41 protein-coding genes and 2 pseudogenes (1 of these 43 only partly in view) are annotated in these 49,133 nt (G+C 55.0%); 20 read left to right on the top strand and 23 right to left on the bottom strand.

Annotation, left to right across the window (positions count from 1 at the left end; genetic code table 11):
* Both AC4PS7_RS08975 and AC4PS7_RS08980 read right to left on the bottom strand, forming a co-directional pair.
* A protein-coding gene (locus AC4PS7_RS08975; protein ID WP_123477353.1) for a thiamine pyrophosphate-requiring protein crosses the window boundary here: on the bottom strand, positions 1-956 show its 5' portion. 838 nt of this gene lie to the left of the window's left edge; only the first 956 of its 1,794 coding nucleotides appear in the window; the start codon lies at positions 954-956; its stop codon lies beyond the left edge, outside the window.
* A gap of 17 nt (positions 957-973) precedes the next feature.
* Complete coding sequence (locus tag AC4PS7_RS08980; protein ID WP_123477351.1) at positions 974-1,831, bottom strand: SDR family oxidoreductase; 858 nt, start codon at positions 1,829-1,831, stop codon at positions 974-976.
* Positions 1,832-2,149: 318 nt separating this feature from the next.
* Here AC4PS7_RS08980 and AC4PS7_RS08985 point away from each other — a divergent pair, with 318 nt between their 5' ends.
* Positions 2,150-6,295 carry a CheR family methyltransferase gene (locus AC4PS7_RS08985; protein WP_123477349.1) on the top strand — a complete coding sequence of 1,382 codons (4,146 nt, stop codon included), beginning with the start codon at positions 2,150-2,152 and terminating at the stop codon, positions 6,293-6,295.
* A gap of 7 nt (positions 6,296-6,302) precedes the next feature.
* Here AC4PS7_RS08985 and AC4PS7_RS08990 read toward each other — a convergent pair whose 3' ends face one another.
* From AC4PS7_RS08990 to AC4PS7_RS09000, 3 genes are read right to left on the bottom strand one after another with little or no spacing between them, the layout of a single operon-like run.
* Positions 6,303-6,746 carry a DUF421 domain-containing protein gene (locus AC4PS7_RS08990; RefSeq protein WP_123477347.1) on the bottom strand — a complete coding sequence of 148 codons (444 nt, stop codon included), beginning with the start codon at positions 6,744-6,746 and terminating at the stop codon, positions 6,303-6,305.
* 8 nt (positions 6,747-6,754) lie between these two features.
* Positions 6,755-7,270: a hypothetical protein gene (locus AC4PS7_RS08995; protein ID WP_123477345.1), complete on the bottom strand. Its 516-nt coding sequence runs from the start codon at positions 7,268-7,270 to the stop codon at positions 6,755-6,757.
* A 15-nt stretch (positions 7,271-7,285) separates the two neighbouring features.
* Positions 7,286-7,507 (bottom strand): PLDc N-terminal domain-containing protein, encoded by a 222-nt coding sequence (locus AC4PS7_RS09000; protein WP_123477343.1) that lies wholly within the window; start codon positions 7,505-7,507, stop codon positions 7,286-7,288.
* A 219-nt stretch (positions 7,508-7,726) separates the two neighbouring features.
* On the opposite strand from AC4PS7_RS09000, the gene AC4PS7_RS09005 reads away from it, so the two are divergent.
* Together AC4PS7_RS09005 and AC4PS7_RS09010 are read left to right on the top strand one after the other, a co-directional pair.
* Positions 7,727-8,026, top strand: coding sequence for a hypothetical protein (locus tag AC4PS7_RS09005; RefSeq protein ID WP_123477341.1), 300 nt, complete (start codon positions 7,727-7,729; stop codon positions 8,024-8,026).
* On the top strand, positions 8,026-8,310 hold the full coding sequence (locus AC4PS7_RS09010) for a hypothetical protein (RefSeq protein WP_123477339.1): 285 nt from the start codon (positions 8,026-8,028) through the stop codon (positions 8,308-8,310). Before AC4PS7_RS09005 ends, AC4PS7_RS09010 begins: the two co-directional genes overlap by 1 nt.
* An 839-nt stretch (positions 8,311-9,149) precedes the next feature.
* Here the strand turns inward: AC4PS7_RS09010 and AC4PS7_RS09015 are convergent.
* The 5 genes from AC4PS7_RS09015 to AC4PS7_RS09035 all read right to left on the bottom strand — a co-directional run bounded on the left by AC4PS7_RS09015 (position 9,150) and on the right by AC4PS7_RS09035 (position 11,799).
* Complete coding sequence (locus tag AC4PS7_RS09015) at positions 9,150-9,536, bottom strand: hypothetical protein (protein ID WP_056858383.1); 387 nt, start codon at positions 9,534-9,536, stop codon at positions 9,150-9,152.
* Between the two features lie 144 nt (positions 9,537-9,680).
* Complete coding sequence (locus AC4PS7_RS09020; RefSeq protein ID WP_492179329.1) at positions 9,681-10,136, bottom strand: hypothetical protein; 456 nt, start codon at positions 10,134-10,136, stop codon at positions 9,681-9,683.
* Between the two features lie 413 nt (positions 10,137-10,549).
* Entirely contained in the window at positions 10,550-10,753 is a 204-nt protein-coding gene (locus AC4PS7_RS09025) for a hypothetical protein (RefSeq protein WP_224795823.1), read from the bottom strand.
* Positions 10,754-10,852: 99 nt separating this feature from the next.
* Positions 10,853-11,167: a hypothetical protein gene (locus AC4PS7_RS09030; protein ID WP_015371109.1), complete on the bottom strand. Its 315-nt coding sequence runs from the start codon at positions 11,165-11,167 to the stop codon at positions 10,853-10,855.
* 29 nt (positions 11,168-11,196) lie between these two features.
* Positions 11,197-11,799, bottom strand: coding sequence for a hypothetical protein (locus AC4PS7_RS09035; protein ID WP_015371108.1), 603 nt, complete (start codon positions 11,797-11,799; stop codon positions 11,197-11,199).
* 209 nt (positions 11,800-12,008) lie between these two features.
* On the opposite strand from AC4PS7_RS09035, the pseudogene AC4PS7_RS09040 reads away from it, so the two are divergent.
* A pseudogene (locus tag AC4PS7_RS09040) lies at positions 12,009-13,381 on the top strand (transposase).
* Positions 13,382-13,411: 30 nt separating this feature from the next.
* Here AC4PS7_RS09040 and AC4PS7_RS09045 read toward each other — a convergent pair.
* Genes AC4PS7_RS09045 through AC4PS7_RS09060 form a run of 4 tightly spaced genes read right to left on the bottom strand, consistent with a single transcriptional unit; the run spans position 13,412 to position 16,430 of the window.
* The gene (locus AC4PS7_RS09045) at positions 13,412-13,594 is read right to left on the bottom strand and encodes a hypothetical protein (protein ID WP_492179330.1); all 183 of its coding nucleotides are present in this window, start codon (positions 13,592-13,594) and stop codon (positions 13,412-13,414) included.
* Positions 13,595-13,647: 53 nt separating this feature from the next.
* Complete coding sequence (locus tag AC4PS7_RS09050) at positions 13,648-14,508, bottom strand: SMP-30/gluconolactonase/LRE family protein (RefSeq protein ID WP_065883888.1); 861 nt, start codon at positions 14,506-14,508, stop codon at positions 13,648-13,650.
* Between the two features lie 39 nt (positions 14,509-14,547).
* Entirely contained in the window at positions 14,548-15,021 is a 474-nt protein-coding gene (locus AC4PS7_RS09055; RefSeq protein WP_015371102.1) for a DMT family transporter, read from the bottom strand.
* An 11-nt stretch (positions 15,022-15,032) separates the two neighbouring features.
* The gene (locus AC4PS7_RS09060) at positions 15,033-16,430 is read right to left on the bottom strand and encodes an amidohydrolase family protein (protein WP_123477333.1); all 1,398 of its coding nucleotides are present in this window, start codon (positions 16,428-16,430) and stop codon (positions 15,033-15,035) included.
* Between the two features lie 145 nt (positions 16,431-16,575).
* On the opposite strand from AC4PS7_RS09060, the gene AC4PS7_RS09065 reads away from it, so the two are divergent.
* Entirely contained in the window at positions 16,576-17,487 is a 912-nt protein-coding gene (locus AC4PS7_RS09065) for a LysR family transcriptional regulator (RefSeq protein ID WP_015371104.1), read from the top strand.
* Here the strand turns inward: AC4PS7_RS09065 and AC4PS7_RS09070 are convergent.
* A complete protein-coding gene (locus AC4PS7_RS09070; RefSeq protein ID WP_015371105.1) occupies positions 17,400-18,647 on the bottom strand; it encodes an MFS transporter in 1,248 nt (415 codons plus the stop codon). The genes AC4PS7_RS09065 and AC4PS7_RS09070 overlap by 88 nt on opposite strands.
* An 88-nt stretch (positions 18,648-18,735) precedes the next feature.
* Between AC4PS7_RS09070 and AC4PS7_RS09075 the strand changes: the two genes are divergently transcribed.
* The 4 genes from AC4PS7_RS09075 (at position 18,736) to AC4PS7_RS09090 (ending at position 20,796) form a co-directional block, all read left to right on the top strand.
* On the top strand, positions 18,736-19,530 hold the full coding sequence (locus AC4PS7_RS09075) for an AraC family transcriptional regulator (RefSeq protein WP_492179331.1): 795 nt from the start codon (positions 18,736-18,738) through the stop codon (positions 19,528-19,530).
* Positions 19,531-19,729: 199 nt separating this feature from the next.
* Entirely contained in the window at positions 19,730-19,945 is a 216-nt protein-coding gene (locus tag AC4PS7_RS09080) for a death domain-containing protein (RefSeq protein ID WP_058426048.1), read from the top strand.
* Between the two features lie 201 nt (positions 19,946-20,146).
* Positions 20,147-20,437 carry a type II toxin-antitoxin system ParD family antitoxin gene (locus tag AC4PS7_RS09085; RefSeq protein WP_027605753.1) on the top strand — a complete coding sequence of 97 codons (291 nt, stop codon included), beginning with the start codon at positions 20,147-20,149 and terminating at the stop codon, positions 20,435-20,437.
* A gap of 2 nt (positions 20,438-20,439) precedes the next feature.
* The gene (locus AC4PS7_RS09090) at positions 20,440-20,796 is read left to right on the top strand and encodes a type II toxin-antitoxin system RelE/ParE family toxin (RefSeq protein WP_058426049.1); all 357 of its coding nucleotides are present in this window, start codon (positions 20,440-20,442) and stop codon (positions 20,794-20,796) included.
* An 859-nt stretch (positions 20,797-21,655) separates the two neighbouring features.
* Here AC4PS7_RS09090 and AC4PS7_RS09095 read toward each other — a convergent pair.
* The gene (locus tag AC4PS7_RS09095) at positions 21,656-25,576 is read right to left on the bottom strand and encodes a YobI family P-loop NTPase (protein WP_492179332.1); all 3,921 of its coding nucleotides are present in this window, start codon (positions 25,574-25,576) and stop codon (positions 21,656-21,658) included.
* Between the two features lie 414 nt (positions 25,577-25,990).
* Here AC4PS7_RS09095 and AC4PS7_RS09100 point away from each other — a divergent pair, with 414 nt between their 5' ends.
* From AC4PS7_RS09100 to AC4PS7_RS09150, 11 genes are all read left to right on the top strand, one after another.
* Complete coding sequence (locus AC4PS7_RS09100; RefSeq protein ID WP_492179333.1) at positions 25,991-26,236, top strand: hypothetical protein; 246 nt, start codon at positions 25,991-25,993, stop codon at positions 26,234-26,236.
* 766 nt (positions 26,237-27,002) lie between these two features.
* A complete protein-coding gene (locus AC4PS7_RS09105) occupies positions 27,003-27,371 on the top strand; it encodes a hypothetical protein (RefSeq protein WP_492179334.1) in 369 nt (122 codons plus the stop codon).
* Positions 27,372-27,817: 446 nt separating this feature from the next.
* Positions 27,818-28,579: an abortive infection family protein gene (locus AC4PS7_RS09110; protein ID WP_492179335.1), complete on the top strand. Its 762-nt coding sequence runs from the start codon at positions 27,818-27,820 to the stop codon at positions 28,577-28,579.
* A 56-nt stretch (positions 28,580-28,635) separates the two neighbouring features.
* The gene (locus AC4PS7_RS09115) at positions 28,636-29,280 is read left to right on the top strand and encodes a DUF2026 family protein (protein ID WP_492179336.1); all 645 of its coding nucleotides are present in this window, start codon (positions 28,636-28,638) and stop codon (positions 29,278-29,280) included.
* Between the two features lie 733 nt (positions 29,281-30,013).
* Entirely contained in the window at positions 30,014-31,279 is a 1,266-nt protein-coding gene (locus AC4PS7_RS09120; RefSeq protein WP_492179337.1) for an ABC-three component system protein, read from the top strand.
* Positions 31,276-31,764, top strand: coding sequence for a three component ABC system middle component (locus tag AC4PS7_RS09125; protein ID WP_492179338.1), 489 nt, complete (start codon positions 31,276-31,278; stop codon positions 31,762-31,764). Before AC4PS7_RS09120 ends, AC4PS7_RS09125 begins: the two co-directional genes overlap by 4 nt.
* Positions 31,761-33,725 carry a DUF3732 domain-containing protein gene (locus tag AC4PS7_RS09130; RefSeq protein ID WP_492179339.1) on the top strand — a complete coding sequence of 655 codons (1,965 nt, stop codon included), beginning with the start codon at positions 31,761-31,763 and terminating at the stop codon, positions 33,723-33,725. Before AC4PS7_RS09125 ends, AC4PS7_RS09130 begins: the two co-directional genes overlap by 4 nt.
* 138 nt (positions 33,726-33,863) lie before the next feature.
* Positions 33,864-34,325: a hypothetical protein gene (locus AC4PS7_RS09135; protein WP_492179340.1), complete on the top strand. Its 462-nt coding sequence runs from the start codon at positions 33,864-33,866 to the stop codon at positions 34,323-34,325.
* A 92-nt stretch (positions 34,326-34,417) separates the two neighbouring features.
* Positions 34,418-34,936, top strand: coding sequence for a hypothetical protein (locus AC4PS7_RS09140; RefSeq protein ID WP_492179341.1), 519 nt, complete (start codon positions 34,418-34,420; stop codon positions 34,934-34,936).
* Positions 34,937-35,224: 288 nt separating this feature from the next.
* Positions 35,225-36,955, top strand: coding sequence for an ATP-dependent nuclease (locus tag AC4PS7_RS09145; RefSeq protein WP_492179342.1), 1,731 nt, complete (start codon positions 35,225-35,227; stop codon positions 36,953-36,955).
* Positions 36,945-38,363, top strand: coding sequence for a UvrD-helicase domain-containing protein (locus tag AC4PS7_RS09150; protein ID WP_492179343.1), 1,419 nt, complete (start codon positions 36,945-36,947; stop codon positions 38,361-38,363). Before AC4PS7_RS09145 ends, AC4PS7_RS09150 begins: the two co-directional genes overlap by 11 nt.
* A 178-nt stretch (positions 38,364-38,541) precedes the next feature.
* Here AC4PS7_RS09150 and AC4PS7_RS09155 read toward each other — a convergent pair.
* The 7 genes and pseudogenes from AC4PS7_RS09155 to AC4PS7_RS09185 all read right to left on the bottom strand — a co-directional run.
* A pseudogene (locus tag AC4PS7_RS09155) lies at positions 38,542-38,742 on the bottom strand (transposase); the annotation flags it as partial.
* A gap of 154 nt (positions 38,743-38,896) precedes the next feature.
* Entirely contained in the window at positions 38,897-40,216 is a 1,320-nt protein-coding gene (locus tag AC4PS7_RS09160) for a hypothetical protein (RefSeq protein WP_492179344.1), read from the bottom strand.
* Between the two features lie 55 nt (positions 40,217-40,271).
* Positions 40,272-41,654: a hypothetical protein gene (locus tag AC4PS7_RS09165; RefSeq protein ID WP_492179345.1), complete on the bottom strand. Its 1,383-nt coding sequence runs from the start codon at positions 41,652-41,654 to the stop codon at positions 40,272-40,274.
* A gap of 536 nt (positions 41,655-42,190) precedes the next feature.
* On the bottom strand, positions 42,191-43,615 hold the full coding sequence (locus tag AC4PS7_RS09170) for an HlyD family type I secretion periplasmic adaptor subunit (protein ID WP_492179346.1): 1,425 nt from the start codon (positions 43,613-43,615) through the stop codon (positions 42,191-42,193).
* A gap of 5 nt (positions 43,616-43,620) precedes the next feature.
* Positions 43,621-45,765, bottom strand: coding sequence for a type I secretion system permease/ATPase (locus AC4PS7_RS09175; RefSeq protein WP_492179347.1), 2,145 nt, complete (start codon positions 45,763-45,765; stop codon positions 43,621-43,623).
* Between the two features lie 165 nt (positions 45,766-45,930).
* Complete coding sequence (locus tag AC4PS7_RS09180) at positions 45,931-47,340, bottom strand: TolC family outer membrane protein (RefSeq protein ID WP_492179359.1); 1,410 nt, start codon at positions 47,338-47,340, stop codon at positions 45,931-45,933.
* Positions 47,341-47,541: 201 nt separating this feature from the next.
* Positions 47,542-49,133: calcium-binding protein (locus tag AC4PS7_RS09185; RefSeq protein ID WP_492179348.1), on the bottom strand; the 1,592-nt coding region annotated here is incomplete at its 5' end.

Below are 49,133 nucleotides of genomic sequence, written 5' to 3' on the forward strand. Positions count from 1 at the left end.
CCCACCAGATTCACCTCCATGGGATAACGCAGGCTCAACATGTCGGGTTGCAGGTCAATCTGCACGCCACGGGCCTGGCCTTCCTTGGGCAGGAACTCTGAGTAAGGAAAACCCGAACCGATCATCAACAAGGTGTCGCATTCGGTCATGAGCTTGTAGCTGGGCTCGGTGCCCAACAGGCCGATGCTGCCGGTAACCCAGGGCAAATCGTCAGGGACTGCAGCCTTGCCGAGTAGCGCCTTGGCCACCCCGGCGCCGAGGGCTTCAGCGACGGCGATGACTTCATCGGTGGCCGCCAGCGCCCCAGCGCCGACCAGAATCGCAACTTTCTCACCGGCATTCAGTACGTCTGCGGCGCGCTGTAGATCCGCCTCATACGGCACCACTCTCGGTTTTGAATAACCTACCCCCGAGTGCACTGTGCCGTGGGCCCTGGCGGGCGGTTCGTAGGCCGCCTCCTGCAAATCGTTGGGCAGGATGATCGCCGTCACTCGGCGTTCACCGACTGCCGTGCGTACGGCCCGATCCACCAAGTGACGCACCTGGGATGGCACCGTAGCCTGCTGCACGAATGCCCCTGCCACATCCTTGAACATCGACACCAGATCCAACTCCTGCTGGTAATGCCCCCCAAGCGCCGCCCGCGCCTGCTGCCCGACAATCGCCAGCACCGGCATATGGTCCATCCGCGCGTCATAGAGCCCAGTGATCAGGTGCGAGGCACCTGGCCCTGATGTGGCTATGCAAACGCCCAGCTCCCCCGTGAATTTGGCGTGGGCCGACGCCATGAACGCGGCCATTTCCTCATGACGGGCCTGAATGAATTCGATCTTGCCCTGCGCCCGGCTCAACGCGCCGAATACACCATTGATACCGTCCCCCGGGTAACCAAAGATTCGGGTAACGCCCCATTGGCTGAGTCGCTCAACCAGAAAGTCGCCTACTGTCGTCGTCATCGAATGCCTCGCTTCATTCAAAGAATGGGTTTGCCACCTGTTACGCCGTAGCGTTCACCGGAGATATAACTGCCCTCATCCGACGCCAGCAGTACGTAGATGGGCGAGACTTCGACTGGCTGGCCGGGGCGCCCCAGCGGTGTATTGCCACCAAAGTTCTTGACGGAGTCCTCGGTCATCGTCGACACGATCAATGGCGTCCAGATTGGCCCGGGCGCCACACTGTTGACGCGAATACCGCGTTTGCCGAGCATCTGCGCCAGGCCCGCAGTGAAGTTGGCGATCGCGCCTTTGCTCGCCGCATACGGCAACAGCGTGGGGTTGGGCGCATCAGAATTGACCGAGCTGGTGTTGATGATCGAACTGCCTTCGGCCATGTGCGGCAGCGCTGCCTTACAGATGCGAAACATCGCGGTGACGTTGACGTTAAAGGTCTTTAGCCAATCCTCGTCGGGGATGTCTTCCAGACTGTCGTAGGTCATCTGGAACGCCGCGTTGTTGACCAGCACATCTATGCGTCCGAACTTCTCCACGGTGTCAGCGACGATCGCCGTGCACTGATCCGCGTTGCCCAGGTCGCCGGGTAGCAACAGGCATTGACGACCCGCCGCCTCGACCCACCGCGCGGTTTCCTTGGCGTCTTCATGCTCATCCAGATAGGAGACCGCCACGTCCGCGCCTTCGCGTGCAAAGGCGATGGCCACCGCACGCCCGATGCCGCTGTCGGCCCCGGTGATCAAGGCTACTTTGTTGGCGAGTCGACCTGAGCCTTTGTAGGTCTGTTCACCGCAATCGGGCATTGGATCCATCTTGCGCTGTTGACCGGGTACGGGCTGCTCTTGCGTCTTGAAAGGTGGTTTTGGGTAACTGTTCATCGGTCTCCCTCCTGGCTGTGATTACTTTTGCGAGGGTTGGCCGGGAAGGTAAGTTCAGACGGATTTTGAAAAAATCAGATAACCGTTCAGGCGCACGAGCGCCATTCTTCGATCCGAATAAACCTTCTGAATAATGGGCGCCTCAACCGCAGCGTAGTACTTCGTAGAACTGGCTAATTGCGTCGAGGCGTTCTGCTGCACGCAGGTTTTCAGCTATATTTATTTAGCTTTCGGTCAAGCCATAACACTCGTTTAAGTTCGCGCCCCTCCACACGCTCTTCGCGTGCGCAGTTAACCAAGCTAACAAGGTCGGTATTTATGAAGTCTGCCCCCCTGCGGTCCCCTAACGTTCCGCAACGCAAAGATCTGATTCCAAGCGACCTGAGTTTTCCGGTGGTAGGGATTGGCGCGTCGGCGGGCGGGCTGCAGGCGGTGAAGGCGTTCTTTGAGCACATGCCCAAAGACTGCGGCATGGCATTTGTAGTGATCCTGCACCTGTCCCCCGATCATCAAAGTGTGGCGGACCAGATCATCCAGGAGTCAACCCGCATGCCGGTGTCGCAGGTCAATGACACCACGCCCATAGAAAAGAATCGGGTGTATGTCATCTCGCCTGCACACCTCCTAAGCATGAATGATGGCTATTTGTCAGTATCGCCAACGTTGCGCGAAGGTGGTTCGCATATCGCTATTGACCTATTTTTTCGCGATCTGGCCGACACGCACAAAGAGCGGGCGTTTTGCCTGATTCTGTCTGGGACCGGCTCAGACGGCGCGGTGGGCCTGTCTCGGATCAAGGAGCAAGGAGGGATCACTCTGGTACAAAGCCCGGAAGATGCAGAGTTCGATGGTATGCCGTTGGCTGCCATCGAAACGCAAATGGCCGATCTCGTGCTTCCGGTGGTGGAAATGCCGCAGAAATTGCTGGAGCTGTGGTGCAATGCTCAATCGATCATCCTGCCCACCGCCGGCGATCCCGAAATCAATACCACCCCGCCCGCCACCGAACGCGATGCCGCCGTTGCGGAGCAGTTATTGCTGGACATCCTGATTCAGCTACGCGCCAGTACCGGGCACGACTTCAAGCACTACAAGCGTGCCACAGTGTTGCGCCGTATTGAGCGTCGCTTGCAAGTAACCGCGCAGCCTGACCTGGCGTCCTATTACAACTTCCTCCAAGGACACCCAGACGAAACCAAGGCGTTACTCGGCGATATGCTGATCGGCGTGACCAACTTCTTCCGCGACCGCGAAGCCTTTGAAGCACTTGAACGCGACGTGATACCTAACTTGGTGAAGTCGCTCGAAGACAGCGTGCCGCACCGTGAGGAGGTGCGCATCTGGTCGGCCGGCTGCTCCACCGGCGAAGAAGCCTACAGCCTCGCGATGCTGGTGGCCGAGCAACTGGCGCTGGATGCCAGCGGTGCCAAGATGCAGGTGTTTGCCACTGATATTGACGAGCGCGCAATCACCCACGGCCGCAACGGCGTATACCCCGAGGCGATCATCACCGACGTACCGCCACCGCGGCTGCGCCAGTACTTCGCCGAAGAGAAAAACCAGCACTACCGGGTACGCAAGGAAATTCGAGAGAAGGTCTTGTTCGCCAAACACAGCCTGCTGGCTGATCCGCCGTTCTCCCAGATCGACCTAATCGTGTGCCGCAACCTGTTGATCTACCTGGACCGCGAAGTGCAACGCGACATCCTGCAGATGTTCCACTTTGCGCTGCGCCCCGGTGGCTATCTGTTCCTCGGTTCCTCGGAATCGGCCGACGGCTGCTTGGACCTGTTTGTACCGGTGGACAAACGAAACCGCATTTTTCGGGTGCGTGCCGGCTCCTCCGCTATGCGCCGCGCCCCAACCATGCCGCGAGGCGGCTACCTGCGCCCAAGCACCGCGTCGATTGCGACTGAAATCAAGGCGCCCAGCAAAGTTTCGTTCGCGGACATCCACCTGCGCGCCTTGGAAAAAGCCGCGCCACCCAGCGTAATCGTCGATATCCACGCCGAGATCCTGCACATAAGCGAAGGTGCCGGGCGGTTCTTACGCTATGTCGCCGGGGAAGTTACCCACAATCTGTTGGCCCTGGTTCATCCCGACCTGCGCCTCGACATCCGCACCACACTCTTCCAGGTCCAGCAATCGAATATGCCTGTGACCTCCCGCAAAGTCCGCGTCCAGCGCGAGCAGGGCTCCTTCATGGTGGACATTACCGCCTGCCCTTATCGCGATGACGCGACCGAAAGCGACTATGTGCTGGTGATCTTTCAAGAAAGCGAAATCGATCCACAACAGGCAGATACCACGATTGTCAGCCATGCAGAGAACGCCATCCTGCGCAACCTGGAGCGGGAGCTGCAACGCACCAAGCTGCACTTACAGGACACCATCGAACAGTCGGAAGTCTCAAGCGAGGAGCTCAAGGCCTCCAACGAAGAAATGCAGGCGGTCAATGAAGAGTTGCGTTCGGCCACCGAAGAGCTGGAAACCAGCAAGGAAGAACTGCAGTCGATCAATGAAGAGCTGTTGACCGTCAACTATGAACTCAAAACCAAGGTAGAAGAGACCGACAAGGTCAATGACTACCTGACCAACCTGATCGCCTCCACCGATATCGCCACCGTATTCGTCGACCGCAATATGCGCATCCGGTGGTTCACGCCACGTGCCACCGATATTTTCAGCATGCTCCCGGTGGACACCGGACGCTCGTTGATGGACATCACGCACCGCCTGGATTACCCGGAAATCACTGAAGACGCTGCGACTGTGTTTGAGTCGCTGAGCATCATCGAGCGGGAAATCAGCAGTAAGGACGACCGCTGGTACATCGCACGATTGTTGCCCTACCGTTCCAGCGAGGATCATATCGACGGCACGGTGCTGACCTTCATCGATATCACCAAGCGACGCCAGGCCGAGGAGGAACTGCGCCTAGGGGAAGAGCGCATGCGCCTGGTGGCCGAGAGTACCCACGACTTTGCAATTATCATCCTTGATGACCACGGTGCCATCACCGAGTGGAACACCGGTGCAGAGCTGATCTTCGGCTACAGTAAGGGCGAAGTGCTGGGCGCCTATTACGACTTGATTTTTTCACCGGAGGATCGCACCGCCGGCATACCTGAGAGCGAGCTGCGCGCGGCGCGCGAGCATGGTCGGGGTGAAGATGAGCGCTGGCATGTGCGCAAGAATGGCAGCCGGTTCTACTGTAGCGGTGAGGTCACACAGCTCAAGAGCGACAGCTTGCAGGGCTACGTCAAAATCGCCCGCGACCTCACCGGCCACAAACGCACCCAGGATGAGCAAAGCCAGCGCCTGATGGAAACTCAGACGAAGAGCCATCTCAAGGACGAGTTTTTCGCGGTTATGTCGCACGAACTCAAGCATCCACTGAACCTGATCCAACTGAACGCGGAGTTACTGCGTCGCTTGCCTGCTACCAAGGCGGCGGGTCCGGCGATCAAAGCCGTGAATACAATCTGCGAGGCAGTGTCCAGCCAGGCGCGAATCATTGACGACCTGCTGGATGTCGCCCGGGTGCGCACGGGCAAGCTGAAGCTGAAAAAACAACAGGTTGATCTGATTCGTACGCTGCAGGATATCCATGGCGTAGTGCTCTCCGACGGCCATCACCGTCAGGTGACGCTGCAAACGCCTTCGGATCATGGCCCCCTGATCGTCGACGTCGACCCGACCCGCATTGAGCAAGTGATCTGGAACCTGGTCAACAACGCCCTGAAATTCACCCCGGAGGGTGGTCAGGTGCAGTTGGTGCTGAGCCGCTCAGAGGGGCGCGCCCAGTTGGACGTGATCGACAGTGGCATCGGCCTGACAGATGACAGCCTGGAGAAGATCTTTGATCTGTTCGGGCAGGCGGAAAACCAGCATCAGACGCATCAGCGCGAGGGCCTAGGGATAGGTTTGTCCTTGGTACACCAGTTGGTTGAGGCTCACGAAGGCTCGGTCAGTGTTCATTCCAGGGGGCTCGGCTTTGGCTGCACCTTCTCGATATGGCTACCGCTGTGCCAACACCAGAATCATCTGCCACCTGCCGACGCTGAGCAGGAAGACGATGAACGCCTCCATGGCGTCAAGGTGTTGCTGGTGGATGACTCTGCCGAGGTGCTTGAAGTGCTGAATTTATTGCTGGAGATGGAAGGCGCCGAGGTTAGCGCCTTTAATGACCCACAGACTGCGCTGGAAAAAGCCCGCGATGCACAGTACGACTTGATCATTTCGGACATTGGCATGCCGAAAATGAATGGCCATGAGCTAATGCAGAAGCTGCGCACGATAGGTCATCTGCGTCAGATCCCCGCCATCGCCCTCACAGGCTACGGTGCCGGCAGCGACCAGAAAAAGGCGGCTGAGTCGGGCTTCAGCACCCATGTGAGCAAACCGGTCGCCCACGACTCCTTGATTGATCTCATCGAAAAACTGTGTCGCTTAGGAAGTTAGGTTGGATCTATTCAGTAGGAATAACGGAAATTTTTCCGTTGCGCTCAAGGATCGCGAATTTGATCTGATGAATCTCTACGATGCCTTGAGCGGATCGGGCGGCTTCGAGAATATCGCTTTCATCCAACCGGGCGCGCTTTAGTCGCTCATGGAGCACATTGCCATGCTCGACGACTATCGTCGGGCCACCATCAAGCAGGCGGGAAAACCAACGTGAACGCTGTTTTGCCAGCGAGAAACCAATGTCTATTGCAATCAACGTGGCGATCACCAGCACCGCATTGGTCAACGAAAAATCGTCGCCCAGCAAGGCCTGCTGAGTCGCTTCGCCGATGACCATCAACAGCACCAGGTCGAAGGTTGTCAGCTCCGCAAGCGAGCGCCGGCCAGCGATCTTGAACAGGATCATCAACACGATATAGATAGCAGTCGCCCGTAACACCGAATCCATGATGCCCCCTAGGGATAGATGAGCTGTGAGAACCCCAATGAGGTTCCCGTTGGCAGCGAAACGTGCGTCTTAAAACTGCCCACACCATCGCTGCGCACTGTCAGGTGCACGATCGCTCGCCCCCCGTTGTCGCTGAGCACCCAGAGCCTTACGCCCTCGCCGGCGGCACTCGCCTTGAGTGGCTGCGGTTGAAGCATTTCAATTTCAAAGCCGCGCAACAATTCCCCACTGATTTCGACTTCGACCGGTTCGCGGGGTTTGCCTTGAAGGTAGACGATCACTTCATCGGAAGAGCCATTGCGCAGAAACCGCTGGTACTCGACCCGCAGATGTCCATCGACACTGCGTGCCTCTGCGCTGCTCAGCGGCCCTTTGGAGAACAATCCTGCCAAGGTAAGCCCGATCAGCACAACCAAGCCGTACCAGCCCAATCGCTCGAAGCGCCAGACCTTGCGTTGCAAGACCATGTCTTCATTGACGGGGTAATTTCGGCTGTGCAGATCCCTATGAACAGGCTCCTTCATACGGCCCCCTGTGATTCAGCCTTTACTGTGTTCTGGAGAGGACGGGCCTTTGGTGACGCCGCGCGGCCCCGCGATACTCCAAATAGCCAACCCTACAAACGGCAAGATCACGACCACCGTTGTCCAACCCGCCTTGCTGCCCGTGCTGTTATCGCTACGCCAGACACTATTGATGACCCATAGGTCGAGCAACAGCAGAATAATCATCAGGCCAATCCAAAAATAGGTCACTTGCATGACGAACCTCCCGGTTACTGGTTGTAGTTTGTTAGGGTTAAGGCGCGGCGATGAGGTTCAGATTTTTTGAAAAGGCGGAGTGTCGATCTAAAAAGACGATAATTTGGCGCAACTGAATCGTTGAATTAATCGATATTTCCGAGAGAACCAATTTGATACAAGGGCGTTCCAAGCGGGTCAGACCGTTATAGAGAGACCTGCTGATGAAGGATTGAAGCCATGCAACACAATAACAGCCACACAAAAATGATGGCCTGCCGGCAGTTGGCCATGGAGCAAAATCAAAAGCTTTTCAACCAGGCCAATGCCCTTAGCAACAGCGCATTCGACTTGCTGGAGCACCCTGATTTCGATAGCGAAATGTTTGATGAATATCTGCGCCTTCGCGGCAAAGCCGAAGCGCTTTTCCGTGAAGCGATTGATCATCTCGGCGTGCTCAATAAATATTTCCCAGCGCCCACAATAAGCGCGGCGGCAAAGGACGGAAAAGTTGCCAAGCGCGAGAAGGAAGTGGCGTGATGAAAGACTCTCAGCGCGCGTGGGACCTGGCAATGGTGCTAATCGCAAATGGTAAGATCCCTTTCGATCCCGCCAATTTGGACGGATCGGTAAAAATACTCTCGCGACATTTGGAAGCGCTGGAAACGGCACTTCATAAGAAGGCGATTCTGGCAGATAAACCGGTTGCCCGAACTATGCACCACGAACACTTGCCCATGCTAGGTGGTCGCAAACCTGAGTTGGTGAGTTCCTCCACGCCAACCAGTGACGCTCGCCATATAAAGGATGCCACACTCCCATGATCGCGTGTGCCTACGACCAACCGAGCACACGCTAAATCGACATTACAAAGCTGTGCCGCTAAGAAGAGCAGATTCGAACAAACGTTGCTGGTGTGCGATGAAGAAATGCTGCAAACCGCCTGAACGGGATGATCGCAGCACAATCGACCTGGCTTAATGTGGCTCGTCTGCGCGTAGATCCCCCATTCATGCCAAGAAGGTTAACGCAAGCACTTGAAGGAAATTGTCCGGCGCATGAACGCCTTTGATTTATCTTTCATCCCGTCGCGTATCTCTGGAGCCGCCAATACCCAAACAGCGACTTGTTATCCAAGTATTCTCAATATCCACTCTTATAAAGTGTCGTCTGATCTCGATTTTACTAGGTTTTCAAAAATAACGGTTCGTGACAGGTTCACCGCAAAATCACCGTGACCCTCATCTTCCAAGCGAGCTATCAGTTCGGCGAGAAGCTGAAGGAACAGGCGTATGCCAGAGATGGGGCTTATGGCACCGTATCTGTGTGCGACGTGATAGCTCATGTTTACCGCACGTATTAGTGGTCTAACCGCCTTAGTCTGTTTTAACCCTTAGAGTTGCTCGCTAGAAATTAGCCAAAATTTCGAATGAGCTATGACTGGCTTGAGCATCAAAGTAATCAGATCATTTTGCCATAACGCAAATATTTAGAAATAAAGTCTTTGGCCGATAGCTCGCCATTTCATCTGGCTGCTTTCGACCCAAAGCTGACGGTGGCGACAGTCAGAGATCGGCCAAAAGCAGCTCCTCAATTCAGGGGGGTTTTCGTCCGAAAAAACACCATTCGGAAATGTCTGAAAGAGGACGCGCAGGCACCTACCTCAAGGACGATGCAGCCCTGTCGCATCCCGCCAGTACAAGGTTTTTTCGAACTGAAAGCTAATAAGAAAGAAAGCCGAACACGACTGAGATATGGACCGAGCGATTTTATCCAGATCTTCCATAGCCGACTCCCCCTCTGGTTCGGGCCCTTTAATTCTGATGGTGCAACGCACAGCGACAGGGAAGTCGATACCCATTGTATTCTCAGCATAAATCGTAGGGGCATCGAGTACGTCATTGGTACTCAATTTAAGTCCCGAGGTAAATTCAGCGTATAGCCCATTTCCTGCGACCTCTATTTCCCAAGCACCGGCATTCGCAACTGCCTTGCTCAGCGTCGAAATTGTGAGCGTACTATCAGCTTCCAAGCACAGATCAAGACTCATGAATCCTCCCTTTTCCTTGGCTGCACACTTGCACCAAAATTTTTGAGTGCGATCTTCGCGACAGTGTATTTGGCTAGGGGTTTGAACGACCTCCGCGGTTCACTATGGGGGGGAGTCGACCCAAAGCCGACATAACTCCGTGCATTATCGTTTTTCCAAAACAACCACATAATCGGAGAAGTCGACATCACCCACCCCGTCGCTACATTCCAACGTCATCGTGCCATCGGTCCCGTGGACGTGAATTCCAGCAATGCCAACCCATGCATTCATGCCAAAAGCGCTCTTCCAGACGTTCCAGATTTTTAGAACGTTTCCACCTTTAGAAAACACTTCTATCTCCAAAGCATCAGGACTGGTATCAGACCACAAAACTATTTCGGGACAGCCGTTGCCAGAGCCTTCGACGACGATTTGCCCGCCCATCATCTTTAATGCCAATCCTTGCACTCGACCGTTCGTAGCGCCCAATCGACGAACTGAAAAGACGGTTCTGGGCTCTGTGATCTTGATCTCCATGATCGCAACGATAGTTTTTCCATTGAAACTTATGGGCTTCCCTTTGGTGCGCATAAATGTAGAGGAGAGTGTTTCTTCCATTTTTTGATCCCCGGAATCTCTCAGGTGCCTTGCCTCAGTTTGGCCTAGCGAGGTTAGCATCCCTATACCTTAAGGGATTATGAATGGCTGCTTCTGGCCGAGGCTGTGGAAAAACGTTTTTGAGCGCGACAGGTACTCAAAACCGAACCGAAAATCGCGCTTCTACGCAAAATCCACATCTGCTGACGTACCGATAAATTTCAGATTTGACGTAGACGCGGACACTTAAATTTTGGTGAAGCGTTTTTACACACTCTGGGCCATTAGCCGCCATTTACTAAAAGCCGCTTTCGACTCAAAGCTGGCAATGGCGATACCCCAGACTGATTCCGGCCCGATACGATAGAAGCATTTACAACACTTGGTCGTGCCCAGCCCCATTGTTCGGGAACCTTCTGGCCACTTAATAAGAACTAATGCTGATCGTCTGGAGGGACGGTAACGGGATGAAGAAAAGAGTTCCAGGCCTTGTATGCTTCATGATGCTTTTTGACTTCCTCATCCCAATCAGGCCCTGAAACTCTCTTCGAGACCACCATCATCATTTTGGTATTGGCGGCATCAAGCTCAACTAGTAGCTCGTGGCATCTAAATCTAAAATCATCTATGTCTTCCATATACTCACCTTGCGACAGGTCTAGCCGGATATACCGGGTCATACCCATTTTCGTAATGACAAGTCCCCAAAGACAAAGGTTCATTGAGCAGCCGAGTTTCTATTCGGCATGTTTTGAACAGACTGCATCGCACAGCAGCTCCAACAACTCATTCGCCAGGACCGCCGCTTCTTGTCGATAGTCGGCGTTCCAGCGGCACGACCAGTTATCAGGCTTTCCCTCATCCTCCCATTGCGCCAATGCAAGCCCGTTGAGTATTTCCAGCTCGAACCAAACACGCTGCCAAGCGACAGCGTCCTGGACTGACGCCGTGTCTTGCCATAGGAATTCTGTTTGCACGACAAATGCCGACCATGCAAACAGATCCTCTGAGGCTCGCTCACCGATCATTCGGAAGTATTTTGCGCTAGCCAATCAACGATTCCTTGTAGTCGTTTACCTGTTTAGTAAACGTCTATCCCCGGATAGAGATCCGCGGGTGGACGATAATTGGGGTTCTCAAAGCGGCTGTTCTCGTAATGGGTTTTGGCCGTCGGTCCATCGCCGTTATAGGTCACCTGCGGGTTTGGCGTGAGATGCCAACCGCTTCCTTCCTTGTCGCGCTCGATCAGTGATGCGTATAACCTACAGTTGCCTGATGAGCCGGATGTCAGCCTGAACTGGTAATAGCGTCCGGCTTGGGGCGTGAACTTAGTCGAGACATAGCAGGAACGAGTGCGTGTCCCCTCCCAGAATAGATCCACTTGCGTTTCGATACCGGGTCGGATCTGCGTTTCGTAATAGTCCCATGTAAGGTCTTGCCCTGCCTTTGGCATGCCCACGTCCTGTGTGTGGGTGAACGGCAGGGGGCCGGTGCGAACGGCGCCGCCCGAACGTTTGCCGTTTTCGTATTGGTAAATTTCGGCGTGCTGCGTGTAGTCGACGATACGTACCCAGGCAGGGTTGGGCTCGTTTTCGGGCGCGGTAAAGTAGTTGGTATGGGGCAAAAACTGGCAGCCTGCGAACAACGGCAATGCAAGCAGGCAGAGCAGAGGGCGTATCGACATGAAGCCTTTCCTTTTGCGGAGTCAGGGTTACAGACAGCAAAAGAGGAGGCGCATTGCGTAAAAGCTGAAAATTTTGTGGCTGAATCGTCGCGACGATATCGGTTTCAACCGGTCGCGACAGGCAGAAATCGGCCGATTCTGTTGAAAAAGTAGCTCCCCTGGCTGGCCTCCGGCAAAATCTCCGCATTGGCCGGAGGGGATCACACAGCATGATGGGACAGTTATCGAGTGGGCAGGAGCGACTGTTTTACTCGTTCAACCTTGAAGATCACATCCCAGCCAATCACCTTCTGCGCAGCATTGATCGGTGTCTCGATCTGAGCGACCTGCGCCATTACCTCTCCGATTTCTATAGCCCGATTGGACGTCCGTCGATTGATCCTGAACTGATGATCCGTATGCTGATCGTCGGCTACTGCTACGGTATCCGCTCCGAACGGCGGTTGTGCGAAGAGGCCCATTTGAACCTGGCGTATCGCTGGTTCTGCCGGTTGAGCCTTGGAGATGAAGTACCCAATCACTCGACGTTTTCCAAAAATCGACACGGCCGTTTTCGGGACAGTGATCTGTTTCGCTGGTTGTTCAATGAAGTGCTGCGTCGCTGCATGGACGCCGGTCTGGTCAAGGGCGAAGGCTTTGCCGTGGACGCCAGCATTATCAAAGCAGATGCGAGTCGGCAGCGCGGCGTACCGGGAGATGAACAGGTCAACTGGAGCGATCCATCTCTGAGCACCCGCGCCGTGCGTGAGTACCTTGAGGCACTCGATGAAGAGGCGCTGGCCGAAACGCTACCGAAGCGCCTGTCGCTGACTGATCCTCAGGCCCGCTGGACCGCTGCTCCAGGAGGCCCAGCTTTCTACGCTTACTCCACGAATTATCTGATCGATACCGAGCACGGTGTGATTGTGGATGTGGAATCCACACCGGCTCATCGAACCGCAGAAGTCGAGAGCACCAAGACGATGATCGAACGGGTCGAAGCGCAGTTCGACATCAAGCCGGAACGCCTCATTGGCGACACCGCTTACGGTACAGCGCCGATGCTGGCCTGGATGGTGGAGGAAAAAGACATCGAGCCGCATGTGCCGGTGTGGGACAAAACCGAGCGCAAGAACGACAGTTTTTCGAGTAATGATTTCCACTGGAATGAAGCGGCTGAGGAATACCGCTGCCCGGCCGGCAATCCATTGCGCAGCGAATGGCGAGCCTTCAAGAATGAGCGTTCACACGTCACCAAAGCCAACACCATCATCTTCCGATCCCGGCAGACCGACTGCGCTACGTGTCCGATGAAAGCCAAGTGCTGCCCGAACACTGCGTTCCGCAAGATTGCTCGCAGCGTCCATGAAGCCGCTCGCGATGTGGCTCGGCGCATTGCAGCAACGCCGGCATATCAGCGCTCTCGCCACGAACGTAAAAAGGTCGAAATGTTGTTTGCCCACCTCAAGCGCATCCTGAAATTGGATCGCCTGCGGCTACGTGGCATGAGTGGCGCGACGGATGAATTCACGCTGCCGCTGCGGTGCAGAACCTGCGACGGCTGGCCAAATTTTCATCTCAAGGGCCACCAGTCACGGGATAGGTGCGCCTGCACCAAGCAAAAAACCTCAAATTAACCCAATAACAGAGCAGCAAAGGTCACCGAAGGGCCGAAAAACCACTCAATGTGGTGAGTAGGTTCTCCGGTGGTGGTCGTGCCTGAGTTCAGGCCATTTGAAAATCCGACTTTTTCAACAGAATCGGCCAAAAGCGGCCCTTCGCAACAGGCATAAATCGGCCAGAAGCGGTCATTCATACGCGTCTACCAAGTTGGCATTCAGAACGGCGCGACAGGCTAGAACCTACTATTCAGTGCAGTCGTCCTGTAAATCGCTCTTCAGGGGATCCGGCAGCTAAAACGGCTTCGGCTTTTATCAGCGTGCCATCGAAATCTGCCGGCTTATCCAGCCCTATCCGTGCGCTGGTGCAGTAAAGCGTTTCATAACCAAGTCCCGCTAACACCGGACAAGTGGTCTGAATACACGGGGAGTCGATCACGCTGTCAACTTTGCCGTCAGTCGCGTAACGCACGACTCTGCTACCGCCCCATTCCGCATTCCAGAGAAAGCCCTGCGCATCAATACAAGAACCGTCTGGAGCACCCTGACCGTTGACTGTAGTGAATACACGCTGGTTTTCTAGCGACGGGTAATCGCAGCAGAAAATGCATCCTTGCAGGGAGTCCGCGTAATACATGGTGGAACCGTCCGGGCTAAAACAGATGCTGTTCGGGATCGCCACTTCGGGAAGGTCCAGCGTTTCAGTCTTGAGCGTCGCGGCATTGAACCGGTGAAATCGCCCTATAGTTTGCACCGCCTCACCGGCATCCATAGTGCTAAACACAAAGTTGCCCATACGGTCGCAGCGGCCATCATTGACCCGGGTTCCGGGTACTCCAGGCGTGATGGTAATTTTGGTGAAGCGAAGAGTACTCAGGTTGTAATAACCTAGGCAGGAGGCCAATCCCATTAGCAATACGTCTGTATTGGTCGTAAGGGCGAACGACCCCAGCGGCTCGGGCACTCGCCAGTGCTGTACTTCACCGCTCACGGGGTCCAGAGCAAGCAGTTCGCAACCAGGGATATCGGTCCAGAACAGGCGTTCCGTTCTTTCACACCAGACAGGGCACTCGCCAAGAAGACTGGTGGTGCCGCTTAGGGTTTTAAACATGGTTGCGTCCTACGAAACAGGATGGGGCAAACAAGGCAGTCAGTTGGAGAAAAGCGCTGACCACCTGTCACCGAACAGGGCGATGGCCAGTCCTGCGAGCATCACCATCGACCCGGCCAACTTGATGAGAGACACCGGCCTTTCCGATGCCCCCATCAATCCGAAATGATCGATAACCAGTGAGGAGATAATCTGACCTGCGATAGCGAGGCCCAGCAGGGCTGACAGGCCGATTTTTGGCGCAAGCACCACATAACTAAGCAAGGCACCGGCACCCAGCAGACCGCCCAGCAGGCTCCACCAGGGCTGGGCAGGTATAGCCGCCAGTGAGGCCACTATCCCGCCACGCATCAATGAAAAGACGCCCAGGCACACCGCTCCGGCAGTAAATGAGAACAGCGCCGCCGCTACGGAATCTCCACCCACACCTTTAGCGAGTTGACCATTCAGCGTGGTCTGCAGGGTAATGCCAAGCCCCGCGGCGATGGCCAGCAGGTAGTAAGCTGCGTTCATTTCGCGCCTCCTTACTTGGCTGACTCAAGCGGCATGAATGTCTCGGCAAAAATATTCGGCTGGTAGCCTGCGGCAGCAAACAGATGCTCACGGGATTCGTCGATTGCTGCACGCAGCCTTTCGCTGTCCACGCCCAGCACCTTGCCGCCGCGCTTGACGATGCGCCCGCCAATCATGACCGTGTCGACATTGCTGCGTTCGGCCGCGTGTACCACGGTGCCGAATGCGTTACCCGACGGGTAAAGGTTGATGTCCTGCGCATTGATAAGGATCAGGTCGGCCTGTTTGCCGGGGGTCAGGGTGCCGACTTTGTCCTGCAATCCTGCACAGGTGGCGCCGTCAAGAGTGGCGGCTTTGAGCAGGCCATGAGCCGGCAGGGTCACCGGATGATGCTCTGCGCCGCAGCAGCGCTGCTGGTGCATGCCCATGACGCGTTGCAGGTAGAACGCCACCCGCATCTCCATGAACATGTCACCGCTATAGGAGGTTTCGTTATCGACACTCAGCCCCGGGCTGATGCCGTGACGCTGGGCCGACTGCATGGCGAACATTCCATCTTCAATGCCGTAGTGGGCATCTGAACGCGGGCATACGTTGACCCGCACGCCAGCCTCGCGAATGATTTTCCAGCCGGCGTCCGGCAGCGCTGTGCAGTGGTTGAAGATGTTATCGGGGCGCAGCAGACCCTCGCGATGCAAACCCTCCAACTCAGCTGCCATGTCCCCGCCGAAGAATTCGGTAATGATAGGCAGCCCCAAGCGCCGGGCCTCAGCCCATAGCTCAGGCTCCAGCTGCGCCATTACCGCCAGCGAGAGCAGCGGGTTGTCACCGTTCTTGACGTATTTCCCCTGGAGACGCTCCAGGTTGCCGGGCCAGTGGGCTTTGTCCCACTCACCAGAAACTGGCGCACCGGAGGCGTGTACAGACCGGATACCAGCATCGAGCAGCGCCTCGACCGCGGCGTCGGAGTGCGCGCCGGTGCGGCTGTTGTGCGAGTTATCGACCACGGTCGTGATGCCCGCATCGATGCACCCCAATGCAGTCAGTAGATTGCCAATATACATGTCAGCCGGGCGATAGTATTTGGCGAACGAGAAGTGCGTTGCGTTGCAGTAGTCTTCCAGGGTTTCGGCATTCGGATTGATTCGACGCAGTTGGCCCTCCCAGGAGTGACGATGCGTATCGACCATGCCGGGCATGGCAATCATGCCGGATGCCTCGATAACCATAGCGTCGCCGGCCTCGATGTTTTCACCTATGGCCGTGATGGTGCTGCCTTCGATAAGGATATCGCCGCGCGCCAGATTGCCGATATCACCGTCCATGCTCAGCACAGTGGCGCCGCGGATAAGGGTGCGGGCGGCCTGAGCGGTCGGGGCCTGCACAATGCTGCGGTTATATTCAGCCATTTTCTGTACACCTCTTCAAATTTCGTTGGAAGCAATGTACGCAATGCGATACTGCGGGAAAAAGATGGTTAAACTGTTTTTATTATTCAATATCTACGAATAATAACGACTTTACCCGATCACTGCTTTGAGGCTGCTAACAGTCATGGACCGTATTCAAGCGATGCAGGTTTTCGTACGTGTGGCTGAAGCAGGAAGCTTTATCCAGGCGGCGCAGACGCTCTCTCTGCCGGCCTCCACAGTTACCAGCAGCGTTAAAAATCTTGAGAAGTACTTGCAGGTACGCCTGCTGAACAGAACAACGCGTCGGGTCAGCCTGACCTCTGAGGGCGCACAATATCTGGCGCAATGCCGGGAAATATTGGAGCTGATCGAACACACAGAGACCAGCCTGACGGATTCCGTAAAACGGCCACAGGGGCGTTTGCGTGTCGATATGCCGGGTGGCATTGCACACTTCATCGTCATGCCAAACCTGCAAGACTTCTACAGGCGCTACCCGGATATCTACCTGATGATAGGCGTCAACGATCGGCAGGTTGATCTGGTTCAAGAGGGTGTCGATTGCGTTATTCGTACAGGCGAGCTCGATGACTCAACGCTCGTTGCGCGCCCACTCGGTCGGTTTCGCTGGGTAACCTGTGCGTCTGCCGCCTATCTCGAAGAGAACGGCACTCCGCAAAATCCGCAAGATTTGTCTCACCACCGGGCCATCCATTACTTCTCGGGCCGCGCAAGGCAAGCAGGTGAAATGCGCTTTGCCCGTGGTACCGAAAAAATCTCAGTCCCGGTGAACGGCACAGCGGCCGTCAACGAGACTGGGCTTTACATCAAAATGTGCCTTGAAGGCTTCGGGCTGGTGCAGCTCGCTGAGAACGTGGTCAGCGAGCATCTGCGAGAAGGGCGACTGGTCGAAGTGCTTGCTGACTGGCAGCCCGCATCGGTTCCTGTTCACCTGCTATACCCGCATCAGCGCTTTTTATCGCCAGCTGTGAGCGCATTCGCTGACTGGATTGCTGGGCTTGTTCGCGACGATGATTCAGCAGATTCAAGTTGAACGTTGCGCCCGGCCAGCATGCCGGTGAATGCTCCGGCTACGGAGATTGCGGCTGTGATCAGCAGCGGTCCTGTCCAGCCACCGGTCCAGTCGTGCAGTTGGCCCAGCAGCAAGGGGCCTGCGGCTGCCATCAGGTAGCCGACGCACTGCGCCATTCCTGAAAGTGCCGCCGTGTCACCGGCATTTTTTGTGCGCAAGCCGATGAAGGTCAGGCCGAGCATCATGCTGGCACCAGAGCCGAAGCCCAGGACCGCGGCCCACAACATGGCGTAGTCTGGCGCGTAAATGAGCCCGATCAGGGATGAGGCGGTTAACAGGCTGACGGTAGCGGCTGCCAGTTTCTGGTCTTTGAGACGACGAAGCGTGGCCGCCAGAATCAAGCCGGGAATGGCCGTCGTCAGTTGAAGCGTGCCGTGTACCGTGCCTGCTTGCTCCGGGGATATGCCATGGTCCATCAGAATGGTCGGCAGCCAGCCGACGGCGACATAAAAAGGCATCGCGTTCAGCCCCATGAACAGTGTGACCTGCCATGCCAGCGGCGAACGCCAGACGGCCACGGTTGGCGCTTGTTTCGGACCTGACAGATTTACGTGTTCGTGTTTTTTCAACTGCGGCAGCCACACCACCAGCGCCAACAACGGGGCTGCGACCAACAAACTCAGGGCAATCGGCCATCCCCATGATTGGGTCAGCGGAACTATTACGGCTGAACCGACAGCGCCCGCTGCACCCATGGTGATGGAATAAGCGCCGGTCATGGACGCCATTTTTGTCGAGAAGTCGCGTTTGATCAGGCCGGGCAGCAGCACGTTGCCCAGGGCGATCCCAGTGCCTATCAATATCGTACCGGCGTACAACACCCATGCGCTGCCTGCGGAGCGGAGCAGGATGCCCGCTGAAATGACCAACAATGCACCGAAAAGCGTGCGCTCGATGCCGAACCTGCGGGCGACCGATGCGCTGAGCGGGGAGAAGGCTGCAAAGGCAAGTAATGGCAGTGAAGTAAGCAGGCCTAGAGCTGAGGCGCTCAAGCCAAAATCATTCTGGATCAGCGGCAAAACGGGCGCGATGCTGGTAAAGGGAACGCGCAGGTTCACGGCGATAAGCAGAATGCCTGCGACGAGCGCGATGGCATGCCACTTGTTTTTTGTATCTGACATATTCTTTATCTGTCCTCTTAAAAGAAGACAACTGTAGAGAACTTCAGAACCGGCTAATATAGATATCAAGACACCTGATATCTAAATTATGCCAAGCTCAAAAAATGTCGTTTCCTCGCCGGAAGATTTCGATTCAGACCTTTTCGCCCAGGCAGCGATTGCCCTCAAGGTTGCGCCTGACCTCAATGATTCGGGTGCCCGTCCGCATGATCATCGCAAAGGCCAGCTCATCCTGTCTTTGCATGGCGTAGTGAGCTGTGAGGTGCAAAATGCACTCTGGCTTGTCCCTCCCCAGCACGCCGTATGGATCCCGGGCGGCACGCCGCACAGTTGCCGAGTGACCGAAAACGCCCGGACCTGCTTTCTGTTCGTTGAGCCCGGTGCGGCAGCCATGCCTGAAGAATGCTGCACGGTTGCCATTACGCCCCTTGTTCGGGAGATGGTCCTGCATCTCGCTGAACAGGAACCTGCTTACCATTCCGAGGGCAAGACAGCTCGGCTGGTTGCAGTGCTGCTTGAGCAGCTTTCCGATGCCCCGCTGAAAGAGCTGCATTTGCCGATATCAGACCACCCCAAGATCAAACAAATCGCGGATACGCTCTTCTCAGATCCAGGCGACCGAACCACGTTGCGCGAGTGGGCCACTCGGCTTGCAACCAGTGAACGAACGCTGGCCAGGCTTGTAGAAAGCACGACCGGGCTGAGCTTCGGACGCTGGCGTCAACAATTGCATTTGATGATCGCACTGAGTCATTTGGCGGAGGGGGTATCCGTGCAACGTGTGGCGGGCATCCTGGGATATGACTCTGTTAATGCATTCATCACTATGTTCAAGAAAGCACTGGGTAAACCGCCTACTCAGTATTTTTCCTCTCTGCGCTAGTGCTCTGCTGGCTGATACAAAGCGCCGAGGCTGTAGAACGATCTGTCTGCTATTGGCCGTCTGCTGCCTGTCGCAACGGCAGTTTTTGGCGAATGCTGGCCCTCACTCTAAACCGTTTCATGCACTTAACTCACGGGTGGCTCAGGACATCCGCCTCCCCCGCTGCTACGCTTTCGGCTCCTTCATTGGAGTCGAAACAATGCCCACTGAATATTCACTGCCTGATGTCCTTGAGCGTCTGTACCAAAACCAGCTCGCCTTAGAGGCGGCGGTGATGGAGTTGACGTTGTGGATTGAGCGCAAGGGTACGACGGACACAGGCGACAATATCCGCGGCGCGCTACAAACGATTGGAGAGAACGCCGGACACATCAAACAAGGTTTGGCAAAACTGAAGGCCCGAGGCCCACACTAATTAAGCTGTCCACGACGTCCCGCATGCGACAGCCTTGCTTGGACTTTGTGCGCTTACAGTCCGGGCCATCTGTTCGGCGCAAAGGATGACCCCACACTTTACAGTTCGTCAGGTACAAATCCTAAACTCCCTGCTTTTATGTAAAATGGCATAATATGCCAACGTTCGAAACAATATGTTTGCCCAGAGTTGGAGCTAATGATGGCGACGCGAAACGTTGTGCTCACCCCTCACCAAGAACAGGTTATCCAGGACCTGGTCCAGTCCGGCCGTTATCAAAATGCCAGCGAAGTAATGCGAGAAGGCTTAAGGCTATTGGAGCAACGCGTCGCCGAAGATACCGCCAAAATTGAGGCCCTGCGTCAGGCGACCTCGATCGGCATCATGGACCTTGAGCACGGGCGCTTTACTCAGGTGAACGAAGGAGATCTGGAGCACTACCTCGAGGGCTTGAGCCTGGAGGCCACCCTCCCCGCGCGAGAGAAACACTGAGCATGCCGCAGTATCGGATTTCCAACGCGGCGCGTGCCGACATTGTCGACATCCTCAGGCTCTCCCAAGCGCAGTTCGGCGATCAAGCACGCCAGCGCTACCAGGCGCTGATCCTCGCGGCGCTGCAAGCGCTTGCCGACACGCCTTATTGCATTGGCAGCCATGACCGCGATGAGCTTGCACCGGGCCTTCGCAGCTATCATCTCACCTATTCACGCCAGCAGGCCAGACATCCCCATGGAACGGTCAAAAGCCCACGCCACGTCGTATTTTATCGTTTGGCAAATGACGACGTGATCGAGGTCGTCCGACTCCTTCATGACGCCATGGAAGTGCAGTTGCACTTACCTAACGACTGATCAGCGACCTGGCCCAACGGCTTAACTGGCCAGGAATAGCGAAGGTAAGGCGTCCCCTCTATATCTCAACCTGAGCGCCCTCGTTGTCAGCCGACTTGGCGGCCAATTGAGGCGGGAGGTTCGGTGTCCACCGGGCTATCGAGACCCACGACCAGAGCCCTGGCAACATCACGCAGAGCACGAGCATCTCGCGGGTCAATTTCAGGATAGGTGCAGAGAGACAGACCCGACAACTCCACTTAAGGATGTCGACTCATTACCCAAATCCTCTTCCGAGCGACCAAGGATTTGCCAGATACGGGTTGCTCATCCAGTATACGGAGGCGCACTGAATACCAGTGACGGCCACCCAGATCCATGTCAGAAATCGCCATTCGCGATCGCTCGCACACCCTGTGCAATTGGGGGCATAAATGGGGGCATAATTCGCTTTTTTCAAGCTGAAACTACTGTCCTAGAGCCTAGTCAAAATGTTTTTTGGCGACCCTGAGAGTCTTTAGGCGTTGTCGGGCAGGCTGGTTAGCTGATCATTTCTGGCTTTCCACAAACCACGGAGATCCATTCACTTCCAGACGATTGCTACATTGGGGGCACATCTAGGGGCATTCTTTGGATAGTTTGAAAAGGATGCCCCCAGGCTGAAGTCCAACAGCCACTTCTCGAAAAAGTCATACGCTGCTGCTCCCAAACCGCCGTCGAGCGCTATCCGATCACCTCAATTTGAATCGGCCCGAGTTTTCTAGACTCCCTTAAAGCCTCACGCGGCGCGCCCACTCCGACGGCGTGATTGATGCCTGTATAGGCAACCCTCTCAGCGCCATTCAAGAAGCACGCTGATGTAACCGAGCTAACAAGCTGTCTATTCGGCGCTTGCCGTGTCCTTCATTTCACTCGGTCGGGTGTTCGCTGTGAGAACGTCGTCCTTCGCCGTCACGCCGCCAACAAAACCTCGTGCTTGCAATGCCTCCAGCAATCGTAGATTGGCTGCAGTGGACGCCACCTCAATCTTTCTCACATTGGGCGCTAACCGGTCGAAACCTTCCGCTAGCAGCCCAAGCAGGGCCGTCACCTCTACCCACGTGCTGGACGCTAAACATTGGACGAGCATTTCCTGTCGCTGTTCTGACGACAGTCCATCCTCAGCCATGAGCTTTCTAAGTATGGGGGCAAACGAGGCGGGGAAACGCGACGTACCAGCGTTGAGCCAACTGCAGAGCCGGGCAATTTCCATAGTGGCTACGCTGGAGGTATCAAACGTTTCGTGCGGTACAGCAGTCCACAGGTTGATTTTGTCATCTAGTGTTGGCACGCTGCTTTGGCTGAGCGTGAGCACCATTTCGGTGGGCAGTTGGGTAAAGTCGATATGCTCTCGTGCCTGACTCCAGTGCGCAAGGAGATAAGGAACCTCCAAGTTGAGGTCGTATGTGCGGATACAGTCTCGGATCTCAGGAGTGAATGCCAAGAAATCCGCGCTCGCCAGCATCGTCCAGCGTTCTGCTGGCAATCTGCCTAAGGAACCACTTAGGATCACCGGATTATTCAGGTTCAGCCCAGCGAATAGCTCGATAACGGTTTCGTTGTCGACTGCTGGTGTGCTCAGTAGATAACTCTGCAAATCTATATGTCGGGCCTGATTGCTTACCCATAAATGTTGGTTCAGCAATTTTGTGTGGTGCTTGATGAAATCCGCGAAGGCCTCCATGTCTGCCGGTTCGCAACCTTTATCAGTAAGGGCTGGCAGCAAGACGTTGTTGAAGAAAGACCAGACGGCGTCAACTCGCATCGAGACGCGATCAGTTGATAGCACAATCGCCCACAGTTTTTGAGGTAAGTCCTCCAAGCGCTCAACCTCACAAATCGTGCGCGCAAACAGCAGGTGCATGCTGGTGGTTTCCGCTGCAACGTCGAGCACTTTCAGCAACGTTGAAAGTGACGCGGCTGACTCCTCCAATTCACCCGTTTGACTCAAAAGCACATTTGCCAGCGCGTCAGGCGACTCAAGCAACTGCTCATCAAGGCCCGTAATATTTAGCGCCTTGAGACGACGGTAAGTGACGTTCGCGCTGCCGTGAGCGGATTTGCTTTGTAGATCATCGGCAGTTTTGGGGTCACCCTTCTGACAAACTAGGGTAAGCATGTGCAGGTTAAAATCGATACAGCGCCATTCGATCAGTTGCGCAAGATCATCCAGAGACGTGGTTTCGCCCAAGTGATTGAACTGAACGGGTAAAGTCTTCAACCAACTCCACCCGCCCTCGCCCACTTTGAGTTGTGGCATCAAGCGCGAGTTATCTTCAAGCGCCTCAATGGCGCTGCGAATTTCAGTGTTCGGATGAACATCGAGTGCCTGCAACTGGTCGGCGGTCAACCCATCCAGGATGGCGCCAATAAGCAACTGCTTCAGGATCACCGTCTCGAAGCGAGGTGCCTCCGTCAACAGTGCACGGAACAAACCGGGTTCAAATTCAAATACGGCGCGAACAAAACGATGTGAATTCGGCCCCGAAATCAGTAACTCGGCCGCCTCCGCCATCCTGCCCAGATGATCTTTCAATCCGCTCCTGAAAATAGTCATGAGCAATTCGCGCGCGTGGCTCCAATCGGGCGCGGAGTAGGCGTCACTCACCAGGTAATCGATCAGCGTTGCGATGATACCCCTTCCATCGCCAAGGTCGTCGACATCGAGTTTTTCCACCACTGTCTTGGGCGCGCTGATGACGGTCGTCACTTCCGGAATGGCGCCGCCTCTGAGCCCCAGCAGCAGGTTTTTATCTTCCGCGGTGAGCGAGCCAGGGTAAAAGTAGCCAAAGTAATCTGGGTAATCGGTACCAAGGTAGCCGTGGCGCATCAGGTAGATGACAATTTCCAGACCCGCTAGCTTTTGCAGGATCTCTTCGCCATAACCTTGTTTGGCGGCACCGCGAAAGGTCAGGCGATTGATCAGTCTGGACTCCAAACGCTGCTCAGCTATCTTTTTATCAATGCTGCCCATCGTTTGTTGGAGCCGGTCATAACGCTTTTGGTAGGTCGTTGAAGCGAGAAACTCTATAGGTGCTCCGGGCACCACTGACTTTCTGATAGTTTGACCATACTTGTCGATAGCGATCATGGCCAACTGAGAACTTTGAGAGAAAATCAGGTTAAACGCATCATCAACAACAAATTCAATTAACGTGTATCGGTTAGCGTTCAACACATCAACATGAGACGCATAAGAAGCCCCAGATTTTTCTAACATCTCAAGCCAGACATACGCGCGTAGTTCGGCCGTACTTTTCGCGACTTCCTGCACCTTCCGCTCGCGCTCCTCGCGCAGCGCCTGATAAACGCTCTCAGCGTTTTTGTGCAGCTGACTCCGCCATTCGCGAAAGCCATGAAGCGTCTCGTAAATAGGCCCTCGGCGCTTTACCAGCTCGGCATACTCATTCGGGTGCAAGTTGCGAATCGCGATAATCGCAAAGAGCTTATTGGGGTCCAACTTCAAGCCCGAACCCGCTCTCAGGATGCTGGAGAACATGTCAAATTCGTTGACGATATTTTTGATCAAACGCATGTCATCAATAAAATATGACACGGTTTCAAGCAGATGAGGATTCAGCCCGGTGTCTAACGGCACCCCGTTGAGCTTTCTCAACCCCAGCAGCTCAATCAGCTTCTCGCGTGAATTTTCCGAGTTGACCACCGGGATGATCGGAATAATCAGGTCAAAAAACTTGGTTTTCTCACCCACTGCGAACAGTTCATCGCGTAGCGCGTACACAAAGTACACGCGCCGCCGAATCTGCGGTGACTGCTTGATGATGAAATTGATCTCACGCAAGCGCGTGAACACGTCTTGAATGCCGAAGCGATCCAGGTCTTCGATCACCACCACATTGATGTTGCTGCGTTCAAAACAGTAAATAATCTCGTCGACATTTTTATGCAGCACCGAACCGTGGTGCGTCGTTTCCAACTTACCGCCCTTGATGGTGAGGCCATCAATACTGAACGAGGACAGCAACCTTAGCCCAAAGAACACCAGGTACACGCCGCCCACACCGAGCGCGGCGACCGCCATCCAATCTGGAAGTAGCAACAGCCAGCCGCGTAACCACTCAGGGATGATGATCAGTGGTTTCTCTGCCACCGGTGCATATAGCCTTAGGGCGCACACCATCAGTAAAACGAAGAACGCGGTGTAGCCCCAGAGCGCAGATAATGAGGCTTGAACGATGCGTTTCAAGCGGGTTTTGGGCAGTTGCTTTGACGGCACGGCATAAAGCAACTGCTGAACGATGGCTTCCTCGATTCGCGTTGAAAGATCGGCGTCGTTTGCAGTTACTGAGGTTAGTTTTTCTGGCGGCCGAGCAGTGGGCTGGCCATTAGCCGCGGGCACCGAAGGGTCTTGGTTGTCCCCAGCCTGGTCGCGCTCCTTGCCAAAGGCGGCTAATGAAATAAACGCAAAGTTGAATTCCGGATGCCGATCCACAAACGTACGGATCACGCTGCTTTTGCCAGCGCCATACTCACCGGTGATCGCGACATTACGCACTTGGTCATTGGCCAGCGCACTCAACAGCTCACGCTCATAGCGTTGCGACGAAGGCAGGTCTAACAGAACAGGCGTCAGCGGCTCGAAGACCGTGGTGCCATTCGGAGCCCTCAAAAAATCCTGCGCGGCCTGCAGCGCCTTACGCAACGCCGTGGTGTATCGCCGGTACTGTCCAATGCCCTGGCAAATCATTGCAGTGCCACGTTTATGAACTGAATGGAAAAATGCCACTACAGGCCTGAGCATCCGTGTCTCCTATCTGACGATAAATCTGCCGAGGGCACCCCCGCCAAAAGCCCTGATCTGGAATACACAGCCGATAACGGCTGGCCTGCTTTCAGGATCCCAGATGATAGCGCACCGCCATCTCTCTAAGCGATGTGTCTAACCAGACAGGTAAGAAAAATAGCTTCCCACTACCACTAGAAGACAACGGCGTGCGCGCCACGGCAGAGACGACTGACGTTTCCAGAGAGCTGCCGCTACTCATCAATCCTTGCGAGGATGATCGTGCTACGTACTTGATGCATAGCCTGGATCCACGGCACCCCCACGGGCCTGATCGTAGCCACAGGCAATGCGCAACAGCTAGCACGCGCCAGTGCTTCGATTCACATCTATGGTCTGAACCGTCTGAAACTGTTCCAGGATCGCAACCGTTTGCTAAGGAAACTGCAATTCCTCGGTGATTTGATCACGGAATTGGCTGAGTCGATTACTGCGCTGGAAGAGCCCGCAACACAGCGCCTATTGATGGGCACACCTGCAGCTGGTGTGGCCACGCGCCTTCGCCTTCTCCAAGATCGCTTGCTCTCCGAACTGAAGGATACCACCGCGCCGGAAGCCCCATATGCTTCGATGGCCGGTGTCTGGCTTAAAAAGTTTATGGAAGCACTTCGCATGTAAGGTACATCTATACTGGAATATAAACTTTTCTTCGTTATTTCACAGCACTGGCGCGGAGCAAACCCATGGCAACCCCATGCTAGCGAGTCAGCTCACTAAAATCTTGGCTTGATGGTGGCCGACGAGGTATCCAAGGTGCCATAGACCGACTTCGTATTCAGAGAGATATCCAATCTGGAATCATTTGCTGACTTAAGAAAGACAAAGAGACGTCCCTAGGCCAATTGCGTTGCCAGCTGCAAAAAGCCAAGCTGCCAATCTACGACCACCTAGACTGACAGCTAGCAACCGCCTTGTCTTGTGCTCCATCACATCTAGTCCCACGAAATCTCGGCTAACCGCGCCAACTTTAGTACCGTCAAATTAGTCGATGTCATACTCAGCAAGCATTACTATCTGGGCACTCAAGTTAATGAGGAGCGCTCGCCCAGACACGTACTCGGCCATAGGAATAACCTTGACCTAGCGCTCTGAGGCCTGCTTGAACGTGTTTGTGCGGAGCTTGCCGAATTCAAAACGACTGGAGGTTCTGGGGAGCGAATTAAAGCATGCTTTCTGGCTACGAGGAGTGTCAGTTGGGCACGCACAAACCGTGAGATCTGACGAAGTACGAGACGCCGTTTCCTAAATCACCACAAAGGAATCATCACTCCTTCATCAGCCTAGCAGCGCTTCAAAAAAACCTTCCATTTACCCAATCTTCCAAGCTAGCCTAGTGCCTGCTGGCACTTTGCCAAACCACGATGCAGAACATGGAGCTTTTGTAATGGACTTGAAAGTTATGTCAGTGGGAGGGCAAGGAGATCAAAAAAGTGAATATGTTGTACTCCAAGCAACAGAAGACTGCAACCTGAACAACTACATGATCTTTGACGAAACCTACAAAGATGATGGTAGCGCTAGCAATAAGCACCGCCACATTTTCATCTTTCCCGATTGGACAATAAAAAAAGGTGAGTTTATATTTCTTTTTACTCGCCCCGGGTCAAATAATAGAGGCGTAACACAGCAGAAAAACCCTGCCAGCTACTTTTACTGGGGGCTGAAATCGTCCGTTTGGAATGAGGAGGGAGACAAAGTTCATATCGTTAAAACCGAAAGCAAAGCTACTTTTAAGGTTCCTAGTATCGCTTAGCTTTTTTTAAAATCAAGAAAAGCCTCAAAACACTGAGGCTTTTCTAAATACGCGGTCTGATAGCAAATCTTTCCGCATTGCTGTAGCTGCAATAAAGGTTTGAAATGCAGAAGCCGGACTAGCGAGGACGAACTCGGGATCATACGCAAACCGTGCTCGCCATGGCCAACTGCCGTGCACCCAGCGATGCATTTGCATTCTCCTCCAGCTTCGCACGCCACTCTCGAATCGATAGTCACGTTGTACTCTGCTGGATACCCTACCCACCTTGGGGTTCATCGTTCCGGAAATGTATTCGCTACCCAGCGCGTTGGTGACTGGTTGCAAATCGACGAGACAAGGTCGTCATCAAGGCTGGAACGGGTGGAGAATTCGAGTCGGTACCAGTCGCAGACTTTCGGTCAGTGGCCCCACAGCACTGCGGACACAGTGAAAAGGATTTTCGTATGAATGAGTATTTGCTCCATGACCCCTCTTGGAATGGCCCACTGATCGTCGCCGTACAGCGAGCGATCACCGAGACATTCACCAAATCCGATTGGAATGAGGTTGGGCACCTCACAGGCCTGCACGCCTACATCACAGGCCACAAGCGGCTTTTGCGGAGCCTCGACTGGGGAGACCCGGATTACAGTGACTGCGTGTTTGAAGTGGTCACCCGTATGCAGCATCACAACGGCCAGGCACTGGCGCTACTGATTGAGCATCCGAAGGTACTGCCTCTTTTAGAAGTATCCGTGCCGAACCATCTCCATCAATTAGGAATCAGCGTCGGTCACGTCCGAGCAGTTACGCCCTCGGTAAGCGCTTCTGAGGTTGTACGGCGGGCGCTTACGGACGCTGATCAATTCATCGAGACGAATGGTGCACAGAGCGCCGTAGATCGCCTCCATACCGCAATGCACGGCTACCTGAAGGCCGAATGTGCAGCGGCCAGCATTGCAATTCCCCCCGATGCAACCCTGACCCAGGCTTTCAAAGCACTCCGCACCAATCACCCGACATTGGCTGATTCGGGTGCCCATACGACAGATGTTGCCAAAGTACTTCAGTCATTCGCCTCTGTTCTGGATGCATTGAACACCGTCCGCAACCACGGAAGCGTCGCTCATCCAAACGAGCACCTCATCGAGGCGCCAGAAGCCTTCCTGTTCGTCAATGCGGTCAGAACGCTTTTTCATTACCTGAACAACAAGCTTGGACACTGATTCTGTGCACCAGTGGAGGCCGGGGGACCGGGCCACCCTCATTGAAAAGGACAACCATGAGTAAGAAATCGCCTGAGCTAATACCGCTCCTCGACTATTTGCGGATTCATCGTGTCATCCGCAGCGTGCTGGATTCGTGTCAAGCAGACACTGCTCACGCCTGCTGGTACTTCAGCATGGCGGGCGCTGCAATTCTCCGTCAGCACTATAGGAGGGAGGCTCATCCCCTCGCGGGCGCAATGTGCCTGATGACAGATGTCGAAGACTCGAAGGTCATGTGCTTCGCAACAATTGAAGATGGCGAAGCCCATAGCAGCCCCAGCGCCTTCCACGCGATGGTTGCGTGCGACGGCTATCTAATCGACTTTATGAGCCCGATTTTTCCTGAGACGGCTAAATCTTCCCACCACGCATTCACCCCACCAGCCAAGTCCTTTCAGCGAAAATTCGACACCATGAATCCATCCCCCATGGAGCTCGAACAGCCTGGTGATTTTTTCTTCGATCCAAATCCAGTGCTGACCGACAACCTTGTGCGGAAAGTCCTGGAAAGCAGATTTCTCGGCGACGTGATAAAGGGATGCTGTGACTGGTACAGGCGGCCCCCGAAAACAATCCCTCCGACCATCACGGTGGGTGATGAAAAAGGCCAGATGACCACCGTGAAGCTCAAGGATGTGTCAGTAGTCGGTTCTTGGTAAGCAAAACAGGGTTGGGGCAATTCGCAAGGTGGTCCCCGCTGAGATGAACCCCACTCCTCCCACACTGCCCTGGCGACTTTCCGCGTAGCGAGCTACGCGTTCTGCCTGATTGAACAGCAAGGCGAACTAGACCTCTACGCCAGCTTCAAGACGGAGCCAGACGAATCACAGTTACGGGAGGAGGCAGACGGTAGGACGTCATCGCACCTAGCGCAAGTGGTTGCCATGTGCCACCACTCAAGTCAGAATGTGCTCAATGGAGTTTCGGTTAGGTCAGATTGAACATGGAAAGACTGCCAGCACGAGCGCAAAGTACAAGGGTGATCTTCGCCCTAGGTGTATCCGTCGCAGCGCCGCTCATCTCGCGCCTCCCCACTGGCATCAAACATCGCACCACGACTCCCCACTGCAGAAGCACCAACAACCGAGCTCCTTTCACTCCAGCGCGGCCCATGCCCTCCTGCGAGAAAGCGGTCGAATCCCACGCGAATCTGTTCTTGTGCCGGCGGCCTTCCCACACGCTCACCCTGCACCATCAAGCTTTCACTCGCAAGACATGATGGCTCCGCAGGCAAGGGCTCGCAGCCACTCAGACTGCAATAGCCAACCACTACACATCAGGCGTTGCTTGTGGCGTATACGACCGCATCAGAAGGCGTTCGATAGACTAGGCTCGCCCCCATCCCAAGCACAGCAGACCTGGGATGAACAACCTTGGAGCACGGGCTGAATTATGAGTTCTGTAGCAAGCAACGATTCCGCAGACCAAAAGAAAGATAGCGATCCCTACAGCGCCGGAGAACAGGGGCTGGGCTACATCTTCCAACCCCGCTTTGCGCTGTACCAGGCGTTAGAGCTTCCAGAGGACACCGCGATCCTCATAGAGAAGGAAGATGACCTCGATTTCCTGGAATCCTCCGGAAAGAAGACACTGGCCTCTCTCAAGCACAAGGCTGCTGGTGAACGCCTGACTGACCTGTCTGTCGACTTTTGGAAGTCGGTCAATATCTGGCTAACTCGCTACCTGGCCAATGGGCGGGTTGAGTCTGACTATCAGTTTTTTCTGTTCACCACCTCGTCCGTCGCACCGGATTCATTCTTGAGATTCTTTCTGTACGGCGCCAATACAACGGAGGCTCGGCCCAGCCTTTGGCAACTGACAGAGAACACGCTCGCCACCAGCAAAGCGAAATCGTTCACCAAGATCAAGGAGTTGCTCACGAAGCTGACAGCGCTGGAGAAAGAGGACTTCGTATCGAGAATCACGATTATTGACAGCACGCCTCGGATTGGCGATCTCCCAGCACTCATCAAAGCCCAGAAAATGCGGCCAATCCGTGCTGAGCACAGAGATGCAGTCTTTGAGCGCCTGGAGGGATGGTGGAATGACCTGATCATCCAGATGCTCTGCGAGCCGCAGAGCGAGCCCGCATATGCCCGGGACGTTTCAGAAAAACTGTTCAACTTCAGTGAAGAGTACAAGGATGACAATCTCCCGATCACCTTCGAGGACGCGACACCCATATCCCCCATTGATGTGAGCATCGATAACCGGCTGTTCGTTAGTCAACTCCGTGAGTTGAAACTAAGCCCCAGCCGCATTCGAAATGCGATCCTGGACTACTACCGAGCATTTGAGCAGCGCTCAGCCTGGGCAAGGCAGCGCTTGGTGGGCTCTGAAGAAATCATGAAGTATGAACGCCGGCTGACGAATGAGTGGGAGCGCACCAAAGACGTCCTATTCGACGATGATGCACTCGGTGCGTCAATCGAGGACTGCTCTGACCCGGAACTGATTACCGCTGCCAAGAAGCTGTATACCTGGGCTGAGACAGAAGCCCAGAAGCTTGATCACCTGAAAATCCGGGCACGTGTGACTGAGCCTTACGTACTTCGCGGCAGCTTTCAGATTCTCGCTAACAAGCGCCCCTATCCCACCGTTTACTGGCATCCACAGCTTCTGGATCGCCTATCCAAGGCTGCAGGAGAGACCGAATGATTCGCTGGGACGAGCGTCCGTTTGAGACCAAAAATCTGTTCAACCCTGCCTTCTGCGCGATTGTCTTGATCCGTGCGCTCAAGGCCTATGCGGTGATAGATCCCAAGGGGATGCCCTTTTCGATGTCACTGCTTGTATTGCCGCTTAGCCTCCACCACGAATCTCGAAACGCACTGCTCAAGCACTACAAGGGCTACCTGCTCAAAACGGTAGAAACCTACCCACAGATGCAAATCGGACTGGCAGAGAGGGTAACTGAAATGCTGCCGTTCACTTTCGAGGCATTTGCGTTGGCGCACCACACCGATTGCTTCGAGGTTACCCCGCAGGGACGACTCCTGCCGAAAGCCAGGAGGGTTAAAGCAGACATCGAGGGCACCGAGGAAACAGTCGCGTGCCAACGTACAGCGGCTCTGTTGGGGAGAGAGTTCGCCAAGATTGCAGACAGGGTTACGGTGTACACCGCTTTTGGAATTCGACCATGAAAATCAGCTCCATCCATGTATACAGCCACGATGGCCAGCGCCGCGATGTCAACTTTGAAATCGACGGACTCAACATCATTACGGGCCGCTCGTCGACAGGTAAATCCGCCCTTTCGGACATCATCGAATACTGCATGGGCCAATCCAACTTCAACGTTTCGGATGGTGTTATCCAAGACAAGGTATCCTGGTTCGCAGTGATCTATCAATTTCCGGACGTGCAGGTCATGGTAGCGAAGCCGGCCCCACGGTCAGGCGGCGCGAGCTGCAGCCTGGCCATGACGCGTACCGGGGAGTTCGTGCAGCCCCTTGAGTTTTCCGAGCTTGTGGTCAACACGGACGACGTCGCCGTCACCTCGTTGCTGTCACGCCAACTTGGCATTCCTGAAAACCGCACAGAAGTTGCGGAGGAGCACACGCGTAACAGCTACGAAGCCTCCATCAAGCATTCGTACTACTACCTCTTCCAAAGGCAGGGCCTAGTCACCAACAAGGATCAGCTTTTCTATCGCCAGAACGAGCCGTTCCAACCCCAGGCGATCAGAGATACGCTTCCCATCCTGCTCGGCGCGTCAACCAATGAGCGATACGAGCTGCAGACTAGGCTGCGGACAGCTCAGCGAGACCTGAGAGCCCAGACAAAGCTGCTTGAGCAGGCGAAGCAAGCCGTGGGCAACAACCGAAACCAGGCCATCGCACTGCTGACTGAAGCCAAGTCCGTAGGAATACTCTCTTCAGAGTCCCCCATTGGGGAGGTCGAGGAGATCATTGCCGCGCTCAAAACAGCAGCACAATGGACTCCCGCCAAACCGCACTCCCAGCCTGATGACAAGGTACCCAAGTTGGAAGTTGAGCTGGTCAAGCTGAGGAAAACCAAGCGCGAGATCAAATCCAAAATTGAGGCCGGCCAATTGTTCGAGCGGCGTGCCGGCGGCTTTCAGAGCGAGGCATCGGAACATATCGACCGCCTCTTATCCATCAAGTCGCTTCCGAAGAATGCAACAACAGGCGAATGGCAGTGGCCTTTTGCAGAAAAGAACTTGGCGATGGACACCCCGATAGCCCAAGCGCTCATCGGCGAACTGGCGTCTCTGGAGGCAGAAATGCAGACAGTGATGGGGCAACGTCCGCAGATTCAGGGCTACCTAGCGGAGGAAAACCAACGCCTTCAGGACACGACCAAGTCGATTGTCGAGAAGGAAGCGGAGCTGACAGCCGCCATCGCCGCCAATACGGTGCTGGCGAACGCACAGAAGCAAAGCGACGCCGCCAAGCATGTCGTGGGGCGCATCAGCTTTTTCCTTGAAGGCTTCGTCCCTGACAGTTCGCTGAAACAGCAAGAGGCTGACTATCGCCGTCGGGAAATGCGCGTTCAGGAGCTGGAAAAGGCGCTGGCAGATGTCGATCTGGATGACCGCCTGGCGTCGATCATGAACAGCATCTCGGCACAGTTCAATCTGTACAACAAACGCTTCGAATCTGAATTCAGTGCCTACCCTGCCCGATTCGACCTGAAGAAGCTGACTATCATTTTCGACCGCCCTGAGCGCTCTGTGCCCATGGCTCGGACAGGAGGCGGCGAAAACTACCTAGCCTATCATCTCTCCGCGCTGCTCGCTTTGCATTGGTACTGCGCCAAGAGCAATCGACCCATGCCGCGCTTCTTGTTGATCGATCAGCCGACCCAAGTGTATTTCCCCTCAGAGGAATCTTACAAAGCGGTCGACGGTACGGTATTGAACACCGAGCAATCCGATGCCGATATGGACTCGGTACGCAAGCTGTTCAACTTGCTATACCAGTTCACGGTCGAAGACGTACCAGGCTTCCAGATCATCATCACCGAGCACGCCAATCTACGGGATGACTGGTTCCAGAAGTCTCTGGTTGAGGCACCTTGGAGTAAACCCCCGGCGTTGGTGCCTGAGGGCTGGCCACTCAAGGGTGAAGTGACGTTCTGACGAGCTGTTGAATGCGCCGCTTCTCTTGGCGATAGGTACCAAATGCATCCACTTGAGTTGCATCGAACCTAGGCAAAACCGAAAGCTTGAGTGAGTCCTGGCCCCTCGTGCCAGGACAGCCTTCCACCAGGAGTTGCCATGACCCGTCTCCGCTTCATCCCCATTCAACTGACACGCTACCCACACACGAACGAAGCGCTGTTCGCCATTGCCCTATGGCCCGTATTGTTCGCGATCGGCTGCTGGCGAACGCCACAAATCGTCCAGTTTCTGAACGCTCAGGGGGTTGAGATCAGCATCCTGCAGGTCTTTCTGGCGGGCTTTGGCGCCTACCTGTTTCTGCTCGGTAAGCACCGCGTGTTCAACCACCGCTATTTCGAGCACCACGCAATCAATATTGCCTGGTACCGTCGACTGCGCGAGGTTGATCAGAACATGGTTGCAGCAGGCCTGGCTGGCACCGATACGCATAGGGCCGTGACGAGCGAGATGGCGCAGCTCCGCAAGCAATTGGGCTTCTTGGTCGATGCGGATAACTTCTATCGCAAGCTGAAAGTGTTGATCCGGGTAATGAGCTGGCTGCGCGGTAAGCTCAAGTAACTCAGTCATTTTCCCCCTGTAAAGTACAGTCCTGGTTCGCAGCACAGAGCCCGGCATCTTCGGTACACAATAAGGATGTTGGAGTACACGTCATGACCATCGAGCTAAACACCAAAGCCATCAGAGGGCTCACCCGTCTCGCGCTTCCAGCCGACGATGGTTACATCTATCGGCTTGGGGTCGCGCTGTACGGCTTTGCTTCCCTCAGCAGCTTCATGGCCGAGCTCGCTCACCATATGGATCCGCTCGTGAACCGCACTGAGCTTCAGGCAAGAACGGGCGGCGAGATCCTCAGCGAATTCCGCAAGTGCGTAAAGAAAGCTAAAGCAACAAAACCGGCGGTCGGGCCTACTGGCCGCGCCGCCGCTGACATGTTCCAAGCACTAAATACACGGCGTTCGGACATCATGCACGCCTACCCGATCACCAACCAAGCCAGGCAGCAAATTCTGCACCGTCGGCTGGACAAGAAAAATCGCTACTTCGAGGTCACCAACGAGATACTGGAGGAGTTCATCAGCAAGCTACATGACGTGAGCAGCTTGCTGTATGACATTCGCGCCATCATGAAGCCAGAGCTTGGCGACCGAGCAGCAGCTGCTAATCAGTGAGTAACCTGGATGCGTGCCCAGAAGCCTTGGACGCGGATAGCTTCAAGCTTGGCTTCCTGGCTAAAGTGGGATGTTACGCAGCAAACCCAGCCGCTAAAGGCATCCCAGCGCCTGAGCTGCTTGTTATCGCTTCAATTGCCACTCCAACCAAATGGCAGGAAAGCAAGCTGGCTACCGTCCAGGATGGAAATCTGATGTGACGTCTCATCACGTGCACTGTGCTGACTCGAAATCTAGCTATGATCAAAGCGAAGCGGCATCGGGCAGATCAGCGCAGGGACTTACTGTATGGCAAGGATTCGTCGGCTCCAGATCCAAAACTTTCGCTCTATTCAGAACTTGGACTGGACACCCTCACCCGGCTTCAATTGCTTGATCGGCCCTGGCGATAGCGGAAAGTCCAGTATTCTTGATGCCATCGATCTTTGCCTCGGCGCCCGACGCAACGCACCTTTCGGCGACACCGATTTCTACCAGCTGGATGTTGCACAGCCGATCCTGATCACGGTGACGCTGGGTGGCCTACCTGATGACCTGATCAACCTCGACAGTTATGGCGATTTCCTGCGCGGCTTCGATCACACGAACCGAACGCTAGAAGATGAGCCGCGTTTCGGTATCGAAACCGTACTGACTCTGCAACTCAAGGTCGAGAGTGATCTGGAGCCTTCCTGGCGGCTCTATTCTGACCGAGCGAGCCAGCAGGGCATTGAGCGAAACCTGGCCTGGAAGGATCGAGCACGCATCTCCCCCGCTCGCATCGGAAGCTATGCCAACACCAACCTGTCGTGGAGCCGTAACTCCATCCTCAACCGATTGACCGAAGAGCGGCCTGCGCTCGGTGGTGCCTTGGCAGAGGCCGCACGAGACGCTCGGAACGGTTTCGGCGTACAAGCAGGAGCTCAGCTTCAGCGGCCTCTGGAGATTGTGACGCAGACCGCCAACTATCTCGGCGTACCCGTTGGTGCAGCCGCCCAGGCATTGTTGGATGCCCATGCAGTCTCGATCGGTGATGGCGCCATTGCCCTGCACAACGACCAGGGCATTCCTCTACGATCGCTCGGCACCGGATCGTCTCGCTTGCTGGTAGCGGGCCTTCAACGCCAAGTCGCACAGGCAGCCTCCATCGCACTGGTGGATGAAGTGGAATTTGGCCTGGAACCCCATCGCCTGATTCGCTTCATGGACTCTCTCGGCGCCAAGGACACCCCAGAGCCCCTTCAGGTGTTCCTGACCACCCACTCCCCAGTTGCCCTGCGTGAACTGTCGGGGCATCAACTCTTCGTGGTTCGTCCACTACAGGGGCATCACGAGGTTCGCCAAGCCGGAACATCCGATGATGTACAGAGCACGCTCCGGGCTGATCCCGAGGCCTTTCTGGCCAAACGCATCGTGGTCTGTGAAGGTGCCAGTGAAGTGGGGCTGATGCGCGGCCTGGATCAATACTGGGGCACTCTCGGCAGGCCTTCCTTCCTCGCGCTGGGCGGAGCCTATGTCAACGTCAACGGCGGCAGCCCTGACAACTGCTACACGCGTGGCTCCGCTCTGCTGAGCCTCGGGTACCAGGTGCTTGTGATCGTCGATGCGGACAAGCCCCTAAATCCCGCCATCCAAAACGCTTTCCATCTGGCGGGAGGACAGTCTGCCACCTGGGGCCAGGACAGAGCCTTAGAAGATGAGCTGTTTGCATGCGTGCCGGACACCGCCATCGATAGGCTGCTCGAAAAAGCCATTGAGGTGCGTGACCGAGAGTTGGTAGCTGTCCATATACGCGATCGTTCGCAAAACAACCTGAATCTAGAGCAAATCGAGGCATTTCGAGCGCAAGGGGTGCCTTACGCACCAGGTACTCGAAGCTATCTAGGACTTGCTTCACGCATTCGCAAGAATGGCTGGTTCAAGTCGGTGACAACCTACGAGTTCATCGCAAAGCACATCATTGGCCCCAACCTGCAGGCGTCTCATCCCGACCTCCAAACGACCATCAACCGGATCAGAGGCTGGATTCATGCCGCCTGAAATCGCGCTGTTCGATTTTCCAAGAGGGTCGATAACGGCGCCGGCAGGCTGCGGCAAAACGCAGCTGATTACGGACACGTTGATTCAGCACACGGGGCCAAAACCCATTCTGATCCTTACCCACACCAACGCCGGAGTCGCAGCGCTGCGCGCTCGCATGGCCCGTGCAAGAGTGCCGCCCGCCTCATTTCGCATTGCAACGCTGGATGGCTTCGCCATGAAGCTAATCGGCAAATTTCCCGCCCGAAGCGGGCACAATCCAGCGATCATGCAGTTAGCCAATCGCGCCGCTGACTATCCTGCAATCCGCGCGGCGGCTATCGCGCTGCTGAGCGGGCAACACTTGGATCAGGTGTTACGGTCAACTTACTCGCACCTATTGGTCGACGAATACCAGGACTGCAACCAAGCACAACACATCATCGTCACCTGGCTCGCTGCCAGTTTGCCCACCTATGTCCTGGGCGACCCCATGCAGGCCATTTTCGACATCGCACAGAATCGCCTGGTCGACTGGAACACCGATGTCCTTCCACACTTCCCCAGGATTGGCGCCCTGGCCACGCCTTGGCGATGGCGCCTCGCCCATGCGGAGAACCTGGGGCTCTGGCTGCTTCAGATGAGAGAGCTGCTGGAAGCCGGTCGCCCAGTCGATCTGGCTGCAGCGCCCCACGAAGTTCAGTGGATACAGATCCACCCAGCCAATGCCGACGCGCAACGACGAAACGCTGCATTGACCCCGCTGCAAAACGGAGAGTCGGCGCTGATCATAGGGGATGCCAGAAACACGGCAGGCAGGCAGCGCCTGACAAGCCAGACACCAGGTGCAACAACGGTAGAGGCTGTGGATCTGCCCGACCTCATCACCTTCGCTCAGAGCTTCGAGCTGGCAGGGCCAACGTCGCTGAGCCAGATAGCCAACTTCGCCGGGAGCGTGATGACCGGTGTGGGCGTTAATGCTTACCTCACTCGGGTGGAAACCATCCGCAATGGTCGCAACCGCACACCACCAACAGTCGCTGAGTCCGTCGCGGTGACCTATCTGGCAGCCCCCAGTTTTGCAGGTGTGAGCGACCTCCTGCAGCAGCTCTCCCAGCAGCAGGATTGCCGCGTATACCGCCCGGAAATCCTTCGCTGCTGTATCGCCGCGCTACGAATGGCAGCATCTCACACGCACACCTTCCGCGAAGCGGCTATCCAGATCCGCGAGCGCAACCGGATGCAAGGGCGCCCATTGTCGCGTCGAGCAGTAGGCAGCACGTTGCTGCTGAAGGGACTGGAGGCTGATGTTGCGGTGATTTTGGAGCCTGAGCAGATGAACGCCAGGAACCTCTACGTTGCCATGACGCGTGGCGCGAGGAGGCTCATCGTCTGTAGTCAACACCCTATCCTGACGCCTCCCAGATAGCGCGATTTCACAAGGTTTGACAGGGAGCGATCGCATCCTATCGATTAGCCCGAAGCGAGATCCATACGGCAAGATCGGATGAAAAATACGCATCGCTCAGAATAGGCAGGCCCTGATGTTCGAAGACGACCCTGCGCAACAAATATTGCTGGAGGTGTGACCGAAGGCGGGAGCGTAGTTTGAGCATCTGGTCGAACGTGCCTTGGTTGCGCCAATCACGACAGCGTTGATAGACCGTTGACCAAGTGCCAAAACGCTCAGGCATGTCACGCCAGGCCGCACCGGAAGAGAGATCCCAGAGGATGCCATTGAGCATGAGCTGATCATCGGCTTTGTGGCGCCTGCAATGGCGAGGCGCGATAAAAAAGTCGGGGATCAACGCTCAGGATTCGACTGCAATTTCGTTTAGCCATCAGAAACCTTCACCAGCTGAAGTAGGAGTTCCATGGAATTCATACATTTACGCTTTCCGAAATAGTTTCGCCTAATTTCGTACAGAGCCTAGGCTGCACATTTGCGGATATAGGCTTCGCTCAGTCGATGAGCGAGTCGGTCAACCGCGTAAGGTTTTGCTCAAGCTCTTCGGCAAGCCAAGGAGACACTAGGTTTCCATGCATGACGCTGTTTCTCACCTTCTGCCAGACATTGAGATGTTCTTTATCAATCACCCCGTTCTCTACCAAAGGCTTGAGTCGATGAAGCACACCCTTCTCCCGGGCGCCTCGCAGTGAAGTCATGAGCCTTTGGCGAAGCTTGTCATCTCCCTCCCATTCTTGGACATGCACTTCCAGGCTTCTGATGGACGCCTCCCAAGTGTCGATGTTTTCCTTGCCCGAGATAACAGACTTCACCGGAGGGAACATCAGATTTGCCACACCTTCGATGACACTGGCAAGGGTCATACATAGTACCCAGTGCGAGCCAGTCGTGGCCTGGGCAATTTCCTGGTAGTACTGAGTGAGCTGATGAAGTGCTAGATCCGGTGCCGCCTTGTTCTGTCCCGCTCGGATAATCATGGACAGGATCTGGCCATAGAGCTCCCAGAAGCGCTCACTGTGCCATCGCTGGTCTTTGGCTATCAATAACGATGAAACCTGGGTGTCTGCAGTGTGATCTGAGACATTGCGCAAGGCGATTAGCGCAGATCCATTACCCATGTTGCGGGCCGTCAGGCGCGGATAAACCAATTGACCAAAAAGAAGGTTGAGCGGCTCTCCGACCCAATTCTCTAGGAACACGCTCAGGGAAGGCTGAAATCCAGATGCTGTAACCCATAGCCTTTCATCACCCCAGCTACGATGGAAGGCGACTGTCCCGCCCTCAACCTCGATCTGGTGTTGTTGATCTATCCTTTGCCTGGAAGTCGACTTGGGCGACTCTGCACTCTCGCGCAACGCTTTCCGGCTGAGCAGCGGAATAGGAACGCTCAGTTGCGCATCATAGACCACCTCCACCCCTGGCTCGGGATGTATCCTTGTCCCTGAGGCCATGGTCATGATTCCCTGAATGCTTCCTGAGAGCCGCCAGGTGCCCTTCGCAGTTTCACCGATCTGAACGTCTACCCAACCGCAGTTCCACTCTACGCCCTCATAATCAACCGCGAAGACTCTGAGCTGATCCAGATTGACGTATGGATTTTCGAACGCGAGCATGACGCGTTCAAGCGCCTTGGCTTCATCAGCCGGCGTCCCGTGCATCACAAATTCCATCTCAGTGCGTGACTTGATAGAGATGTGGCCAGGCCCGGTGAAAAGAGGTTCTTCTTGGTCGTAGCCTATAACCTGCATCGAGGGGCACTCGATGAGCAGTGGGAGATGTAAAAGTCGATGAGCCCAGCTATCTAAAGTTCGCATTCACTTTCCTGTGTAAGCAGAAGGTGACGCTTTTCAGCACCATCCTTGACCGATCTCACCGAAGGGACTTTGCCGCTTTGTCCTGTTCCCAATGGGTGATGTCTTCAACTTCGTTTGTCGCATCGGATCCGAGCATCAGGGTCTGCCGGGGGAAGAGCCCCAACAAGTGTGGCACCCGCGCAAAGTCCTGTACTGTCTCGGCCCACTCGTAGCTGTCCTCAAATGGGTAGTAGTTGACCGCGTGTACGAAGACGCCAAGCACAGAGGTTTCAGAGGCATCGTAGGCACCGATCTGGTCGACATTTTTGTCCCGGCGTAGCTTCTCGACCTCGATACCGTCACGAGTCTCAAACCAGACGTGCACCACGCCAGCGCGATCGGGAGGAATTTGGCTCACGCCGTCGTTGACCAGGCTCTTGAAGTGCTTGGAGCGTAACGAGAGTGAGTTCTCATGGTCGCAGCGCCATTGGGCACCTACGCAACTGGCGACGTCTTTGACAAACATGTTGAGGATGTCGTCATTGGTTCCAGGGCGAATGACCCGACTTGCGACAGTCGCGACGTTGCGCTTTTCGTTGCTATCGATGTCACCGAACACAAGCAGCTCTTGTTGCGGGCTATTGGGCCTAACAGAGAAATTCCGGTAGTGGCGTTTGAGCCCGACCTTGTCGATTACGCGAATTTTCGCGGTAATGGCCCCCACCCTCACCCCTTGCTCATCTGCCTTGATGGCAAGGTTCACCACCTTGATTACATCCTCTTCTGTGACATCTGACACTTTCTCATGGAACGTCAGATCAACGATCCTCCATGGTGCGGCTTTGAGCATGTAATGGCTCACCTGCGCCCAGATGTTGGCCCAAGCTTCCTCCTCGCCAAGCGAGTACTTTGTTTGTTTATCCGAGCGTTTACATTCAACGTAGAACTCCAGTTCACCTGATTTGACGAGCAAATCTGGCGACTTCTTCTTCCCGTTCGGCCACGTGATGCTGTTCTCTGGAATGAAGGCAACCTCGTAACCGTTTTTCAGGTAGAACGAGGCCGTCAGCAGCTCGAACAGCTGCGTTTCCGGGTTATTGTTGTTGGCCAACATCTTGTCTAGGACATCTCCAACGCTGGGTACGCTTCGGAGTTGCTCGGCAACGGCGCCGATGGCCATGGCGTAGGGAAAGACTCGTCTACTACTGTAAGCCGAATCACTGTAGGGAAAATCATGGGACAGGTACGATGCGAGGATGTACCAGTCGATATCATTTTCTGTCGGCGTGAAAAGCTGCGACTCGATCGGTAACTTGATATCGAATTTCGATTCTTTGTCACGGATGAGCTTCACATAGGCGGCTTTGCGCTCAGCCCAGCTCTGTGACCCGAGCCTGTCGACCAGGAGTTGGTAAAACGCCTTGGTTCTTGCTCGCTCAACCCGACTGACAACATCCATTGCGGTCTCTCCATGTTGGGAGTCTGGAGAGTAACCGGAAGAATAGCTATATGCCATCAAAGGCATCGTAATACCGTCCAGCCGCACGCAAAAATCAAGGTACGCTGGCCTTGCTTCAAAACATTTCAGGCATCAGCCCAATCAGCCACGTAGGCTCTGATCGGGCTTAGGAATCAGCTTAACAGACGAGGCAGCTTTCCACGACATCGGACCGTACTGAGCTTTAAGGCCAGCCCGCACCAACGTCGGGGTAAAGAACCCGTCTCGCGACCTGAGAGTATCCAGCACCAATGCGGGTTCGAGCCTGTCCATGAGACAGAACCTGAAACGGTACTTATATTTACCGAATCACCCTGGATTTCAGTGGTTTTCTCAAAAAACGAAAAACGACGCCAAAGCGTCTTATGCACAAAACGCAGGCAAAAAAAGCCACTCGTTAGAGTGGCTTTCTCTTTTATGCCTGGAGCGGGAAACGAAACGTGCATTGGACTGACCCAAGGCATCGATTTTCATATGGCGATTTGCCAATCGCCTGATCAACGCTCTCGCAAGCTTGAGTTTGCATACGCTTGCAGCGGGCTTAGGAAATACTCAATTACCCGCCGCTGATCAGTCTTGGCTTCTGCCGTCACAGACATCCCTGGAGAAAGCTCGATCGCTCTGCCATGCACGTTTACCGTACTACTCAACAGGCGAATTCTGCTGCTGTAAATAGGCCCTCGCTTTTCATCTTCCACGGCATCGTTTGAGACCGAAACAATTTCTCCTTCAACCGTTCCATACTTGGTGTAAGTGAAAGTCTCCACCTTGACGGTTACCGATTGTCCCGGTCGAACAAAACCGATGTCCTTGTTATCGAACATGGCTTCGACTTCGAGCGCCTGGCCACGGGGGGCAATGACCATTAACGGTTGAGCCGCCGTCACCACTCCGCCAACGGTGTGAATAGCCAATTGCTGAACAGTACCATTAACAGGAGCCGTCAGACTCATCAGGTGATTGCGCTGCTCTGCTTTCTTGAGCTCTTGGAGGAGCGATGCGGTTTTCTGCTCGGACTGCTGTTGAAGATCCAGCATAGTGCGCCGAGATTGAGCCAATACCATCTGACGGCGTCCCAGTGCTCCCCTCTTTGAGGCCGACACTTCAGCCAGCCGTGATCGCTGCACCGAGATATCGCGCTCCTGATCCATCATGGCTTGCTGTTTTTCAAGGTAGGCGTGTCTAGGCACATACTGCTGGGCAAGCATCTGCTGGTAATCCTCAGCCAATCGCTTGGTTATGGGCAGTGTTCTTTGCAATGCGATCAAAGCCGCTGTCACAGTTTGAATCTCGGCTCCACGCTGCTCAATTTCAGCATCAATCTGTTCCAGCGAGCTGCGCAGCTCTTGGTACTGGCCTTGCAACCAACGCTCAGCCGCATGCTCTTGCTCAGGCGCCGCGCCAGGAATCTGCCCGGCCAAAGAACCTGGCGCTTTCCCGGTTTGAATCGCGTCTATCAGAGCAGTTGCTCGAGAACTGTCGACAGCGGCCGCCAACAACTCGCTTTTCAAGCGTTTGATATCGGCACCGGTCATGTTGGTGTCCAACTCAACCAGCACATCGCCGGCTTTGACAGACTCGCCATCACGGACCTTGATCGCACGTATGACCGCTACCTCACTCGGCTGTATTGTCTTGCTCTTGCCGCTGGCCACGACCTTACCTGTTGCGGTGGCGACCACATCAAGCTGGCCAAAAACAGACCATGCAAATGCCAACAAGGCAAACAGCATAATGGTCCACAAAATGTAACGTGGCGCGGGATGTACAGGCTGTTCCTGTAACGCCAAGGCGGCGGGAAGGAACTGCACTTCGTGGGACATGCGTACGGGAGCATCCATTTGCTTACGCTGCCCCCAGGCCAGCTTCCAGGCTTGCCGATATCGTCGAACCAAGTCGCGACCCGCCGAGGGTTTGTTCATGGTTCTTATCCTTGCTGCAGAGTGTAAAGACGCGCGTACTGACCAGCCGGAAGCTCCAACAGTTCGTTATGAGTGCCCTGCTCTACAATCTGGCCGCGTTCCATCACCACGATCCTGTTCGCATCACGCACGGCAGAAAGGCGGTGAGCAATGATGATCACTGTGCGTCCTTTGCATATGGTCTGCATGTTCTGCTGAATGATGCGTTCCGACTCATAGTCGAGGGCGCTGGTAGCCTCATCAAAAATGAGCACGCGTGGGTTCCCGATCAATGCTCGGGCAATGGCTACTCGTTGGCGCTGCCCGCCCGACAAAGATGCTCCATGTTCACCCACGACGGTGTCGTACCCCTCCGGCAGCTCAAGGATGAATTCATGCGCGCCGGCCATTTTAGCGGCTTGCATGACCGCCTCGAGCGGCGCGCCAGGGTCGGTCAATGCAATGTTTTCGCGAATGCTGCGGGCAAATAGCATGTTGTCCTGCAATACCACGCCGATCTGGCGCCGCAATGAAGATACATCCGCCAAGGCCAGGTCCATGCCATCTACCAGCACACGCCCCCGCTCCGGCACAAACAGCCTTTGCAGCAGCCGTGTCAACGTGCTTTTACCGGAACCGGAACGTCCAACAATACCGATAACTTCGCCCGCGTTAATAACTAGGCTGACGCCTCGGAGCACCTCTGAACCTTCCGGCCTATATCGAAAATGCACCTGATCAAACTCGACATTACCCTTGAGCGTAGGCAATGCACTGCGGGTTGCCTGTGACATTTCTGTGCGACTATTGAGGATGTCACCCAAGCGTTGAACCGAAACGCCGGTCTGTTGGAAATTGGTCCATAGTTGAGCCAGCCGCATGATCGGCTGTGAAACACGACCGGCCAGCATATTAAAAGCGATCAGTTGACCCACCGACAGCTGCCCTTCAATTACCAGTCGTGCGCCCAACCATAGCGTCGCGACCGTTACCAATTTGCCAATGAGTGAAACACTTTCATTGGCAACGGTAGAAAGCGTCTGGGTCTTGAACCCTGCGGCGACGTAAGACGCCAACTGGTTGTCCCACCGGCGGGTAATCAGAGGCTCTACCGACATCGATTTGAGCGTATCGATACCGTTGATGGTTTCGACGAGGAACGCCTGGTTCTCCGCACCTCGGGCAAAGCTTTCATTCAACCGTGCTCGAAGCAGCGGCGTGATGAATAACGAAACAATGAAATAAAGCGGCAACGATGCCAGGACAATCAATGTCAGCCATCCACTGTAAAAAAGCATCACCGCGATGAAGACGAAGGAAAACAACACGTCCAACAGCAACGTGATCGCATTGCCAGTGAGGAAACTACGGATGTTCTCCAGTTCACGTACTCGCGCCACTGAATCGCCTACCCGCCGTGCCTGAAAGTAAGCCAGAGGCAGCGTGACCAGATGTCGAAACAAGCGCGAACCGAGTTCCACATCGATCCGGCTTGCGGTATGAGCGAAGACATAGCTGCGCAGCCCACTGAGTACCGATTCGAAAAGCATGATACCTAGCAGCCCCAGGGCGATCACGTCGAGTGTGGTCAGGCCACGGTGAACCAATACCTTGTCCATCACTACTTGAAAAAACAGAGGTGTCAGCAGTGAGAAAATCTGCAGTACGAACGACACCAACAAAACTTCTCCCAGCAGTTTTCTATATTTTACGATCGCAGGAATGAACCACGTGAAGTCGAACCTCGACAGCTCACCTGGTGCAGCGCTTTGGGAACGAACCAGGATCAACTCACCGCTCCATCGCTCCTCCAGCTCTCGACTTGAGATGACCAGGGGACGTTGCGAAAGAGGGTCGTGGATAAGTATTTTTTCCTGATCCACACGGGCAATGATGAAGAAGCTTCCGTCAACGGCACACGCGATTGCAGGCAACGGCGTTTGTGCAAGACGGTCTGTCTTGGTACGAACAGACTTGCCTTTGAGGTGGAGTTGACGAGAGGCAAGAAGGATCTCGGCCTTGGAGAAGTGCTGACCTTGCACGACGTATTCGTGCAATAGCTGCTCAGGTGAGACAACGACACTGTGAAAGCGCGCGAGCATGACCAGGCAAGCCAGCCCTGTATCAACGCTGCCTGAAGGCTGAGCGGCCCCTGAGTTCTGTTCTTGCATACGACTGCATCCCTGCGAGAAGTCTGGAAGTCCTGTTTGGCACCCTGGCATCGGGGTCCCGGATCATTGGTTCAAGCGTAACGTCTTTGATCGAGAGACCCGGCTCGATACTTAACGTTCAGTTAGCCGTATTTCATTCGGACCTGCAGGCAGTGGCCCGTGTAATTAGCTGTGGTCGGGAACAGGCTTGATCGTAGCAAGCGGTAACCCGCCTGCGTTGGAAATTATCAGCTCAGGCGGTAGAAAGTCACGGCGCGGGTTGTAGTCAGCCTTGAGGTACGTCGCCAAGCTTTGCAGATCTGAGGGACTTAATATGCCCGCTGCATGCTTCAAGCGCAGGTTGTTGAGAATGTAATCGTATCGGGCATTGTTATAGTCCCTCACTGAGTTATAGAGCAGACGTTGTGCGTTCAGCACATCGACGGTATTGCGCGTACCGATATCGGCCCCTACCTGTGTGGCTTTCAACGAGCCCTGCGCAGAAAGTATCGTTTTCTTGCGCGCACGGATCTGTTCTATGTCCGAACTTACTGCTCGATAAAAATTACGCGTTTCCAGTACTACAGTGCGGCGCTGACCTTCGCGTTGCTCCTCCACCTGAGTCAATCGCTTATAGGCTTCACGCGCCTGTGAACTGATACGCCCTCCACTGTACAACGGCACACTGACCTCTATTCCGATGGAACTCTGTACCACATTGTCCTTGTATCCATCACGACCAAAATCGCTGGGGTTACTGTAACCAAAACTATCGTTGTCGCCTTTGCGGTAAGACGCTACTGCTGCAACAGTCGGCGCATGGGCGGACTGTCGTTGCCTGACTGTGTCTTCGGCGGCCTCGACCGCGATATTGCTGGCTAATAATTTGAGGTTCTGTTGGACTGCTGAACTCACCCACTGCCTGGCATCTTCGGGCACGGGAGAAAGTACCGGTAACCGATGCGAGACGCCCTCGATACTCAAGTATTCATGATGGGTCAATCGAATGAGCTGCTCAAACGCATCATCAACTTTTCGGCTAGCCAGCTCACGGTTAGCCTGGGCGTTATCGTAAGCAGCCTCCGCATCGAGCACATCGGTGATGCTGGACAGGCCTCCTTGCAAACGACCACGGGCCTGATCCATCTGCTGCTTCAGCGCAGCCTCCTCAGCTTCTGAAGCCGCGTGATTATCAGAAGCGCGCAGCGTTTCAAAATAGACTTCAGCCGTTTTCAGAATCAGTTCTTGTTCAGTCGCTGACAACTCCAACTCGGCCTGGTAGGTCGTCGCCTCTGCCACTTTCAAACCGAACCATGCCTCAGCGTGAAACAGGGGTTGTCTCAGGTTCGCCTGATAGGTGCTACCACTACGCGCGCGCGTCAATTCAGGCGCATCACGTTCAAGACGGGTGGACTCGAACGTCGCGGTAGAACTGACAACGGGCAGTAAGTTAGCGCGTGCTTGCGGGACTGATTCTTGCTGGGCTTCAAACCCAGCGCGCGCCGCTGCCAACTCTGAGTTGTGCAGTTGCGCCCGTCGATAAACCGCCATCAGCTCGGCTCGATCAGGCTCACTGCCCGTCTCAGCTGCCGCCATCACTGTCACAGGCAGCAGCCACACAAAAATCCAGGCAGCATTGACGCGACTCATAGGCAAATCCTTTTGCGAGGCATCGACGATAGGCAGGCATTGAGCACGAGAGCTCAATGCCAATCAAAGCTATGTCCGACTCAAAAAAAGGTCAAGCCTGGTTACCTCAAAAGGGTAATGACAGCCATCAGTGACATACCGCGCACCTTACACGGGACCTACTGACAGAGGCAGGTCCAGCGGAACTGGCCTGTTGTATTGATTCAAATCTTGCCCAGGACCTACAGGTACGAACGCGGCCATTGCATCGATCAGCAACTGGGTTTGCCCAGTGAACGCCGCCAGCCTGGTTGCTCCGACGCCTTCATCTCCGGTAATGGACATTTCCTCCAACGCCTCGATCATGAATTGATCCGATAGAACGATATTACTTTCTGCAATGCGCGAATCCACGAAAACGAAGCCAGCGTCACTCATCGCTTTACTATTAGACGGTACTGCCCCAGTGGTTATTTTTCCGGCGACATCGGCACCGTTCCAAACGACACCATTCGCAAACTCAATTTTTTCCAACTTGTATCGATCGTCACTTGAAGTGAACCAGTTCTGCACCGTGATCTGGTCGCTGCCGTTGCTATGGCTGAGGATCACATGGTTGCCTGAGCGCGACACCGTTATGTCAGCCGCGCTTATCCCCGCGCCGAAACGCAAGACATCGACGTTGCCGCTGTAGTACGCCGCATCATCATTGATGATGTCCTGACCATCGCCCAGTCCAAACAAATAGAGGTCAGAACCGCTGCCACCGTTGAGCACATCATTGCCGGTGCCGCCGATTAATTGGTCATTGCCGAAGCCGGCATTGAGCACATCGTTCCCCGCTCCGCCATTCAGTACATCGTGTTCCGAACCGCCGTTCAACGTATCGTTGCCACCCAGGCCGTTAAGTGTCTGGTTGCCAGTAGAAGGACCGGTCAGTACGTCATCCGCGCTGGTGCCTGTTGCAACCAGCAACGCAGCCGCCGCTTGAGCGCCGGCCCACACGGTGCCGTCCGCAAACTCAATGCGCTCCAGCTTGTATCGATCGTCACTTGAAGTGAACCAGTTCTGCACCGTGATCTGGTCGCTGCCATTGCTGTGACTGAAGATCACATGATTGCCTGAGCGCGACACCGAAATATCCGATGCACTTATTCCCGGCCCGAAACGCAAGACATCGACGTTGCCGGTGTAGTACGCCGCATCATCATTGATGATGTCCTGGCCATCGCCCAGTCCAAACAAATAGAGGTCAGAACCGCTGCCACCGTTGAGTACATCATTGCCGGTGCCGCCGATTAATTGGTCATTGCCGAAGCCGGCATTGAGCACATCGTTCCCCGCTCCGCCATTCAGTACATCGTGTTCCGAACCGCCGTTCAACGTATCGTTGCCACCCAGGCCGTTAAGTGTCTGGTTGCCAGTAGAAGGACCGGTCAGTACGTCATCCGCGCTGGTGCCTGTTGCAACCAGCAACGCAGCCGCCGCTTGAGCGCCGGTCCACACGGTGCCGTCCGCAAACTCAATACGCTCCAACTTGTATCGATCGTCGCTTGACGTGAACCAGTTTTGCACCGTGATCTGGTCGCTGCCATTGCTGTGACTGAAGATCACATGATTGCCTGAACGCGACACTGAAATATCCGCAGCGCTTATGCCCGTTCCAAAGCGTAAAACATCAATATTGCCGCTGTAATACGCCGCGTCATCATTGATGATGTCCTGACCATCGCCCAGTCCAAACAAATAGAGGTCAGAAC

Source organism: Pseudomonas sp. DW-iso3 (assembly GCF_058725305.1).

Excerpts from the sequence above, each read along its gene's own strand:
- AC4PS7_RS09120 (WP_492179337.1), top strand. The coding sequence starts at position 30,014 with ATGAGTTCTGTAGCAAGCAACGATTCCGCAGACCAAAAGAAAGATAGC.
- AC4PS7_RS09055 (WP_015371102.1), bottom strand. The coding sequence starts at position 15,021 with ATGAACGCAGCTTACTACCTGCTGGCCATCGCCGCGGGGCTTGGCATT.
- AC4PS7_RS09035 (WP_015371108.1), bottom strand. The coding sequence starts at position 11,799 with ATGTCGATACGCCCTCTGCTCTGCCTGCTTGCATTGCCGTTGTTCGCA.
- AC4PS7_RS09050 (WP_065883888.1), bottom strand. The coding sequence starts at position 14,508 with ATGTTTAAAACCCTAAGCGGCACCACCAGTCTTCTTGGCGAGTGCCCT.
- AC4PS7_RS09165 (WP_492179345.1), bottom strand. The coding sequence starts at position 41,654 with ATGGATGTTGTCAGTCGGGTTGAGCGAGCAAGAACCAAGGCGTTTTAC.
- AC4PS7_RS08995 (WP_123477345.1), bottom strand. The coding sequence starts at position 7,270 with ATGAAGGAGCCTGTTCATAGGGATCTGCACAGCCGAAATTACCCCGTC.
- AC4PS7_RS09160 (WP_492179344.1), bottom strand. The coding sequence starts at position 40,216 with ATGCGAACTTTAGATAGCTGGGCTCATCGACTTTTACATCTCCCACTG.
- AC4PS7_RS09150 (WP_492179343.1), top strand. The coding sequence starts at position 36,945 with ATGCCGCCTGAAATCGCGCTGTTCGATTTTCCAAGAGGGTCGATAACG.
- AC4PS7_RS09005 (WP_123477341.1), top strand. The coding sequence starts at position 7,727 with ATGCAACACAATAACAGCCACACAAAAATGATGGCCTGCCGGCAGTTG.
- AC4PS7_RS09135 (WP_492179340.1), top strand. The coding sequence starts at position 33,864 with ATGACCCGTCTCCGCTTCATCCCCATTCAACTGACACGCTACCCACAC.
- AC4PS7_RS09025 (WP_224795823.1), bottom strand. The coding sequence starts at position 10,753 with ATGGAAGACATAGATGATTTTAGATTTAGATGCCACGAGCTACTAGTT.
- AC4PS7_RS09015 (WP_056858383.1), bottom strand. The coding sequence starts at position 9,536 with ATGAGTCTTGATCTGTGCTTGGAAGCTGATAGTACGCTCACAATTTCG.
- AC4PS7_RS09075 (WP_492179331.1), top strand. The coding sequence starts at position 18,736 with ATGCCAAGCTCAAAAAATGTCGTTTCCTCGCCGGAAGATTTCGATTCA.
- AC4PS7_RS09085 (WP_027605753.1), top strand. The coding sequence starts at position 20,147 with ATGGCGACGCGAAACGTTGTGCTCACCCCTCACCAAGAACAGGTTATC.
- AC4PS7_RS09170 (WP_492179346.1), bottom strand. The coding sequence starts at position 43,615 with ATGAACAAACCCTCGGCGGGTCGCGACTTGGTTCGACGATATCGGCAA.
- AC4PS7_RS09175 (WP_492179347.1), bottom strand. The coding sequence starts at position 45,765 with ATGCAAGAACAGAACTCAGGGGCCGCTCAGCCTTCAGGCAGCGTTGAT.
- AC4PS7_RS09145 (WP_492179342.1), top strand. The coding sequence starts at position 35,225 with ATGGCAAGGATTCGTCGGCTCCAGATCCAAAACTTTCGCTCTATTCAG.
- AC4PS7_RS08980 (WP_123477351.1), bottom strand. The coding sequence starts at position 1,831 with ATGAACAGTTACCCAAAACCACCTTTCAAGACGCAAGAGCAGCCCGTA.
- AC4PS7_RS09080 (WP_058426048.1), top strand. The coding sequence starts at position 19,730 with ATGCCCACTGAATATTCACTGCCTGATGTCCTTGAGCGTCTGTACCAA.
- AC4PS7_RS09065 (WP_015371104.1), top strand. The coding sequence starts at position 16,576 with ATGGACCGTATTCAAGCGATGCAGGTTTTCGTACGTGTGGCTGAAGCA.
- AC4PS7_RS09180 (WP_492179359.1), bottom strand. The coding sequence starts at position 47,340 with ATGGCGGCAGCTGAGACGGGCAGTGAGCCTGATCGAGCCGAGCTGATG.
- AC4PS7_RS09130 (WP_492179339.1), top strand. The coding sequence starts at position 31,761 with ATGAAAATCAGCTCCATCCATGTATACAGCCACGATGGCCAGCGCCGC.
- AC4PS7_RS09070 (WP_015371105.1), bottom strand. The coding sequence starts at position 18,647 with ATGTCAGATACAAAAAACAAGTGGCATGCCATCGCGCTCGTCGCAGGC.
- AC4PS7_RS09110 (WP_492179335.1), top strand. The coding sequence starts at position 27,818 with ATGAATGAGTATTTGCTCCATGACCCCTCTTGGAATGGCCCACTGATC.
- AC4PS7_RS09045 (WP_492179330.1), bottom strand. The coding sequence starts at position 13,594 with ATGAATGACCGCTTCTGGCCGATTTATGCCTGTTGCGAAGGGCCGCTT.
- AC4PS7_RS09090 (WP_058426049.1), top strand. The coding sequence starts at position 20,440 with ATGCCGCAGTATCGGATTTCCAACGCGGCGCGTGCCGACATTGTCGAC.
- AC4PS7_RS09115 (WP_492179336.1), top strand. The coding sequence starts at position 28,636 with ATGAGTAAGAAATCGCCTGAGCTAATACCGCTCCTCGACTATTTGCGG.
- AC4PS7_RS08985 (WP_123477349.1), top strand. The coding sequence starts at position 2,150 with ATGAAGTCTGCCCCCCTGCGGTCCCCTAACGTTCCGCAACGCAAAGAT.
- AC4PS7_RS09060 (WP_123477333.1), bottom strand. The coding sequence starts at position 16,430 with ATGGCTGAATATAACCGCAGCATTGTGCAGGCCCCGACCGCTCAGGCC.
- AC4PS7_RS09000 (WP_123477343.1), bottom strand. The coding sequence starts at position 7,507 with ATGCAAGTGACCTATTTTTGGATTGGCCTGATGATTATTCTGCTGTTG.
- AC4PS7_RS09020 (WP_492179329.1), bottom strand. The coding sequence starts at position 10,136 with ATGGAAGAAACACTCTCCTCTACATTTATGCGCACCAAAGGGAAGCCC.
- AC4PS7_RS09140 (WP_492179341.1), top strand. The coding sequence starts at position 34,418 with ATGACCATCGAGCTAAACACCAAAGCCATCAGAGGGCTCACCCGTCTC.
- AC4PS7_RS09010 (WP_123477339.1), top strand. The coding sequence starts at position 8,026 with ATGAAAGACTCTCAGCGCGCGTGGGACCTGGCAATGGTGCTAATCGCA.
- AC4PS7_RS09125 (WP_492179338.1), top strand. The coding sequence starts at position 31,276 with ATGATTCGCTGGGACGAGCGTCCGTTTGAGACCAAAAATCTGTTCAAC.
- AC4PS7_RS09105 (WP_492179334.1), top strand. The coding sequence starts at position 27,003 with ATGGACTTGAAAGTTATGTCAGTGGGAGGGCAAGGAGATCAAAAAAGT.
- AC4PS7_RS09095 (WP_492179332.1), bottom strand. The coding sequence starts at position 25,576 with ATGCTCAGGCCTGTAGTGGCATTTTTCCATTCAGTTCATAAACGTGGC.
- AC4PS7_RS08990 (WP_123477347.1), bottom strand. The coding sequence starts at position 6,746 with ATGGATTCGGTGTTACGGGCGACTGCTATCTATATCGTGTTGATGATC.